37 protein-coding genes and 2 pseudogenes (2 of these 39 running past the window's edge) are annotated in these 57671 nt (G+C 44.3%); 13 read left to right on the top strand and 26 right to left on the bottom strand.

Annotation, left to right across the window (positions count from 1 at the left end; all coding sequences use genetic code 11):
• Window positions 1-1687: the 3' portion of a DNA sulfur modification protein DndD gene (gene dndD, locus NLZ44_RS24015; protein ID WP_493751405.1), read on the top strand. It extends 299 nt beyond the left edge of the window; only the last 1687 of its 1986 coding nucleotides appear in the window; its start codon lies beyond the left edge, outside the window; it ends in the stop codon at window positions 1685-1687.
• On the opposite strand, the gene NLZ44_RS24010 is transcribed toward dndD, so the two are convergent.
• The 4 genes from NLZ44_RS24010 to leuC all read right to left on the bottom strand — a co-directional run bounded on the left by NLZ44_RS24010 (window position 1684) and on the right by leuC (window position 6535).
• Window positions 1684-3387 carry an asparagine synthetase B family protein gene (locus NLZ44_RS24010; RefSeq protein ID WP_199456416.1) on the bottom strand — a complete coding sequence of 568 codons (1704 nt, stop codon included), beginning with the start codon at window positions 3385-3387 and terminating at the stop codon, window positions 1684-1686. The two genes, dndD and NLZ44_RS24010, sit on opposite strands and share 4 nt — an antisense overlap.
• A gap of 251 nt (window positions 3388-3638) precedes the next feature.
• Window positions 3639-4301, bottom strand: coding sequence for a phosphoribosylglycinamide formyltransferase (gene purN, locus NLZ44_RS24005; RefSeq protein ID WP_006622240.1), 663 nt, complete (start codon window positions 4299-4301; stop codon window positions 3639-3641).
• A gap of 123 nt (window positions 4302-4424) precedes the next feature.
• Window positions 4425-5030, bottom strand: coding sequence for a 3-isopropylmalate dehydratase small subunit (leuD, locus tag NLZ44_RS24000; protein ID WP_008051695.1), 606 nt, complete (start codon window positions 5028-5030; stop codon window positions 4425-4427).
• Window positions 5031-5125: 95 nt separating this feature from the next.
• Complete coding sequence (leuC, locus tag NLZ44_RS23995; protein WP_008051696.1) at window positions 5126-6535, bottom strand: 3-isopropylmalate dehydratase large subunit; 1410 nt, start codon at window positions 6533-6535, stop codon at window positions 5126-5128.
• Between the two features lie 254 nt (window positions 6536-6789).
• Here leuC and NLZ44_RS23990 point away from each other — a divergent pair, with 254 nt between their 5' ends.
• The gene (locus tag NLZ44_RS23990) at window positions 6790-7341 is read left to right on the top strand and encodes an SWIM zinc finger family protein (protein WP_111893694.1); all 552 of its coding nucleotides are present in this window, start codon (window positions 6790-6792) and stop codon (window positions 7339-7341) included.
• Between the two features lie 60 nt (window positions 7342-7401).
• Here the strand turns inward: NLZ44_RS23990 and NLZ44_RS23985 are convergent, their stop codons facing one another.
• Entirely contained in the window at window positions 7402-8271 is an 870-nt protein-coding gene (locus NLZ44_RS23985; RefSeq protein ID WP_081593271.1) for an NAD(P)-dependent oxidoreductase, read from the bottom strand.
• 209 nt (window positions 8272-8480) lie between these two features.
• Between NLZ44_RS23985 and NLZ44_RS23980 the strand changes: the two genes are divergently transcribed.
• Complete coding sequence (locus NLZ44_RS23980) at window positions 8481-9836, top strand: hypothetical protein (RefSeq protein WP_008051705.1); 1356 nt, start codon at window positions 8481-8483, stop codon at window positions 9834-9836.
• Window positions 9837-9839: 3 nt separating this feature from the next.
• Here NLZ44_RS23980 and NLZ44_RS23975 read toward each other — a convergent pair whose 3' ends face one another.
• From NLZ44_RS23975 to NLZ44_RS23960, 4 genes are read right to left on the bottom strand one after another with little or no spacing between them, the layout of a single operon-like run.
• The gene (locus tag NLZ44_RS23975; RefSeq protein WP_493751404.1) at window positions 9840-11120 is read right to left on the bottom strand and encodes a glycoside hydrolase family 10-like protein; all 1281 of its coding nucleotides are present in this window, start codon (window positions 11118-11120) and stop codon (window positions 9840-9842) included.
• A 15-nt stretch (window positions 11121-11135) separates the two neighbouring features.
• Window positions 11136-12413: a hypothetical protein gene (locus NLZ44_RS23970; protein ID WP_111890816.1), complete on the bottom strand. Its 1278-nt coding sequence runs from the start codon at window positions 12411-12413 to the stop codon at window positions 11136-11138.
• A gap of 46 nt (window positions 12414-12459) precedes the next feature.
• Window positions 12460-13701, bottom strand: coding sequence for a diaminopimelate decarboxylase family protein (locus tag NLZ44_RS23965; RefSeq protein WP_315736809.1), 1242 nt, complete (start codon window positions 13699-13701; stop codon window positions 12460-12462).
• Window positions 13702-13727: 26 nt separating this feature from the next.
• The gene (locus tag NLZ44_RS23960) at window positions 13728-14360 is read right to left on the bottom strand and encodes a hypothetical protein (RefSeq protein WP_006622230.1); all 633 of its coding nucleotides are present in this window, start codon (window positions 14358-14360) and stop codon (window positions 13728-13730) included.
• A gap of 121 nt (window positions 14361-14481) precedes the next feature.
• On the opposite strand from NLZ44_RS23960, the gene NLZ44_RS23955 reads away from it, so the two are divergent.
• The 3 genes from NLZ44_RS23955 (at window position 14482) to NLZ44_RS23945 (ending at window position 20925) form a co-directional block, all read left to right on the top strand.
• Complete coding sequence (locus NLZ44_RS23955) at window positions 14482-16260, top strand: ABC transporter ATP-binding protein (protein ID WP_369299262.1); 1779 nt, start codon at window positions 14482-14484, stop codon at window positions 16258-16260.
• A gap of 227 nt (window positions 16261-16487) precedes the next feature.
• Window positions 16488-19601, top strand: a complete 3114-nt coding sequence (locus tag NLZ44_RS23950) for a CHAT domain-containing protein (protein WP_493751403.1) — start codon at window positions 16488-16490, stop codon at window positions 19599-19601.
• 175 nt (window positions 19602-19776) lie between these two features.
• Window positions 19777-20925: a helix-turn-helix domain-containing protein gene (locus NLZ44_RS23945; RefSeq protein ID WP_493751402.1), complete on the top strand. Its 1149-nt coding sequence runs from the start codon at window positions 19777-19779 to the stop codon at window positions 20923-20925.
• Here the strand turns inward: NLZ44_RS23945 and NLZ44_RS23940 are convergent.
• The 4 genes from NLZ44_RS23940 to NLZ44_RS23925 all read right to left on the bottom strand — a co-directional run bounded on the left by NLZ44_RS23940 (window position 20922) and on the right by NLZ44_RS23925 (window position 26740).
• Complete coding sequence (locus tag NLZ44_RS23940; protein ID WP_493751401.1) at window positions 20922-21332, bottom strand: late competence development ComFB family protein; 411 nt, start codon at window positions 21330-21332, stop codon at window positions 20922-20924. The genes NLZ44_RS23945 and NLZ44_RS23940 overlap by 4 nt on opposite strands.
• A gap of 158 nt (window positions 21333-21490) precedes the next feature.
• Window positions 21491-21874, bottom strand: coding sequence for a DNA sulfur modification protein DndE (dndE, locus tag NLZ44_RS23935; RefSeq protein WP_006622224.1), 384 nt, complete (start codon window positions 21872-21874; stop codon window positions 21491-21493).
• Window positions 21875-21909: 35 nt separating this feature from the next.
• Complete coding sequence (locus NLZ44_RS23930; protein WP_493751400.1) at window positions 21910-24132, bottom strand: pentapeptide repeat-containing protein; 2223 nt, start codon at window positions 24130-24132, stop codon at window positions 21910-21912.
• Window positions 24133-24400: 268 nt separating this feature from the next.
• Window positions 24401-26740 (bottom strand): tetratricopeptide repeat protein, encoded by a 2340-nt coding sequence (locus NLZ44_RS23925; RefSeq protein WP_493751399.1) that lies wholly within the window; start codon window positions 26738-26740, stop codon window positions 24401-24403.
• A 183-nt stretch (window positions 26741-26923) separates the two neighbouring features.
• Between NLZ44_RS23925 and stpA the strand changes: the two genes are divergently transcribed.
• From stpA to mreD, 5 genes and pseudogenes are all read left to right on the top strand, one after another.
• Window positions 26924-28207 carry a glucosylglycerol 3-phosphatase gene (gene stpA / locus NLZ44_RS23920; RefSeq protein ID WP_493751398.1) on the top strand — a complete coding sequence of 428 codons (1284 nt, stop codon included), beginning with the start codon at window positions 26924-26926 and terminating at the stop codon, window positions 28205-28207.
• 790 nt (window positions 28208-28997) lie between these two features.
• A complete protein-coding gene (locus tag NLZ44_RS23915) occupies window positions 28998-30008 on the top strand; it encodes a rod shape-determining protein (RefSeq protein ID WP_493753066.1) in 1011 nt (336 codons plus the stop codon).
• 196 nt (window positions 30009-30204) lie between these two features.
• Window positions 30205-31333: pseudogene (locus NLZ44_RS23910) on the top strand (RNA-guided endonuclease InsQ/TnpB family protein).
• Window positions 31334-31393: 60 nt separating this feature from the next.
• Window positions 31394-32188 carry a rod shape-determining protein MreC gene (gene mreC, locus NLZ44_RS23905; protein WP_493751397.1) on the top strand — a complete coding sequence of 265 codons (795 nt, stop codon included), beginning with the start codon at window positions 31394-31396 and terminating at the stop codon, window positions 32186-32188.
• Between the two features lie 69 nt (window positions 32189-32257).
• Entirely contained in the window at window positions 32258-32821 is a 564-nt protein-coding gene (mreD, locus tag NLZ44_RS23900) for a rod shape-determining protein MreD (protein ID WP_006622216.1), read from the top strand.
• A gap of 198 nt (window positions 32822-33019) precedes the next feature.
• Here the strand turns inward: mreD and NLZ44_RS23895 are convergent, their stop codons facing one another.
• Complete coding sequence (locus tag NLZ44_RS23895) at window positions 33020-34111, bottom strand: Get3/ArsA fold putative tail anchor-mediating ATPase NosAFP (protein ID WP_315663231.1); 1092 nt, start codon at window positions 34109-34111, stop codon at window positions 33020-33022.
• A gap of 161 nt (window positions 34112-34272) precedes the next feature.
• A complete protein-coding gene (petP, locus tag NLZ44_RS23890) occupies window positions 34273-34476 on the bottom strand; it encodes a cytochrome b6f subunit PetP (RefSeq protein ID WP_493751396.1) in 204 nt (67 codons plus the stop codon).
• Between the two features lie 129 nt (window positions 34477-34605).
• Between petP and NLZ44_RS23885 the strand changes: the two genes are divergently transcribed.
• Window positions 34606-35124: a phycobiliprotein lyase gene (locus NLZ44_RS23885; RefSeq protein WP_493751395.1), complete on the top strand. Its 519-nt coding sequence runs from the start codon at window positions 34606-34608 to the stop codon at window positions 35122-35124.
• Between the two features lie 250 nt (window positions 35125-35374).
• On the opposite strand, the gene NLZ44_RS23880 is transcribed toward NLZ44_RS23885, so the two are convergent.
• The 7 genes and pseudogenes from NLZ44_RS23880 to lpxD all read right to left on the bottom strand — a co-directional run bounded on the left by NLZ44_RS23880 (window position 35375) and on the right by lpxD (window position 42876).
• Complete coding sequence (locus tag NLZ44_RS23880) at window positions 35375-35851, bottom strand: hypothetical protein (protein ID WP_493751394.1); 477 nt, start codon at window positions 35849-35851, stop codon at window positions 35375-35377.
• Between the two features lie 4 nt (window positions 35852-35855).
• Window positions 35856-38108 carry a DUF3769 domain-containing protein gene (locus NLZ44_RS23875; RefSeq protein WP_493751393.1) on the bottom strand — a complete coding sequence of 751 codons (2253 nt, stop codon included), beginning with the start codon at window positions 38106-38108 and terminating at the stop codon, window positions 35856-35858.
• A 236-nt stretch (window positions 38109-38344) separates the two neighbouring features.
• Window positions 38345-39016 carry a DUF3318 domain-containing protein gene (locus NLZ44_RS23870; RefSeq protein ID WP_035759958.1) on the bottom strand — a complete coding sequence of 224 codons (672 nt, stop codon included), beginning with the start codon at window positions 39014-39016 and terminating at the stop codon, window positions 38345-38347.
• Window positions 39017-39291: 275 nt separating this feature from the next.
• Window positions 39292-39683 (bottom strand): annotated as a pseudogene (locus NLZ44_RS23865) (zinc ribbon domain-containing protein); the annotation flags it as partial.
• Window positions 39684-39956: 273 nt separating this feature from the next.
• Window positions 39957-40778: a radical SAM protein gene (locus NLZ44_RS23860; protein ID WP_008055214.1), complete on the bottom strand. Its 822-nt coding sequence runs from the start codon at window positions 40776-40778 to the stop codon at window positions 39957-39959.
• A gap of 69 nt (window positions 40779-40847) precedes the next feature.
• Window positions 40848-41252, bottom strand: a complete 405-nt coding sequence (locus NLZ44_RS23855; RefSeq protein ID WP_493751392.1) for an AbrB family transcriptional regulator — start codon at window positions 41250-41252, stop codon at window positions 40848-40850.
• Between the two features lie 574 nt (window positions 41253-41826).
• A complete protein-coding gene (gene lpxD, locus NLZ44_RS23850) occupies window positions 41827-42876 on the bottom strand; it encodes a UDP-3-O-(3-hydroxymyristoyl)glucosamine N-acyltransferase (RefSeq protein WP_493751391.1) in 1050 nt (349 codons plus the stop codon).
• A gap of 269 nt (window positions 42877-43145) precedes the next feature.
• Here lpxD and NLZ44_RS23845 point away from each other — a divergent pair, with 269 nt between their 5' ends.
• The gene (locus tag NLZ44_RS23845; RefSeq protein WP_315645541.1) at window positions 43146-43436 is read left to right on the top strand and encodes a hypothetical protein; all 291 of its coding nucleotides are present in this window, start codon (window positions 43146-43148) and stop codon (window positions 43434-43436) included.
• A gap of 12 nt (window positions 43437-43448) precedes the next feature.
• On the opposite strand, the gene NLZ44_RS23840 is transcribed toward NLZ44_RS23845, so the two are convergent.
• From NLZ44_RS23840 to NLZ44_RS23825, 4 genes are all read right to left on the bottom strand, one after another.
• Complete coding sequence (locus NLZ44_RS23840) at window positions 43449-44228, bottom strand: TrmH family RNA methyltransferase (RefSeq protein WP_006622200.1); 780 nt, start codon at window positions 44226-44228, stop codon at window positions 43449-43451.
• A gap of 274 nt (window positions 44229-44502) precedes the next feature.
• Window positions 44503-46548: a VgrG-related protein gene (locus NLZ44_RS23835; protein WP_493751390.1), complete on the bottom strand. Its 2046-nt coding sequence runs from the start codon at window positions 46546-46548 to the stop codon at window positions 44503-44505.
• 18 nt (window positions 46549-46566) lie between these two features.
• On the bottom strand, window positions 46567-47409 hold the full coding sequence (locus NLZ44_RS23830) for a CIS tube protein (RefSeq protein WP_493751389.1): 843 nt from the start codon (window positions 47407-47409) through the stop codon (window positions 46567-46569).
• Window positions 47410-47581: 172 nt separating this feature from the next.
• On the bottom strand, window positions 47582-57671 hold the 3' portion of the coding sequence (locus NLZ44_RS23825; RefSeq protein ID WP_493751388.1) for a hypothetical protein. 2660 nt of this gene lie beyond the right edge of the window; only the last 10090 of its 12750 coding nucleotides appear in the window; its start codon lies beyond the right edge, outside the window; its stop codon occupies window positions 47582-47584.

The raw sequence follows: 57671 nt of genomic DNA, 5'->3' as shown, positions 1-57671 counted from the left end.
AAATAAACAGGTGGAATTTCGCATCCAAAGACGCTGGAATAGACATCTCAAAAATGGTAAGGATACGTTGGGTATTTTGATTGATGATTGGCCGGATAAGGGTTTGGTGGAAACTTGGGATGAACGAGTGGAAGATTTCTTTCCTTTGGGAATTTCTAATCTGTTTCTATTTGATGGGGAACAGGTCAAGGAATTGGCGGAATTAGACAGTCCTCCGAGTACGGTTATCCAGGCTATTCAGTCCCTTTTGGGGTTGGAGTTGGCGGAACGTTTATCGGTGGATTTGAATATTTTGGTGAGTCGGAAACGCAAGGAGTTGGCTGAGGTCTCTGAGTTGGCTACTTTGGAAGCAATTGAGTCAAAGTTAAATGAACAAATAGCAGATTGGGAAGAGGCAAAGTTGCAGGTTGTGCGACTTGATACGGAGTTGCAAAAAGCCCATAAACGAGAAAGACAAACTCGTGATAAGTTTCGGACTGAAGGGGGTAAGGTAGCCCAGGAAAGAGACCAAATTGAAGCACAATTACGGGAGCAACAAGAGAGGTTACATGAAAAGCGCGATCGCTTGCGAGACATGGCGGAGGCTTGGCTACCTTTGGGATTAATTAAGCCTCTGCTAGATCGGGCAAAAGTGCAGGGGGAAAAGGAAATTAGGGAGAAAAAGGTGAGAATTGCGCGGGAGGTGGTGGCGGAACGCGATCGCCGATTATTGGAGTATTTGAAAACTCTGGATTTGGGCGATATTAGTTTGGATAAGGTTCGGAGTTTTTTGGAGTCGGAGAGTTCCACCAGTTCCGATGATTCTTTACAGGATTTTTGGTTAGATATGGATGAAATTACTCTCGGACAGCTTACCAGTGTTCTCGAACATCAACTCCCTAATCAAATTAGCCAAACCAAGTCTTTTAAAAATGAACTGATAGGCATTCAGGAGACGATTGTAGCTAAGGAAAGACAGCTAAATGTGGCGGCACCCCCGGAGGTTTACGAAGAACTGTTACAGGCGGTTTCTGATGCGGGGGCGGATGTGGCGAAGGTCAAAAGGGATTATGATCAAGCTATAATTAAGCGCGATCGCTATGAGGCTATGGTGGAAAAAACTAAGAAAGAATTGTCCGAATATAGCCAGGTGACTATCGATCGCAAAAATGCCAACCACATTATCCAAACTTCCGAAAGGGTACAAAAAACTTTAGTACAATTTCGGGAAAAGTTGACCCTCCGAAAACTTAATAAGCTGGAAATAGAAGTGACTGAATGTTTCCGCTATCTTCTCCATAAATCAGACCTAGTTCATCGAGTCGTTATTGCTACCCAAGATTTTAGTTTGTCTCTGTATGACCCCCAAGGTCAACCCGTCCCCAAACATCGCTTATCTGCCGGGGAAAAACAACTATTGGCGATCGCTTTTTTGTGGGGTCTGGCGCGGGTTTCTGGTCGCCAGCTTCCTATTGCTATTGATACCCCCCTGGGAAGGCTAGACTCCTCTCACCGCTATAACCTAATTGAACGATATTTTCCCTCCGCCAGCCATCAGGTAATTTTGCTATCTACAGATACAGAAATTGGCGAACCCGAATTAAAAAGCCTCCGACAACAAGAGGCGATCGCCCGTGAATATTTACTTAAATATGACCCCAAACAAGGACACACAACTATTGTACCTGGTTATTTTATCAACAGTTAATTTTTCTGGGTTTGTAGCCAAATTTCTAAACTCACTAATAACCAGAGTTTAATCCCAAATTTTTGATAAGCCGGACTTTGGGGGTTGAAAAGTTCCTTAATAAACTTTTGGTTAATATAAGGGGCGATCGCCGCATTTTTATTGAACAATAATGCCTGGGTGCGTTGTTGCCAATGGTGGTAAAACCACGAACCTACAGGAACCCGCATCCCACTTTTTGGGCGATAAATAATCGAGGCTGGTAATACATCAGTAACCGCTGCTTTTAACACGGCTTTCTCATTAGCAGCAGAGAGTTTATACACCGGTGGAACTTGTAAACTTAGGTCAACAACTCGCTGATCAAATAATGGCGATCGCCCTTCTAAACCCGCCGCCGATGTCATATTACTCACTTTGGTTAAAATATGGTCTGCCCCCTTAAATTTAATATTAATTAGCATCAATCGATTTAAATATTCTTGGGCGGAATTTAAGTCGGGTTCAAATACTGACGGCGCATCTTTTACCTGCTGCCAAATTTCCGGTTTCAGAAGTTCCGGTAAATGGGGATAGCATTTTTTAAAAGACTCTAAATAGGTGGTCAGACGATTGGGAAAATGGTTGTAAATATTCCCATACAGTTCATAGAGTAACATCGGCTTATTTTTCGGACCGCCAAAACAAGGGTCGCCTCCTTCCCCGTTTAAAATAACTCCGACATCCTGTTTGGCTACCTGTCCCAATAAATAGTTAGGAACTGTCAGAGGATCACCAATAGGATCGTCTAAATTTGCCATAGTAATTGCTAGATTATCCCATACAGTTTCTGGCTGGATTTCCAGAATATGATGCTGAGTTTGGCAATGTTCCGCTACTAAATTGGCAAATTCTAATTCGTTGGGATATTCAGCCCCAAAATGGATTGAATAAGTATGGACTTCCTGCTGATGAAATTTACTGGCTAAAGCTGTAATCGCACTAGAGTCTAATCCCCCTGATAAATAAGCGCCTACAGGTTCCCCAATAGGTAGGGATTCTGCCACTACTTGATTAAGAAGCGATCGCAATTTTTGGCTGTAATATTCTAGGGGTTGATCGCGATCGCCTATTTGTTCTTCCGGTTGCCAATAAACTTGTATTTTCCCAGATTTCCCAGGGTCTGACCATTCGTGTATTGTCCCCGGACGTACTTCTTTTACCCCTTCCCAGATGGTTTGTTCTCCCGGAATAAACGCGCAAGAAAGATAGTCTCGTAAAGCTAGATAATCTAATTTTTGGGGATGAAATTTCCCTAGGCTTCTCAGACGAGGTGCTACCCGCAAAATACCTTGATTAATTGTATAGTATAGGTTTCTCCCACCTACAGCATCTCGTGCTAACCACAGTCGCCTTTGGCTTCTGTCCCAAATCACTAGGGCAAATATTCCTTGTAACTGCGACAGGACTTCGGGAATATTATCCCTGTGATCTAAATCGTCTAATAATTGGTCAATATCCCCATTAATTAAACTACTCTCCCCTACTATGACAAATCGCTGCTTTAAGCTGATAATTGGCTGGGTTTGGTAAATCGCAATTGTCTCCTCTTGCCAAGTTATTTCATTCGATGGAGTGATATCATTACCTAAACTTACCCACCAATTTGGCCGGATTTCTGGCTCTGGTAATCTTTGACGATGACGAGGTTTCAAAAGCTGCCAGGATGATAAAAAAGACATATTCAGGGATAGGTGCTGCTCCAAGTTGCATTTTAGCCGAAATTCCTTCGCAGGGGTTGACAAATTGGTGCAATTTGTGGGATTATTTAAGTGTAATGCTTCATAATGGAATTCTAACGGTTTACTAAAAAAATGCCACTATTCCCATTATCTAAAAAGTATAACACAAGTCCGCCCCAAAAGCTACCCCCCCAGAAAAAAAGGCGATTTTTTTAACATTTCTTGACTTTTCTTTACAAAACTTCACAAAATCAGGTTAATAGCAATTTTTGGTTCATCAAAGCGATCGCCCCAAGCATAATCTGATGTTCACATACTTGAATGCGCTGATGGAGAGTTTCGGGAGTATCCTGGGGTAAAACGGGGACAGCGGCTTGCATCAAAATCGGACCGCTATCAACAGCCAACTCGACAAGATGGACGGTACATCCTGTAATTTTAACTCCCGATTCCAAGGCTTGTTCAACGCCACGAATACCGGGAAAACTGGGCAATATAGCGGGGTGTAGGTTAATAATTTGGTGAGGAAAAGCGGCTACCAAAACCTGGGTAGCAATTCGCATCCATCCCGCAAATACAACCAAATCGAGATCATATTGATTGAGGGTATCAACAACCTGCTGATCAAAACTTTCTCTAGTGGGGTAGTCGCGGTGATTAACCAGAATAGTGGGGATATCAAACTTTTCGGCGCGTTGTTTAACCTTAGCCTTGGGGTTATTGTAAACTAAAACCTGTATTTGGGCGTTAAGTTGTCCATCGCGTATTTTTTGGGCAATTACTTCAAAATTACTGCCACTACCGGAAGCCAAAACCCCTAATTTGATGGGTTTTCCGGGAATAAATAGGGGGTCAGGTAAGGGGGGATAAATTAGATAGGGTGTAGAATCAATGGGGTTTTGATAGGGAATCATGGATTTAAGCAATGATATCGCTGCTGTGGCTAGAATAATTCCGGCACTTGAGTAAGTATACGCGAAAGGGGAATAGGTTAGGCGAAATGTTCAACCCAACCTACTACCCAAACTGGGGTAAGATTATGCGATCGCCGAATTATCCCATTGCCAATAGGGCAACTTAGCAGCAGTAGTGCGGATCTGGTCATGATTAGCAATCAACTGACCGCAATTATCCCAACTACCATTAATAAAGGACTGTCGGGAGCCTTCATTCATGTTCACATCAATAGTTAAGTCGCCGCCGTGAACTTTCAGCGTCCCCAGATCCATGATAATTTCAACTTGGGGATTTTGCTGTAATAACTGTTGTAATTGTGTGACCGCCTCTGGTGTAGCGGTGACACAGGGAACTCCGATAGCCACGCAATTACCAAAAAAGATTTCGGCGAAACTTTCCCCGACAATAGCTTGAATACCCCATTTGGCTATAGCTTGGGGAGCGTGTTCTCGGGAGGAACCACAGCCAAAATTTTCATTAACCACCAAGATATTAGCACCTTGATATTGTGGGAGGTCAAAGGGATGATTTCCGTTTAATTGTTGACGGTCATCAGCAAATACTTGTTGTCCCAAACCATCAAAGGTTACACAGCGTAAAAACCGGGCGGGAATGATGCGATCGGTGTCAATATCACCACCAACTAAGGGGATACCGCGTCCTGACACCTTGTGAATTTTACTCATGATTTTTGACTAGGAAGATTCGGATTAGTTAACAAGAGGAAATAAGGAGAGTTCCCCCCTACCCGGTTGCATCAGGTAATGGGGGTACTAATTAACTAGGCTTCGATTAACTTACGAACATCGGCAACTTTTCCGTTAACCGCCGCCGCGACGACCATGGCGGGACTCATTAATAATGTGCGTCCGGTAGAGGAACCTTGACGGCCTTTAAAATTGCGGTTAGAAGAAGATGCACTAATTTGGTTTCCCTGTAACTTGTCAGGGTTCATAGCCAAACACATAGAACACCCGGCTTCTCGCCACTCAAAACCTGCTTCTCGGAAGATTTGATCTAGTCCTTCAGCTTCAGCCGCTTGTTTAACTCTTTCGGAACCGGGAACTACAAAGGCTTTCACCCCTGGGGCGACTTTGCGACCTTGGGCAAATTTAGCCGCCTCCCGTAGGTCGGTTAAGCGTCCGTTGGTGCAACTTCCGATAAAGCAAACATCAACTTTGGTTCCCTCAATGGGAGTTCCGGGGGTAAACTCCATATAGCGGTATGCTTCTGATGCGATCGCCTGATCGCTTGGGGGGAGATTTTCCGGTTTAGGGATGACCTCATCAACGCCAATACCCTGTCCGGGAGTAATTCCCCAAGTGACCGTCGGGGGAATATCAGCAGCATCAAAAGTTACCACATCATCATAAACGGCATCGGCATCACTGCGAATTTGTTGCCACCAGGCGATCGCTTTCTCCCAATTTTCGCCTTTGGGGGCAAAATCGCGGTCTTTGAGATAGTCAAAAGTGACTTGATCGGGGTTAACGTAACCACAACGCGCGCCACCTTCAATAGACATATTACAAACAGTCATCCGTTCTTCCATTGACATGGCTTCAATGGTGGTTCCGGCGTATTCGTAAGCATAACCCACGCCGCCTTTAACTCCCAATTGTCGAATCACATGGAGGGTGACATCTTTGGCGTAGACACCTGGGGGGAGTTGGCCGTTAATTTCAATGCGGCGAACTTTGAGTTTTGATAAGGCTAGGGTTTGGGAAGCGAGAACATCCCGAACTTGGGAAGTACCGATACCAAAAGCGATCGCCCCAAAAGCGCCGTGGGTGGAGGTGTGGGAGTCTCCACAGGCGATCGTCATTCCCGGTTGAGTTAGGCCTTGTTCCGGTGCGATCACATGGACAATGCCTTGATTACCGGAACCGATGTTATAAAATCGGATCTTGTGTTCCGCACAGCTTTTTTCTAAGGCTTGCATCATCTCCTCAGCCAGGACATCCACGAAGGGACGAGCTTGATTTTCCGTGGGGACGATATGATCCACCGTAGCCACGGTGCGTTCTGGAAATAGGACTTTCAATTGGCGATCGCGTAACATCGCGAAAGCCTGGGGACTTGTCACCTCATGGATCAGGTGTAGACCAATGAAGAGTTGAGTCTCACCGGATGGTAGGGTTCCCACTGTATGGAGGTCCCAAACTTTATCAAATAGTGTTCCTTTGCTCATAAAACCATCGGTTAATCGGCGTATCGAACGCGCTGATATATCTGCCCCATTTTAACCTGTTTGGGAACTGTGGTAAAGCGGGGCGACGGATCGACCCCCTCAAATGCCCGAATTTCCCAACTATCTTAGGTTTTAGCCCCCGATCACTTTTCCGATTTGCTATAATAAGAGATAACAAAAGAGCGCCCTCCCCCCTTGATTCTGGATAGAGCGCTCAGTCCCCAATATTTTGATCACAAGGGTATAATACCACAATGAGTAAAAGCGCGATCGCCACCGCTGCTAACAGCGGGTTGGGGTTTTATTCTTCCCCTTTGGTAGAGCCAGAAACCCCAAAAATTTCCCCTCTCATTTCTCAATCCATCAAACTCGAAAATATTGATACTATCGGCTCCGGCAATACCCCGCGACTGGTTTATCACACTTCTGCGGGTCGTTGCAGTCGTCTCGTATCTAAAGCTGATTTTGCTAGGATTTGGTCTTGTTTTCTGTCAATTCGAGGCGTAAAACATTCCCGGATTTTGGAGATTAACATCACCGACCACAGCTTAATTATCCAGACCAATCAAGGCACGGTTGCCGTCGATAAAAACCAGGCTAAAATGTTCCTATCTCGCTATAATCGAGTAGCCCTAGAACCTCTACAAGTGCGCCTAATTCCCCAAGGTGCAGTAGTTTGGAACCCCGATCATCATACCCTATCCTTAGTAAAATCGGGAGGATGTACCTGTGAAGATTGGCGGTATCGGCAAACCATTTGTAAACATCAAATTGCTGCCCAATTGTGTCAGATGCCATCTGATTAATTAAATTAATATCCCCCAGAAGTTCCAAAAATGACTATTGGGGGATTTTTTATGATATAATTAACTGGGGTTTCGGATGCTTTCTACTAATGCCGAATAATCCAGGTCGCTCAAATCTAAATTGGTGATTGCCTGTGCAATTATCTCTTGCACCCCCGATAATCCGGCCACATTTAACTGAGAGGCGATCGCCTCATTTATAAACAAGTTAGTATCCTTTAACAAGTGCTTAGTCGGAAAATTGGGATCGGCATAATTCCCATCAATCATGCGTTGTAGCTTTTTATCAAACGTCGGCGCATATAACGCACTATCCCGGAGAATTTTCATAAAAATTTCAACATCTGCACCCTGACGCTGAATAAAGCTGAGACTCAAGCCAAAGGCCGCCGTGAGGGACGCAATTAGTTGATTTAGGGCTAATTTCACCGCAGCCGCCGCACCGACCTCCCCAATTAGCATCGCCTCCCCCAGGGGTGCAAGGACTTTTTCCCACCGTTGCAACTGTTCGCCAGTCCCCCCCACCATGATCTGAAGTGTACCGGATTTGACCTGGGGAATACTACCCAAAACCGGAGCCTCCATATACTCCCCCCCCACAGCAACGATTTTGTCTCTGATGGCTTGGCTTTCCCGTGGGCCAATAGTACCCATTTGGATGGCCGCGCGACCCTGCCAGTGTGGAAGAATATCAGCGGATAGTACCATGTTTTCAATGGCGGGCGCATCTGCTAACATCAAAATAGTGCAATCACAAGGGGCGATCGCATCTTTTACCGATGAGGCGATCGCTACTCCCCTATCCTCAAGAGGCTGTAATTTAGCCGCAGTGCGGTTATAGGCTACCACATCTAACCCCGCCTCCAATAGTCGCAGGGCGATCGCCTCTCCCATAAGTCCAGTTCCAATTAATCCAACTTTCATGAGCATCAATAACTTATTTGCAGTTATTGTATATCTTAATGATTGCCCAATTATTCCCATCAGACATTAACCAATAACCTTGGGAAAACTCTGGGATTATAGAGTACAATATTGGTAAGTGCTGAAAGCAGATTTTGCCAAGGATCACCCCTAACCCATAATTATCATATAAATAGGCAAATAGAACTCACGAGGAAGATGGTCAAGATTTAATCATGTCTAACCTATTTAATTCTGCTAGTTCCCCCGCTATTATTGAAGCTGTCGAAAAGCTGGGATATCGCGTCAGTAGTGCTGATGTCGCCATTCAAGCTGGACTTGAAGTTAATCTGGCTCAACAGCAACTTTTAGCCTTAGCATCAGAAGCCGGAGGACATCTACAAGTATCTGAGTCTGGGGATATTGCCTTCCTATTTCCCCAGAATTTTCGCGCTGTCATGCGAAATCGATATTGGCGGTTAAGAGTTTATGAATGGTGGCAAAAAGTTTGGCGAATACTATTTTATCTAATTCGCATTTCCTTTGGGATTATGTTATTGGTGTCCATAGTCCTAATTTTTATAACCATTGCAGCGATTGTATTTTTTGGCGATTCTAACCGTAGCGGTGGCGGCGGTGGCGGCGGTGGCGGCGGTTCCCGTGGTCGCGGCATTATTTTTATTCCCCACTTTTGGTTTCACCCTAACTCCCTCTCATTTCTGAGTTGGGATAATGGCAATTATTATCGTCGCCAACAGAAGATTGCCAATAAACTGAAAAAAGAGAAAATGAACTTCTTTGAAGTCGTCTTTTCTTTCCTGTTTGGAGATGGCAACCCTAACTATAATTTAGAAGCACAGCGTTGGCAGGCGATCGCCACAGTAATTCGGAACAATCAAGGTGCAGTAGTAGCTGAACAAATTGCCCCTTATTTGGATAATTTGGGTAACGCCTATTCCCAGGAATTTGAGGACTATATGCTGCCAGTTTTAACTAGGTTTAACGGACAGCCAGAAGTGAGTCCCGAAGGACAGTTAGTATATCATTTTCCCGAATTACAAACCACTGCAACTCAATATCGACCCCAACCCGTCCCCGCCTACCTCAAAGAAAATAATTGGAAGTTTAGCAATGCTACTTCTAATCAGTTAATGTTAGCAGCGGGTTTAGGTGCGGTTAATTTCGTCGGCGCATTGATTTTAGGTCATTTACTAGAAGATGGCGCAATGGCAGCGCAAATGGGTGGCTTAGTCGCATTTGTGGAGATGATTTATCCCCTACTTTTTGCCTATGGTGCGGGTTTTCTGATTGTACCTTTAATCAGATATTTTTGGGTACAGTGGCGCAATGGTAAAATGGCTGTGCGTAATGAATACCGCCAGTCTCATGCGATCGCCTTAAATCAAGCTGATGATACCGTTCAACAAAAGTTAAAATATGCGCGTAAATTCGCCGCCGAAACCGTCATTAGCAATCAAGATTTGGCTTATACCACAGAAACAGATCTGGTTGACCAAGAAGCTGCTAACGCTGATAAAATTGATGAGGAATGGCAGAAACGTCTGAATCAATCTGATGGTAAATTAAGCTAAACTCTAGTTTAAAATAGATTCCGAAAACATGATCTCAAATGCCTGACGACGTTTTCTGGGTGCATCAGGTGTTAGGTAACTCCAGAGTGTTTCCCAGTAAAAAAAGGAGACACCATCTAAATGGCGATCGCGTACTTCTTGCACCTGTGCTTCAATCTCCTTAATCTCCACAGGATTATGCAAAGTACCGCTTAAAATACCGATAACCAGGGGGACTTTTTGTTGAGTCGTAATCAGCGAATGGTGTTCAAGTTCTTGGATAAATCCTTCTAAGCTATTGCGATAAACTTGTAAGACCACTTCATCTATCCAGCCACGATTTACCCAAGTTAACCAATCTTGTAAATAGACATTATAGGTAAATTCGTAGGGATTAGGAGATAGGGAAACAATACAATCAGGTTTCGTGGCTTTAATAGTTTTAACTAAATGTTCAATAAAGTCAGTAATTTTGTTAGAACGCCACCGCCGCCATTCCGGGTCTTGGGGATTATCAGGGGGATATTTTCCCTGATGTTCCTGTCTGTAGAGGCTGACCGTATAGGGGTCATAACCAAACTCAACCGGAATACCGAAATGATCATCAAGTTGAATACCATCTATATTGTATTTCATCACCACTTCTATGATTAAATCTTCCAGAAATCTCTGCACTCCTGGATGTAAAGGATTTAGCCAAACATTGCGAATCGGACTTAATAGCAACAGCCTCCGAATTAGATTAAATAATCTGGCATTAACCGACTCTGGTTCCGTGGTATATCTAGGAAGTATTAGCCTACCATCTTTGGTGGTTGTTACCCATTCGGGATGTCTCTTAACTAACTGAGAATTGATGGGAGCCATAAAACCATATTCTAACCAGGGAATTACTCGTAAACCCCGATTATGTCCTTCGATGACAATTTCCGACAGAATATCTCGTCCTAGTCGGCTGATATGTAGTAGAGAATCTTGTGATTTTCCGGTGACTCTGCGACTGACAGCACTCTGAAAAAATGTCGTGCCTCGGTTCCAAATTACTGGGTAAACTGTGTTAAAATTCAGAGCAGATAGTTGGTCAAGTGCGCGGTTAATTCCCCAGGGAACAAACAGGACTCCGCTGCTAACATTGGTTATCCATACTCCCCGAATTTCCTGTTCCGCACTAACTGCAGTTTGGTGTATGGTGACAGGCGGAATTGCGGCTATGGTTAATCCACAGGTTATTAAAATTATCAGGATTACCCGGATTAAAGATTTAGACAAATTTAGGGGTTTCACAGATTTGATAATTTTAGGCATTCAAGGGGTGGTGATTTAACCGAAACTTGAAGAAGCAAAGATAGCGATATCTGTAGATGTTCTGCTATCAATTGTGCTATCACTACTGGTGGTGTCATCTGACCACTTGGTAGAGTTTAAGTTAAATTGTCGGCTGAGAATTTGTAAGAGTTTGGCTGGGGGTAATGATTCTAATTCGACAAAATTTCCGGCTTCTAACCATGCTATTTCTTCCGGTGACAGGGTGGTGCGAATTTCTGGGGATATGGCTGGTGATTGTGTCTCTGATGTGTCAGAATGACGGATAAAGAAACCTTTACTATTTAACACCTGTTGGGGTGTTAAACCTACGTCATAAATAGGTATAGTAGTGTTTTGAAACCATTGAGGGGTATTCCGCAAATGATGGGTTAAGGAGACACCCCGAGTAGTAGCATCATGGACGGCATAAACTACTAATTCGGGATTGCGTTTAGCCATTTCTAAGATGGTGGAAAAAATGCTTTGAGGATATCCGGTAATACTGACAATTGCACAACTATGGTTGAAGTGAAAGTTATTGGCAATTAAAAATTGAGCGATCGCCGAATTATCACAGACCATAAGGCGATCGAAACTATAGGAGGTAATGTCAGGAGTAAGTACAGCATTACTCTCTGATTGTTTGGGAGATGGTAAGAGTTTACCTATAGGACCATTAACTGCACTCCAGCTATTTAACCAACTATCTAATTGTGTTGATGCGAGCGGAAATTTGTCAATAGCATGACTAAGCATTTGACGACGACTCTCTCCTACATATATCATAAATAAACCCAGACCTACACTCAGTAGGAAAATTATAAATCTGATATTGTTGGGATTGATCATCAGCAATATTACTGATGCAAATATCTCAAATAAACCGATAAATTGCAAAAATCTCGCCTGTTGTTTACGCAATGATACGGGTTGATTTTCTGACTTTATTTGTGCCGACAATATCATCAAAGTCATGAACGAAACTAGAAGTGGCACAGAAAATAAAATAGTTACCCAAAAATATATAATCAGGAATAGTATGGCGTATGGATAGATAGCAAACTTATTTTTTTTGCCTAATTTTCGTTCAAAAAAGTAGATTAATTGTTTTTTGGTGAATAAAAGATTCTCCGGACCTGAAACTGATTCAATAGATTTCTGAAAGCCGGGATCACTAAAGGGAGAACCTGTTTTAGGTTCAAATACAAATTGATGTCCGCAACTTTTACATCTGCCACTATAAGCGGTGCGTTCTTTAAAGTTATTTTCGATACCGCAATTGATACACTTCATAATCTAATTTGTTGGTGATTAAAACTTGCAGCCAATTGATTTTAGCTTAAATATCTACCTGCTGGGTTAAGAGAATATTATAATCTTCCCGTTGGCGAATTAACTGATGTTTTCCCTGTTGTAGTAGGACCTCCGCTGGTCGAGGTCGGTGCAGAAAGTGAGATGACATGGCGTAACCATAAGCGCCACAGTCTAAAATAGCTAGGATATCTCCCCGTTTAAGTTGAGGAAGTTGGCGATTTTTTCCCAGGTAGTCGCGGGAGTAGGTTGTATTTCCACAAACATCAGTAATATAATGGTTGGGTGTATCAGAAAATGATACAATTTCTCGATAATTTCCATAGACTGAGGGGACGGATAAATTAGCCACTGTGGTATCAACTCCCACTATCTGTTTTGGGGGTTGCCATTTAGTTGAGACTACTTGAGTTAATAGGGTTCCACAGGAGGCGATCGCCGACCTTCCCGGTTCAATAATTAAATCAATTTCTCGGTTAATTTCTCGGTTAATTTGAGTAAGTTCCGCCGTGATTTGTTGTCCGAAAAAATGCCAATCAAAGGCTGATTTTTGGTGTTGATAGGGGTAGCCAAAACCACCGCCAAAGTCCAGATATTGCCAATCTGGTAACTGTTGACCGATAGCTAACAGGGGTTTAATCACCTGAGTAAAAGAGGAAGTTGCATTAGTGCCAGTGCCGCGATAAAAATGGAGTCCGGTAATTTTTAAGCCAGCGGATGCGGCTATTTTGATGGCTTCTGGAAATTCCTGGGGATTAACACCAATGCGACTATCGCCATTAATTTCCGGCAGATTTAGCCGAAATCCTAACTTAGGTAAAAAATCGAGTTTTAGTTGTTGGAAAACTTCCCCAAATAGCTGGAGTTGGTCGAGACTGTCTAAATTATAGGTAGTGATTCCCCAGTTTAATAATAATTGAAACTCCCGGTGATTTAAATTACTGCCACTATACACTATTTGCTGGGGATGAAAGCCAGCCTTGAGTCCTAAAAATGCGTCTCCTGGTGTATTGGCATGGAGTCCCCAGTTAGCCTGTTGAAAAATCTTGAGTAAGGCAATATTGCCATTAGTGACACTAGCGAATTTAAAGCGAGTTTTAGGATAGTTAACCGCCCCACCAATATGGTTAATTGTATCCTGGAGAATATCAGCATTATACACATACAGAGGGGAGCCATATATATCTAGTAATTTTTTCGCCAAGTCGGTAGAAAATGGCAACTTTTGAGACAGTTTAGGGTTGATTTTTTTGGCTTCAGTGATATTCATGAATTGTTAATGTTATTTAACTGCTGTTATTTAACGGTAAATTCTGATTGGCTTAAAATGCGATCGCCTAAAAACATTTCCACCTGCCAATTTCCTGGTGGTGAAGTGGGACCCAACTGATGCCGACAGCGGGTATTCCAGACATCACTATCAATTGTACGAGTTTGATAGCGATTTTGATGGGCAAGTTGACCATTAGGATTAATCCAATTACATCCTAATTCTAGTTGACGACCCTTGGGAGTTTGTTGTAACCTAACTTGGTAGTAAACTGTGGGGGAGTTCTGGCGGTCTATGATGTCAAAATGACTAACCCGGTCGAATCGTTCTAAAGTCAAACGACTTTGATTTGGGTTAGCATAAACTTGGGCGATCGCCTGTTGTTGTTGATCAAACCATAGGGAACCGCCGCCGACAATAGCCACAGCAGCTAATCCCAATCCTACCATTAAGATTCGGTTTCGCTTGGTTTCCGCCGCCAAGACTTCCCGACGGCGAACCTGCATCAGCGCCTGATCAAGATTTTCAGTAGGTAAATTTAATTCCTCCAGAATTTCTTGGACTTGTTGGCGATCGAGTTCAGTTTCCTGAATTTGGGATAGGCGTTCAACTTCAGCAATCACCTGATCTAACTGTTGTTGAGTAAGTTTATTATTCATGTTGTCGGGTAAAATTCAGCTCAAACAATCGAAAATTCATATCTGATTACAACTTCAATTGACAATTAGCAAATTCCAGAGACTTAACAACTGATATCCTAAACAAATAGTATTAATATCTGTGGCATCCTTGAAACAATCATCAAGTTACTGGCAACTATTGCCCTATGTTCGTCCCCAGTCGCGAACCATCGCCAAGGCCCTAACCTGTACCCTAGTTTTTACCGCATTTTGGCCGCTATTAGCTTGGCTAATGGGTCAAATAGCCGGATATATTGGTCGGGGGGATGTAGAAGCGATCGCCCAAATTGCTGGGGTTGCTGCCATTATATTTCTAATTCGGGGAACTGTCCAATACGGTCAGGATACCCTGATGGCTAAAGCAGCCCTAAGCATCGCCCTAGACCTGCGAAAACAAGTATATACTCATCTTCATCGGCTAAATGTTGGTTACTTTGAAACCGCCAAAACGGGAGATTTATCCTATCGTCTCACGGAAGATATAGATAAAATTGGCGAAGTCATTAACAAATTATTTCATCAATTTATCCCCTGCATTTTGCAGTTAATAGTCGTCCTAGGCTATATGCTTTACCTGAACTGGAAACTTACCCTAGCCACCCTAATTATTGCCCCTCTGATGGCGCTATTAATTGGCTGGTTTGGGGAAAAACTGCTAACCTTTACCCGCCAAAGTCAATCCCGTATTTCTAACCTTTCTGCCCTATTAACCGAGGTATTTAGCGGCATCCGTTTAGTGCAAGCCTTCGCCGCCGAAGATTACGAAATCTCTCGATTTTCCCTAGAAGCAGAACACAACCGACAGGCGAAATTTTTGGCGGAAAGAATTAAGGCATTACAGTTCGTAGTAGTCGGCTTTTTGGAAGCGATGAGTGTAGTGTTTTTATTTTTCCTAGGAGGCTGGCAAATCTCCCAAGGTCAGCTAACGGGAACAGGTTTTATCAGTTATGTTACAGCCGTAGCTTTATTGATTGACCCCATTTCTTTAACCACCAGTAATTATAGTGACTTCAAACAGGGAGAAGCCTCCTGCGATCGCATTTTTGAACTGTTCGCCATTCAGCCCAATGTCATAGAAAAACCTGATGCGATCGCCCTTCCCCACGTCAAAGGAAAAGTTGAATATCGTCATGTCAGCTTTACCTATCCCACCTTGAGCCAAAACAGCCATAATCACCGCCAAGATTCTGCCCCTAATCAGCCCGTTCTCGTCGATTTTAATCTCTTAGTAGAACCCGGGCAAATGGTAGCCTTAGTCGGCGCGTCAGGAGCCGGAAAAAGCACAATTGTCAGCCTCCTACCTAGATTTTACGATCGCCAACAGGGTCAAATTCTGATAGACGATATAGACATCCAAAATGTCACCCTTCCCAGTCTCCGTAGACAAATTGGCATAGTACCCCAGGAAGTCACATTATTTTCTGGTAATATTGCCCAAAACATTGCCTTTGGTCAAACTGATTATGATATTGAACAGGTAAAAACCGCCGCCCAAATCGCTAACGCCCATGATTTTATCAGCCAATTTCCCGAAGGTTATCAAACCATAGTAGGGGAACGGGGAGTTAACTTATCCGGTGGACAAAGACAAAGAATTGCCATAGCCAGAGCAGTCTTATTAAACCCCAGAATCCTAATTTTAGATGAAGCGACATCATCCCTAGATTCCGAATCAGAAACCCTAATTCAACAAGCCTTAGAAAGACTCATGCGGGGGCGAACGGTTTTTATTATCGCCCACCGATTAGCTACCGTCCGCCGATCCGATCGCATTTTAGTAGTGGAACATGGTACAATTACCGAATCCGGGACTCATACTGAATTATTAGCACTTGGTGGTCGTTATGCTTATTTCTATTCCCAGCAATTTAGCAGTTAGACAATTACCGAACACTACCCCTAGACTCATCTCCGCCATTCTCGCGCTATGCAACCATCCCCATGGAGAATAGCAACAATTAACGGAAATTAGATCAAGTCTGTGGTAAATAGCTATTAATCTTGATAAAATTTGAGCGGGAGGCATTGTCGGGACTTTTCCCATAATCTCTGGCTCTGTACCCCAGGCGCAAAGCCTACCGACCTAAACAATTAATCGCGATCGCAATGGATGAAAATCTTCAGCAAGCCTACTACGAAATTGTTTACAGTTTGCTTGTCTACTCTCCAGAGAAATCTCTGCAAGTCCTCCAAGCCAATATGGCTGTAATTGACGAGGATTTTGTGCCATTTGTACAGGAAGTTTGCCAAGTTCTGGCAGATCGCAATTGTGAAGAAGATGCCCAACGATTAACAGAAATAGCCACTAAAATTCAAGAGTTTGGCAATGTCTCCACCCTCATTCAGCAGAAAATGCCAGCGCCTCCACCCCAGGAAGTAGCTAAACCTGTACCAGCAGTCGCCAGCACAGCATCCCCCCAAGTTTCTGAACAACCAAAAGCCGAATTACCCGCCCTAACTCCTGAACAAATTACAGCTAAACAATCCCAAGCTGAGGAACTTTTCAAACAGGGAGTTCAACAGTTCCAAAATAATGACTTCCAAGCAGCGTTTAAATCTTGGCAAGAAGCCCTAATTCTTTATCAGCAAGTCAATAACCATCGTGGGGCGATTAATTGTTTAGGTAAATTAGGTAATATCTATCATTCTTTAGGGCAATATGAACAAGCTATATCCGCCCATCAACAGTGTTTAGCTGTAGCCAGAAAAACTCAATATCCCCAGGGAGAAGCCAACGCCTACAGCAGTCTCGCCCATGTTTGCTATGCTATTGGTCAACATGATCAAGCCTTGTTTGGCTATCAGCAGGCTTTAGAAATAACCCAAAAAATTAACTATCGTTTCGGCGAGGTAAATGTGCTGGGTTCTTTGGGTCAATTATACTCAACTTTAGGGCGCTACGAAGAAGCGATCGCCCATACCAAACAAGCCGCCGAAAAAGCCGAGGAACTAGGTTATAAATTCGGAGAAACCAGCTTTTTAGCTAGTTTGGGGAGTGCATATACTGCCATAAAACAGTATGATAACGCCACCGCAACCCACCATCAAGCCCTCAAAATTGCCCGCAGTATTAATTATAGTTTTGGGGTGGCGAATAGTCTGAGTAATATCGGGATGACCTATCAAATTAAAGGAGATTTAGAGCAGGCGATCGCCTACCATAAACAGCATCTAGAGTTAACCCAAAAAATTCAGTCAACCCAAGGACAAATAATCGCTTTACTCAATTTAGGCGACACCTATTATCGCCAAGGAGAAGGACAGAATGCCATTGACAACTATCAACAAGCCTTAGCGATCGCCAGAGAAACCGGAGATTTGCGCCAAGAAGTCAAAGCACTTAATAATTTAGGTCAGACATACCAAGCTATTAAAGACTTTGATAATGCGATTCAAGCCTTTGAACAAAGTTTAGAAAAAACCACCCCCTTGACCCTTCCTATGCACTGTTTACTAGCAGCCAGACATCTGGGGGATATCGGATTTTCGCAGCAAAACTGGTCCTTGGCTATAGCAGGTTATAGTCGCGCTATTGAAACTGTAGAAACCAGTTACACAAATATTATTCCCACCACTCATCGCCAGGAAGTTACTAGGGAAGTCGCCGGGTTATATAGTCGCATGGTGCAGACCTGTATTAATGCTGATCAGCAACAGTTAGCTTTTGAATATGGGGAACGTTTCCGCATTCAACATTTAGTCCGCTTGCTGTCCAATAATTATGCCGGAATAGATCAACAATTAACCGAACTTGTCGAAAAATATCAACGGCTTCATCAGCAAATTGACACTCTCCATTTTCGCCGTCAGTCTGATGAAATGAAACAGTTTGCAGCAGCAGGAATTAGGATGAATAGTATTGCTATATTCCGGGCGGAAACAGCTACACTCAATGGTTTGGATACTCAAACTGACCAATTGATTAATCAGATACGCTCCCTAGACCCCTTCCTGGCTGGTCTGCTGCGAGTTGAACCGTGGAGTCAAGAAATCCTACAGAATTTCATACATTCTCGAACGGCTTTATTGAGTTTCTATACATCCGACAAATGTGCCTATATTTTTATAGTAAAACAGGGAAGTAATGATGATGCTTGGTCATCGACAAACACCCTAGAGATTGCCCTGCATATATGTCCTGATCAATCAGGGGAAAACTTAGAAACTTGGTTGACTAATTACTGGCTAAAATTGGATATAGACAGCCCAACAAATAGCCGCGATCGCATGAAAGGGATGTTAGCAGAATTGGCTCAACGTCTGGATATTGACCGCCTAATTAGTGAACATCTTGTGGAAGTTGACGAACTGCTAATTATTCCGAATTTAGTCTTACATCGCTGTTCCTTTGTGGCTTTACCAATTGCTGGCGGCGAGGAATTTTTAGGCGATCGCTTCCGGGTCAGAATCGCCCCCAGTAGCCATATTCTCAATTTATCCAGTCAAGTTAGAGAAACCCGCCAGTCTCAGCCTCATTCTCAGATAACAGCATTAAACACCTCAACCCCATGGGGATTAATTGGCAATTCTCAACCTACCTCACTACTAGCAACTTATGAATGTGCAGCCTTAGCCCAACGCTATTCTATCCCCTCAGAACAGTTGCTAAATGACCAGATTAATCTCAATCAGTATCAAAAGTTACTGAAATCTGCCCAGGTTTTATATATCGGAAATCCCATTACCTTTAATATCGACAATCCCCTATCTTCTCAACTCAATTTAGGCACAGAATCCATATCTCTCCAAGACTTGTTCAATATGCGATCGCCCCAACTCCTAGAAGTATTCATTTCCCGCTGTCGGACCTGTACAACAGCTTCCGACCCAAACCGCAACCCTTCCCCAATAGATCAACAATTCATCAACTTTAGTAGTGCCTTTTTGGGTATGGGAGCCACAACAGTTATTTATCCCCTATGGTCAGCCGGAGAAATTCCCACCACCCTCTTTAGCCAATTCTACTATCAATATCGTCAAGAATTAAGCCCCCTAGAAGCCCTCAAACAGGCTCAAATTAGACTCAGAAGTTTAACCAAAACCGAGTTAATGGCAACTTACCAGCCCGAATTAGAGAGCTATTTTGAACAGATAACATCTCAGGAAAACCTCAAACAAATTAATGACCAAAAAACCATTTTAGCCAGCTTCAACTTACAAGATTTTCCTTTTGCTAACCCCTACTACTGGGCTGCATTTACCTTAGCTGGGTTGGGGTAATATAAATACCTAATTATAAGATATAGCCGACCTTCCCTGAAACCCTCCTCTAATTCAGCTATCTAGCCGACTTTACCGACACAGGACACAATCAAGATTCTTTTGATCCTCATCCGGACTGAGAATCAACCCATAGAAAAATGAATTATAGCACTTGGATTAGGGGAGACCGATAATGCACGATATTAATCCCACAGTTAACTTCAGCGCCACCGGGATGGCGGCCGAGATTTCCTCAGAGGATATGCGATCGCTTTTATATAAGATTGAAGCAGAACTTCACAAAAGCGAGGTTTATCAGATTGCTCTGCAAAGCCTCCAAAAAATGTTAGGGGAAGCCGCCACTAAAGCTGAAATAGTCATCAAAGCAGTTGGTAGAGAGGCGATCCAGCTTTCTGTTAAACAGTTAATCCGACAGCAGAGAATGATGTTGGTCAGTGCTGATCAAACCGTCATTGTTCCACCCCCACAGCCGAGCGTCCATTCTCCAACACCTGAGACCACATCTGAAACCCCCTCATCCCCATCAACCGTAGAAGTATCTACTAAAAAACCCAAACCGCCAACAGATAATTCTCCCTTATCCTCACCAGAGGATCACGACAACTCCCATAGCCAATTAAAAACCCCTCAAAAACATTCCACCCCCAAACCTAAGACCACCACAGCCAAGAAGAAAAAACCCAAAAAACTCACCCCCGCACAACAGGCCGAAAAATCCCAAAAAAGGCGGGAAGTTTGCCTGTGTCAAATCGGCAAAAAATTACAAAAAACTCGCGCCGAGCATGGCATCACCTTACAGGAAGTTCATCATCATACTCTCATCCCAGTTAAAGTTATACAAGCGATCGAAAAAGGTCAAATCGATCGCCTACCCGAAGATATCTATTTGAGGGGGTTTATATGTCGTTTAGGTAATGCTCTCGGACTGAACGGCAGTGCTTTAGCCGGATTCCTACCCACTCCCAGTCCTGACCCTACCCTAGTTCGTTCTTGGTCAAAAATTGAATTAGACTCTAGGTTTTATCTGAATTCGGTTCACCTATATTTAGGTTATACTGCCATTTTAGCAGCTTCCCTCGGTGGCATTGCTTGGATAGCTGATCAACCCCTCCCAGAAACTGAATTACCGCCGGATCTACCTGAGACTAAACCCGATAGTAAATCTGAATCCGAAGCCAAATCCGCCGTACCAGGTTTAAAAAACCATCAGCAAGGCATTATTTTAGGAGCAGATATTGCCCCACCAGAAAGAATCTCCCCAGAATTAATCCCACAGGAATTAATTAGCATGGAGTTAAGCAACTTTATGAATAACCCCTAACGGTTGTAATAAGAGTGACTTTTACGCAAATATTTATATTGATCAGGGTCTTTAGATCCCTTCGTCACGGGATGAGTAGCTGTCGTCGCAGTTTTGTGTTCCTCCTCATCCCTTACCAAGGGAGTCGAACTTCTCAACAAATCCCGTTGAACAGCAACCAAAGCCTGACGCACTGCTATTTTCACCTGCTCATAACAGTCCTCAGTCCCCCGCCGCTTTTGATGTAGCCATCCTTCTCTACTACAAGCATACAGAGGTGGTAAACGGTTTAAAGCATAGGTTTCTACCTCCACCCGTTTAATATATTGAGTTAGCCGAGGAGACATAGAAACTAACTGTCGTCGGACTTCCTCAGACACCAGATCTTCCATAACATTATGGTATTTTCTGGATTTAATGGTTTCCATAATCTCAATCCCCCAAAATCTACAAAAACCCGGATTAGCCATAACTCCACCGGGCTGAATATTTTTTAAATAAGCAAAGTCGCCTATTCAATACTTTCAGAGTCTATTATTAACTATTACAGCACTTTGATCGCGAAACGTCCAGATCCTGAATAGTCCTATTTTAACACTAAATCTGTTAAGTCCTCCAGGGTTTGCAGTTCACTATCCCCCGCCAAATAGCCAATACCTCGGTGTAAATGTAGGCGAAATTGTTGTTCGAGGGTTTCCGGCGAAGTTCCCAAGCCATCCTCATAACAGCGTTGCTTGAGAGCAATTGTTAAAATATTAGACATATCACCCGCAAACACCCGCCAGGTTAGTTCCACATTACTATAATTAGCGATCGGCACCGGAGAAGGAGGGCTCGACTCCCCCAGAGAACGACAGAAACCCCAGCGACATAAAATATTCCATTGGTCAATTTTAGTGATTCGTTTGAGTTTAATCAATTGGTCTTTAGCCGTTTCCGATAGGCGAAAACGCTCAACTGGTGGTTCCATAATCTCAGTAACTCTCTAACAGTTTCTGTTAAAATTTATACATCATTTCTGATGCAACCTACAGTATTGCTACCAAATAAATTCGCCTTTTCAAGTTTAGCATTGGTTAAATCAGCCCCACTTAAATTAGCATGACGAATTAAAGTAAAACTCAAATCAGCACCAGTAAATTTAGCATTACTTAAATCAGCGCGAGTCAAATCAGCACCCTTTAAATTACTCTGACTTAGATTAGCGCCCTGTAAGCAAGCACTGCGTAAACGACTTTGGCTGAGGTCAACTCTGATTAACTGAGTATCCCGTAAATCGCTACGGTTTAAATTCACTCGTCTCAGGTTCGCTCCATTAAAATTACCTTCTGTAATATTAGCTTGATAAAAGTTGGCTCTGTGTAAGTTAGCACCCTTGAAATTAGCACCCTGTAAGTCTGCACCCCTGAGATCAGCACCTTCTAAATGTGCGCCTTCTAAATTACCGCCTCGTAGGTTCGCATTGCGTAAATTAACTCCCCGTAGATTAGCATGAGCTAAATTAGCCTGGTTTAACTTAGCTGATTCTAAATTCCCATTACTTAGATCGGCACCCTGTAGGTCACAGCCTTCTAAACTGGCTGCCATAAAATTAGCCTTAATTAAACAAGCCGATCGCAAATTCGCTCGTTGTAACTGAGCAGTTGTTAGACTCGCATAACTCAGATTCACATCTTCAAGATCCGCACGTCTTAGGTCTGTTTTTACCAAACTCGCCTCTTGCATATTAGCTCCCTTCAGATTAGCAACAGCTAATTTAGAACCGTTGAGAATAGCATGGCTCAGGTTCGCTTTGGCTAAATTTACCAGTCGCAAATCTAGTTGAATTAAACTCATTCCTTTGAGGTTTTTTTCGCGCATATCTGCACCTTTAAAATCTATGGCTTTGAGGTTCACCCCTTTCAAGTTTTTCTGGCGCAGGTCTTGTCCTTGGAACTGAGAAAATAGCCGAGATGTTTCTAGATCGGTCGGGGCTGGTAATGTGCCATCATCAGATTTAATCGAGACTAAATTATACTGTATATTTTCGGTGAACAAAGTAGATACTAAGTTGAAAACCTCTAAAAAATGGATGACAATTTTACATTGCTGTTCATCGGAATTTTGATAATAATTAATAATCCGAGAAATACACAAATCCAGATGCTCTCGACTGTTGGCAGAAATTAAAACTACTTTCATTAAAATAATTGCTAATGTCAAATGAGTGGCGTGCTTCATTGACAAAGTGAAATTAGGGGAAGGATTACCATTACTCCCAATTGTCAAAAATTCCAGTGTCTGATTACAAACTATCTGGATCATATTGCCATTAATCTGACGATCGCTCCATTGGTTGCCTAAATCATTTAGCATTTTATCTAGGCGGGAACTAATCACATTAAAGGGATGTTTGGAGTCAAAATTTAAAATCAAATAATCATAAAACTTATGTTTAAATTCTCGGTATTTTAAGGCTTCTACCTCTTGTAAAAATTGGTCGGCTTTGATTTTGCTTTTCGAGACACTTTGAGTAGAAATTGCCTTTTTAATTAAAGTAATAACTTCCGAACCAAGATGGGTAGGATTTTTTAAATCATTCTGGGGATAATTGGAAGACTCAGAACGGGATAAATACATAGCTAATTCAAACTTGTATATGTCCCGGAGTTTTTGTGATAAATTTCTCGCTACTTCTCGATGTTCCCAAGAGTTTTCAGGGTTAGCATATTGAGAAACTAATAAATAGGTTTTATAGCGATCGCTCCAATTCTGACTAACCGTTACCTGGGTGACAGCCTTAATATCTTGATAATCAGAACTATTTAAAAATTGAATTAACCAATTATGTAAACAAATATGTTCTTCATCACCCCCAAACTCCTGCTCTCTAACTTCATTCAGCTTGGTAATTAGTTTTTGTACACACTCAGAATATCTCCCTACATACCAGTTATTGATTAAAATATAACAAGTGCGCTTGATTAATTCTTGAAATTTTTGCTGTTGATTTTTAGCAATCAGATACTGAAAACTTTGTTTAATTTCCCTGTCAATCGGGCCAGCAAATTTCAGAAATAGTGCTTCAAATTTAGCCAAAACTTCATCGGGTTTTTCCTGTTTTACCCTCTCGATAAAATACTGATAAATTTTCTCCTGCACTATCTCAGTGTCGGACTGAGTATAATGGAATGCCGAGGATTGTTCCCTCTGGTCATAAGTTCCACTAGGTTTCTCCAAACTTGCCATTGATAGACCCCTTTAATTGCCCTATATTTCGGATAACTGACCTAAATCAACACTCCCACAAATATCTAGCCTTTGTGATTAAGGTTGTTTAGTCTAATTGCAGGTGTGAAGTCACTGTAAAAATCTGATCAAATTCGGGGATTTCCTCAGCCACAGCCAGCAGTTACCTAGCAGTTATACCATTGGCAAAATACCTAGGCAGGGGTTAGGCTGGCTGTGTCTATGGTATGGAAAACATGAACTAACTTGATATTCCTCAACATGAAGCCTAAGAACGCAGCCGACGAGCGATCGGTTCCAAATTAGGATCAGTGCGAGCCTCTTTCCCATATCGGGGATTTAAGTTAATAGCCTGTTCCAGATGTTCAGTCGCCAAATCAACCTGACTATTTATGGCATAAGCCATAGCCAAATTATAGCAAGCATCAGCATAATCTGGTTGCATCTCTAAGGCACGTTTAAAGCTATCTATCGCGATCGCATCTTGCTCCAATTTTAGCAAAGTATAACCCCGATAATTCCAGGCTTTGGCCAAACTCGGATCACAGTGGGTCGCCACATCAAAAGACTTAACCGCCTCCTCATAACGTTCTAACACATCCAAAGCCATACCCCGATTTAACCAAGCCACCCCATCATCTTGATGCACCTTCACCGCTCGGTCGAAAGACTCAAACGCTTCCTCATGGCGCTGTAACTTTCCAAGAGCCACGCCACGATCGACCCAAGCCTGATGGTAATCCGGCTTCAATTCTAAAGCTCGTTCATAGCAAGCGATCGCCTCCTCTAACCGTCTCAAACGGCTTAAAGTCATACCCTGATTTAACCAAGCTCGATAATCATCAGGTTTCCGCGTCACCACCTGATTAAACATTTCTAAAGCCGCCTCAAACTGACCCTTAGCAAAATAGGAATTACCCTGATGCACATAATCTTCCGCAGTCATAAACATTTCAGGATTTGCCGCCTTAATCTTAGCTAGATCCTCATTAACCGTTGCTAACTTATGCAAAATTTCTGACAAAGCAGACTCAGCGATAAAAGTCGGCGAAATCTCAGCCAAATCCTGCAAAATGCGCTGTTTCTCAGTAGTCGCAGACTCTTGCAGCATCACCAATTTCGCCAAGATTTCATCCTTTTGATTCTGTGCTTCCGAATAAACCGTTCCCAACTGTTTAATAATCCGCTGTTTCTCTCCTTCCGCATCAGACTGCATCACCTCTAACTGTTCAGATAATGTACTTTCAAACTTATCTAATTTCTGGAAAGTACCATCTTTGCGATCGCGAATTTCCGTTTTTAAACCATTCAACTGATTTCCCACATCAGTTTGCAACATTTCCAACTCTTGTAAAACCCGCTGTTTCTGACCTTGGATTCCCGTTTGCGCCTCCGTCACCTGAGCGACAAACTCACTTTCCAATTGTTTAAGAGACTGAAACTTATCCCGAATCCGATCTTGAATTTTCAACTGAGCATCAGCAATTTGAGTCGCCAGAGTCTCCCCTAACCTCTCCAAATCTGATAAAGCAACTTCCACCTTCTTCTGAGCTTCCAATTCCGCTTGCTCACGAATATTTGACAATTGAGGCGAAAACTCCGCCGCCATTTGGCTGATATTTTCCAACACTAAATCTCGTTGTTTTCTCACTTCCTGTTGCCACTGTGCCAGTTGAGTAGAAAACTCCCTTTCTGCACCCTTTAACAGAGACAATACCGCTTGTTTTTGTTCATTAACATCATCTGGCACCGTCGAAATATCCCGCGTTGATACTTCCCCAAGCTGTTTCAAATTATCAACAATTAACTTTTGTTCCTGTTTGGTCTGATCTTGCAATTGTGCTAATTCTGTAGAAAATTGACCAGCCGACTCTTGCAACTGCTCCCACAATACCTCTCGCCGATTTCCCAAATCATTATGAACCTGAGAAAATTCATTTTCCAGAGTATCCACCAACCTCTGTAAATCCTGTTGAGCCAACTCTCCCCGTTCATCCACCTGTTGTTTCAGTTCTCCCATACGAGCTGTTAATTCCCGTTGTAAATGTTCTCGGGTTTCCCGTAGTTCCTGAATCTGCTCTTCAAACTTTAATAGCGCCTGTTCCCGGGACTGAACGAACTCCGATTGCATAGCGTTCATTTCTTCTCGCCGAGTTCCCAGATCTTGCTCAAAACCCTCAGCTTGCTGATTCAATTTACCAGCCAACACCTGGGTACTTTTCATCAAAGTTTGTACCTGTTCATTCCCGCTGGTGATTTTATTTTCCAAGTCCCCCAGTTCGTTTAGATGGGTTTCCACAATTCCAGTAACTTCATGAATTACCGATCGCCGTAAAATCCACAAAGCAGCGATCGCCGCCGCCAACAGCAAAGCCAACAACAACAGCAGCAAATTAAACAAAGCCATTGTCCGGCTAAAAATTTGGTTCGCTTCCGCCTGTACCGCCTCCTGTAGTCGCAGTTCATTCTGTAATCGTTCCACCTCCGCCGGACTGACCTCGACGGGGTTAGACTGACTACGGGCTACATCAACCGACAGCACAAAGGCTGAGATCATAATACTACTTACGGACATTAATGCTAAAACGGCTGGATTCTGGCGCTGCATTACAATTCCTTCCTTAAAATCAGAGTCAGTCGAGAACAGCCGGAACTGCCCTGCTTGTATCTTAAATTATCATTCTACTCTATCGCGATTTTGCCACAGCCTGCCTCATTCTGCCAGAGATGGCTTGGGAAAATACCAGCCACATGGTATAGTGGCGATCGCGCGGTCAATTTTTGCACCACCATGACACCATTATCCCCAATCCCATTGCACCAGCAGTCTCTGTCCCTTGACCATCAGACCCTCACTCAGGTTTTGGTTCAGACTCCAAACCTCTTGATTATTCAGGATTTGGATGGGGTTTGTATGGGATTGGTCAAAGATCCCCTTCAGCGCCAGATTAGTTTAGATTATGTGCGCGCCGCTTCCCTTTTAGATGGTCATTTTTACGTTTTGACCAATGGAGAACACATCGGCACTCGTGGCGTAAATGGTATCATTGAACGAGCCATCGGTGATCCCAACTTAGTAGCCACACAAGGGCTTTATCTTCCCGGTTTAGCTGGGGGCGGCGTGCAATGGCAAAATCGCCAAGGACAAGTATATCATCCTGGGGTTACTGATGCTGAGTTGGAATTTTTGGCGATCGTTCCCCGTGAAATTCGCGCCCGACTACAAAGATTTTGTCAGACACATCAGGATATTTTGTCCCCTGAAGATATAGAAAAATGTATTGATGCTTCCGTTTTGGATAATCAAGCATCACCAACCGCTAACTTAAACTCATTTTACGATCGCCTCCATAATCACCATCAAGTCTATGCCGACTTACAACAGGACATTCATCAGTTAATGATGGATTTACTAGAAAAAGCCAGGGCGCAAGGCTTAGAAGACTCATTTTTTGTTCACTATGCCCCCAATTTAGGCCGAGATGCACAGGGTACAGAAATTCTACGTCCCGCGCGGTTAGGAGACTCTGGTACTACCGATTTTCAGTTTATGATTAGGGGTGCAATTAAGGAAGCCGGGGTCTTAGCGTTGTTGAATCGTTACTATTTTCAACGCACCGGAAGTTATCCCCTCGGCGCAGATTTTCATGTCCGCCAGTGTCCACAGGCGATCGCGGATTTATTAGAGTTAGTCAAAGCTAATTTTGACCCCCAACAAATGCCTTTAATCGTCGGCGTAGGTGATACCGTAAATAGCCAATTTCAACAAGTAGATTGTCAATTAGAAATCCGGCGTGGTGGTAGCGATCGCAACTTTTTATTATTAATTCAGGAAATCGGCAAAGCATTCCATACCGGAAATATTATTATCTATGTAGATAGTTCCCAGGGAGAAGTAAAAAATCGCCAGCCTCTTAAATTAGGAACCAATGAGGATGGAATACTAGAAGTAGTTGCTGGACCCGGCGACCCCCTAGACACAGAAGATCCCCTCACCCTCAATGTCGCATTTCCTCAAGGACATCTCCAATATATTGACTTTTTCCAAAAAGTCGCCCAAGGTAGATCCAATTAATAGATCAGCCGCATCAACCGTTAACCTGTCCCGTTTCCACATCAAAACAGCTTAGAATTCTCCCAAATAATCATCGCCAACCCCGGAGAACGCTCATTGGCTTTCACCTATCCTAACTTGGGAAGTTGACTCCTTAATTCATTGACTGGGAAGCCTTGAGGATAAGTCGCTGATTGCTTTCCGTTTTTAGACTTTAACCTGGGATGGCGTGCTATTCCAGAAAAAAGTTACTGAAGGTCTTATCTAAATGCTTCAAACACTGTTGTTGGCGTAGCCTTCCCAAGGAAACGACTTGACTGGCTACCTCAGTCAACCAGGGGAGTTCTTTCTGTGAACTAGGAAGTTGGTTAGCGGATTTGGTGTAAGATAGTCCTGAAACCTTGCCTTGTCCACCGAACCCTTACATATAGATATACTAACCAAGTTAACCGATATGTATAGCAGCACCTAGTCCAGTCTTCACAAAAGACTAGACTCGGAGGCAAAAACATACTACAATCCACATCGGTTCACGAGGATTGACTCAAACCAGAAAACTGGTTATAACTTCCAGTAAAATTTGGTGCTTGAGAAAAAAATATGGCCAACTGCTAGGGGGTCATCTTAGCAACCGCTTTCTCGTATTCCAATCAACCGAGTTAGGCAGTGCTGTTGGTGCATAGTCTAAACTATAGCCTCTGGCAGGTTGTATCCTATCAACATAGCCAAGATAGCCTTGAACAAAGAATTAATTAAATTGGGGACGTAAACACCAGTGGGCTTTTTTAATCGCTTTTCCTTATCACGGGACATGGGCATAGACCTAGGAACCGCCAACACCCTCATTTATGTATCAGGAAAGGGAATAGTTCTGCAAAAACCATCCGTAGTTGCCATTAACCAAGACGACAAAACACCATTAGCAGTAGGAGAATCGGCCAAAAAAATGTTAGGTCGCACCCCTAAAAACGTCCGTGTTGTGCGTCCTCTGCGTAATGGGGTGGTTGCAGATGTAGAAGCAGCAGAACAGATGCTGAGACTATTTATCCGGGAAGTTAATGACGGAAAAAAACCTCTTTTTGCTCCTCGGATTATAATTGGTGTTCCTAGTGGTGTGACTGGGTTAGAACGACGGGCCGTAATTGAAGCCGCAACCCAAGCCGGAGCCGGAGATGTCAAACTGCTGGATCAATCGATCGCTGCAGCTATTGGCGCTGGTCTTCCCGTGGTAGACCCCACAGGAAATATGATTGTTGATATTGGTGGCGGAACCACAGAAGTAGCTGTACTCAGCTTAGAAGGAAACGTCCTGAGTGAGTCCCTCAGAGTCGCCGGGGATGACCTAAACGAGGCGATCATCCAATATATGAAAAAAGTCCATAATTTAGTAATCGGGGATCAAACCGCCGAAGAGATTAAAATAAATCTAGGTTCAGCTTATCCTATTGATGGCGAAGAACAATCTATTATGGAAGTTAGGGGGATTCATTTGCTCTCAGGATTACCTAGGACTGTCACCATTAAAGCCGCAGAAATCCGCGAGAGTATGCTAGAACCACTATCAGACATTATTACAGCCATTAAACGCACCCTAGAGCGAACCCCCCCAGAACTAGCGGCCGATATTATAGATCGAGGAATTATGTTAACCGGGGGAGGAGCTTTGATGAGAGGCTTAGATGCTCTGATTAGTCACGAAACTGGTATTGTCACCCATGTGGCTACAGATCCCCTTTCCTGTGTAGTATTGGGAACTGGACGGGTTTTAGAGAATATGGAACAGTTTGAACGGGTATTTACACGAGAATCACAAAATCCGTAGCTGTTTTGTTGAATGATTTTTGTAGGCTGCTGCGGAGCAAGAATTTAATCCAAGATTTGCTTGAAATCTTAGGACAATAAGGTACAATACCCAAAAAGATTCGCAACTCAATAATGAATATACGGTCAAACCCCAGACCATGCCAAATTTCCCTGACGACATACTCATAAAGTCGGATTCATGGTACAATCAAATCATGCCTTACAAAGCTTTCCGGACAAAACTAAAACTCAATGACCGTCATCGCACCTTGATGGCCAAACACGCGGGGTATGCTCGATTTGTGTTCAATTGGGGATTACACTTATGGATGTCAGCTTATGAAGAGGGACTCAAGCCTAACGTCAACTCCATCAAAAAGGTTTTTACTCATTATGTAAAACCTCAATATCCTTGGATGTCCGAATTGTCTTCTAAAGTTTATCAATATGCCTTCATTAATCTAGGGGATGCCTTTAAGCGATTCTTCAAAGGAATAAGCAGTTATCCTAAATTTAAGAAGAAAGGCCACCATGATAGTTTTACGCTTGACAATTCTGGAAAGCCATTCAATCTGTCAGGAACTCGCCATAAGCTGCCTTTTGTGGGCTGGGTTTCTACATTTGAGGCTCTACCACCCAGTCTAGTTAAGAAAGTCACTATAGCGCGCCAAGCAGGTGACTGGTATATGAGCTTTTTTGTAGAAACCACACCAGAAATCACACCGAAATATCGAGAGAGAATCGGGGTAGACCTAGGAATTAACAATTTGGCGACTTGCTCCGATGGGACCCAATTCTCTAATCCCAAGGCTTATAAAGCAGCCACCAAAAAACTAGCTCGATTACAACGTCATTTAAGTCGCAAAGTCAAAGGCTCGAAAAATCGAGCCAAATGTCTCTTAAAAGTTCAAAAGCTACATCAAAGAGTAGCAAACATTCGGCGGGACACCATTCATAAAATCACTACTTTTTTGGCTAAAAACCACAGCCAAGTAGTCATTGAAGATTTGAATGTGTCAGGTATGCTGAAAAATCATGGTTTGGCGGGTTCTATCGCTGATGCTTCATTTTATGAGTTCCGTCGTCAACTAGGTTACAAGGCAGAACGTTATGGTTCAAAGTTGATTATTGCCGATAGATTTTATCCATCCAGTCAACTGTGTTCTAATTGCGGTTATCGTCAAAAAATGCCCCTAGTCCGTCGGACTTTTGAATGTCCAAACTGTGGCCTGAAGATTGATAGAGATTTGAACGCCAGTATAAATTTAGAAAAATCGCTTTCTTTCCGACGATTACACTTGTGGACGGGGTGCTGCCGACAGTCCCGGACGAAGCAAGAAATAAACATCAATATCCGGCTATATCCGGTTTTGTTTAAGTTTTATAGAGCAGCAGCAGGAATAGATGGGTACACGCACCTGGTGGAATCGATACGGTTCACAATTAGCACTGCTGAGTTTAGCAGTTTTCACAGCATTATGGGTAAGACAAACCCAAGGTGCCGCACTGTTTGAGGTTTATTATTGGATAACTCGCCCGTTTCAACTTCAATCTGAACAAAGATTGGAACAACAACAACAAGCTGAGTCCCTTAATCCTATTATCCAAGGACTTGAAGCTAGAGTTGAAGAATTGGAACAGCAAAACAAAAGGTTAGGAGAACTGGTGGACTATGTTTCTACTAGACCTAATTTTAAAGGTGTGGTGGCTCCGGTGATTGCTCGTAGTCCTGACCATTGGTGGCAACATATAACTTTGGGGCGGGGAAGTCAAGCGGGTATTAAAGAAAATGCCTTAGTTATGGGACCAGGTGGTTTAGTGGGACGCATTATTAGTGTCACCCCCAACACCAGTAAAGTTCTGCTGGTGACTGACCCTACCAGTCGTATTGGTGTGGCGGTGGCCCGCAGTCGCCAGATGGGTTATTTGCAGGGTCTCAATAACAATCAGGGAGTTCTGGCGTTTTTTAATACTGTTCCTGATGTTCAACCGGGAGATGTGGTGACAACTTCGGTATTTAGCCAAATCTTACCACCGGGTTGGCCAGTGGGTAAGGTGGTATCTGTCGATATTAATAAAGCCACAGGACCAGAGGCGGCGATCGCATTTTTTGCTCCCCTTGATTCCTTAGAGTGGGTGGTGGTTTACCAAAATGAGCAACAGTCTTCAGCCTTGAATAACCCATCACCCCCAGAGTAGGGGCGAGTTCAGATGATTGGTGAACCCCCCCATACAAATGATTTGGATAATCCAATTTTTAAGATTTAAATGTATATCACAACTGGCCAATTACTCAATGCTCTGATTAATGTGGGTTCTGCGATCGCCTGTATTTTATTGATGCTGGTTGAAGTCCCTGGTGTTGATATGTTTGGTATTGGTCCTAATTGGCCGGTCATCTGGTTAGTAGCTTGGAGTCTCAGGCGATCGCTTCCACAAGCTATTATTGCTGGTTTAGTTATGGGTTTCCTAAGTGATAGCATCAGCGCCCCACAGCCAAGCCATGCGGTTCCATTAGTCATTGCTGCTGTCATCACCTTCGTACTTTCTAAATTGGTGCTCAAGAATATCCAAGAAGATTTTATCTCCGTGGCTATGATTGTATTTGGCATGGCGATCATCGTCGAGATGATCAGAGCCTTACAATTTAGCCAATGGGGCTTAGGAACCATTACAAATGATTTGGCAGACATTTGGAGCGATCGCCAAAAAATTGCCATCAGTTCAGCCATACTCAGTAGTCTATTGGCTCCTGTAGTCTACTTTCCCCTCAGTCGTTGGTGGAAATTCCACCAAAAATATCATCAAATCCCATCTCTGAGAAACCGTTAAAGCTAATCCCCAATGCAGCAAGTCCTAATTGCCCAACTCAAACCAAACCCCTCTCGATCGCAATAAAAGCTATTTCGAGACAAGTTAGTTGGGCTGATTGCCGTAGGGGTCGATTCAGCAGTCGCATTTGTGGTGCGTCAGGTCAGATTTTTCTGGTATTAATTATTAGAAATTTTTCTGACGCACCCTACCATGAGGTCAAAGAGAAACAATCAGATAGCCATTTTGAAATTTAGCCCCAGTTACAGGTTGACCAGTCAGGGAAGGAGGTAGCAAAATATTACGGCGTTGATCTCCAGCCTCAATAGTCAGTTCAGGACCATATTGGGTGAGTTTGATCTGTTTTTTATCAAATCCTGGTAAAAATAGGGTGACATGACGGCGCGCGACATCAATAGAGATGGAACGCGGGGCGCTGGTTGCTTGGCTAAAGTCCGGTAGGGCTTTGATTAAAGTTTCCCAGTTGGAAGCAGCTTCTGGAATGGCTGTAACCGTCAGGGGGGCGAAGCTGTCAGCCAAATAGCTGGTTTGTTGGCTCCGGTTGAGGAGAATACCACCCACAGTTAAGCCTACCTGTTGAGCGCTTCCCCATAGGTAACTAGCCGTAGCCTGCGCCACTTCATCTTCCGTAGTCACCAGATAAGCACTAACTCGGTTAGGGTCTGATACTGCGGATTTTCCCTGTTCCAGAACATTGCTCATTTCTTTAGTAGGTCCGGCGAAGGTATCCCCAGAGATATCCACACTTAACACCGTACTAGCAATGGGTTGCACAAATGGAGATAGTGCTTTTCCTAAGTCCGAGTCCAGAAATACCTGCCGAAATCTTCGGATGTACCAACTGAGAATTTCTGGCATTCCCAGCATCCTTAATGTTTCCTGGCTGTTATTGCCATCATAGACGATCGCATCATAATCGCCACTATGATCATATTCTCTCAGGGCATTGAGGGCTAGGGCGCTATCCATTCCTGGTAATACCCCCAATTCCTGACCGTAGACGTTTTTAAAAAAGGGAGTGCGTAGGTATTGCGCCTCTAGTGTCTTGAGTTGTTCCCAACTGCTTTCGAGTAAAGCAGCGCACTGGAATTGTACTGCTTTTAGGTTAGTTTCTACAGGGGTGGGTGTCGTAGTCAAAGGAGTTCCCAGTAGCAGGGATGGTCCTGGCCCGCTGTCGGAGGTGGCCAGTAAAACCCTTTTACCTTGGGCGGCGAGTCCTTTAGCGGTGGCGATCGCCATTGTAGTTCTACCTGTACCACCCTTACCCAAAAATGTCAGAATCACAGCCATCAATGATTTCCTATATGGTTGGCGATCGCGCAGTCTAGGTAAAACCCCCCCATGAGAGGCGATATATGCTACCTAAGCCTTACGCGATCGCTCATGGATTAGTTATTTATCCTATCCCAGGAACCGCACCTGAGCCGCTGATCGCGGATAATGGATTGTCATTAAGCATTTTCTAGCTCATCTTCAAAAAACCAAGTCGATAGACTATTTTCAAATTGGACGACAAAACCAATACCACTGCCATCGACCATTTTAAAGCCTTTGACAGTTCCAAATGGATTTTGCTTGAGTTGATTAACGATATTTCCCGGTATGCGATCTCTAATGCGCCGGACTTTGACTCGTTGACCGATTTCGATTGCCACTTCCAGTGTTCTCCTTGGGTATTGAACCAATCCACAGTTTATCAGTTATCCGGTCCGCCTTTTTAGCAGTTGTGTTGAATAACCAAAGTGTTTAAGCTATTTGTTGGTTAATTGCAATGGACGAAAATCATGGATATTGTCGAATTTTTTGAGTTGAGTGCGGGAAAGTGGTTTTCTCAGCGGACTGTACACAATTTGACTTCCGGTAGCCTGGAGGCGGGTAAATCTAATTTGGTCATGGAAGCCCTTTCCCCTGATGATGCTATTGTTATAGACATCTGCTCCCATCATGGCGTTGACACGGCATTGGTAGCTAAGGGTTTAAAGTTGACTTGGGAAGGGACTATAGAATCAAATCCTGATCAGCAACGAGGTTCGGCGGTTTTGGTTCCCCTACTCGCCAGCGACAGTCCCCTACAAGGAAAACTTTTGCAGCAGGGGGGCGATCGCCAGACTCAATTAATGGGTCGTTATCTCATGGGTAAGGATGATGTTTTGACTTTATGGCTTGAGTCTGATCAGTTTAAAGCTGAGGAGAGGATCTGGTATTTGATTCCTAATCTACGCCTGCGAACCAGTATTGTTCATTATAGTAATGGATTGGCTTTGGCTTCTTTTTGCTCGGAAATTCGCATGGGTTTAAAGTAAAAAACATAACCCCTTTAATATTCCCTGGGTAATCAGCCCCTACATCATAATTGACAATTGACAATTGATAATTGATAATTACCCCAGCTAAATGGCTCCCCGTCGTAGAGACAAGCTACCACTTGTCTCTGCTTTGAAATACAGCCCTTTCAGTCATCATGGCTTACTTGTCTAAGTGCCTCTCCCCCCTGGGGAGAGGGCTTTAGGGTCAGGGTAATTTTTGAAGCGACTTCCGAACAAACTGTATCTATTATTCATCAGTTTGACTATTTTCGACAATGGCTTGCAATTTGGCACAAAAGTCTGAATAGTGGAGCGTCAGAGTCGGGGTTATCTCACTCACTGGGAGAGATTCAATAACTGGTTTTTCCGGGTCTGGTATTTCGTTTACAGGTGGATTTTCCTTACCTTTGATTTCTTGTATGGAATTTTCAACAATTTTATAATCCTTAAAAGCATGGGGTAATTTATTGCAAATTAAGCGCTCAAAGTCTGAATTAAAGTGATATATTGGCTGATTGCGGCGTTTCCACATTTCTAGTATTTGCTGAACTGAAATAGATTTATAACGCCCCAAATAGAGAGCTTCGATGACAGCAAGATGCAGCCAATTCACATCATATATTTCCGACCAATTTCTAATAATTTGACTTGAGGTTTTTCCCTCTAGATCAAAACTGTAATGATTAAGCAGGACTTCGGCTTGTTCTGCGGGTGATAGGCTCATACGGCTAATCATCAAAAGGGGGTGAATCCCCAGTCCAGTTAAAATCACTAATCCTAAGACTGAAACTTCCCAGTCTTTGTACAGGATTAATTCTGAGGATGACACCATGGGTGCGCCGACTGTATTCTAAGGTAAATTCATGATTTAAGGCTAAACCGCTATCTAAATTAATGGCTGATTCTACACCACCCCTTAACCCTCCATAAATTTGCTGAACTAATCCCAAAGTGAGGATTCTTTGATCTACCATGCGATCGAATAAAAAGGGAGATGCACCATCGATCGCCACTTGAGTATAGAATACACTGAAACCCGTATAGTCCAGATAGCTGCGGGAAAAATGCCCTAGCTGTCCTTGAATACCCACACTACTACTAAGATAGAATTGGGATTCATCCTCAGAATACAGACTAGCCACTCCTCTAGCAATTCCCACCAGACGCACAAACGGGATAACAGGTCTGGGAGTGTATCTGAGTCCCTCCGAAGCCGTAGCAGGGAGAGCCGAACCATTCCACAGGGGAATTGGATAGATCAGAGTACCAACAGTTTGAAAGCGTTGGCGACTGATGCGATCGTTTTCGCGTTCCGGGTCGAGAAGGTCAAAGCGATCGGTATTCGCTTCTATGGCTTGGTAGCCGGTTTGAAAATTAACATATCCTCCTGATGGTCCGATCAAGATATTAGGTACTGTCAGAACCGCGCCAAAACTACGGTGTACCGTTTGTGACCCCAGAGTTCCGTTAAATATCCGTTCCCGATAGCTATATTCCCCGGTGAGCGTGTAATCTTCTAATGATTGGCGAACCCTTAATCTCCCCCTGTAGGCGTTTTCCCCTAGTAGGGGGAAGTCTTCAAAGTTACTAATTTTCAACTGTCCCTCTATTGAAGTAGTGGGGGTAATGCGACCAGATAAGCGGGTGTTCAAGCCATAAAATCGAGGGTCAAGTGGCGATAAACCTTCGGAAATAGCCCGCTGTAGTAACACCTGGGGAGCCACTTTTAATTCTAACGGTCCTACTTCAATGGGGGTTAGGTTCCACTGGACGAAATAACCATCGAGGTCTCTCAGGTCATAGCCAAATTCTAGGGGACTCGGTTCCCTTTGGCGACGGTCAATAATAGTGCGATCGCGAAATAGCGGTATCGAGAAGCGTTGGTCGAACACTAGACGCGATCGACTTGTCAGCAGTTCATCTTGTAGGGGAGAGATCCGCCTTAATTGAGCATTATCCGCCCTCAGTTCCAATTCCGGAGGCGAAAAAGGGTCATTAGTAATGCGGATATTAGTAGCCTCCCATTCTCCGTTAGGTTGAATATCGATCCGTTCGGCTTCAAACCTTAAACGATTTACAGTCCCCCCAACTTGTGGGAAACCAACACCAGTTACCTGGATTTGAGTCTCTCCGGTGGTGGTAACTTCCGTCACCGGTTGCGCTTCCGTCAGGGTATCTGACAGAGACCCGGAAAAAATGGGCGCAGGGGTCAGGTTGGTTGGTTGTTCTATGTCAAAGTCAGAGGCGGTCGATTGGGTGACAACTACTCCTCTCGCTTCGTAGATGACTCCGGTACTACGCACAAAGTTATATTCCATCTGGCTCCCCTGAACCAGTTGTTCCCCCCTTTGTAGGGCGACATTTCCCCTGGCGGCGGTTTGACGGGTGCTAAGGTTGACTTGGGCTTGGTCTGCTTCGATCAGGGTTTCTCTAAATCTGATTCTGACATTCCCTCTAGCCGTGATGATTTGTCGCTGTTGGTCAAATTCCTGTTCGGCGGCTGTGACTTCTACTAAGTCTGTGGGGGGAATTACTGGTATCTCAATCTCCTCTGACGGGGTAGGTTCTGTTTGGGCTAGGTATAGGGGACGATGGGGATCGAAATGTGTAAATTTTTGGCTGCTATTAATCCCGTAACTCGATGAGGAGGCGATCGCATTTTGGGGAAATTCTAATTCCCTTTGTCCAGTGTTCGGAATTAGATACAATCCCGTGTTCCCGTAAATATCTGACCAGTTACGGGTAATCGGCTCACCCAAAAGGGCTGCTGATGATTCGCGCTTTATTTCCGAGCTTGGGCTTGATGGTAGAACGTAGGATGATGGTAGAACGTAGGAGATCGTTTGATTATGCTGTATATATCCTTTTGAACCAGACTCCGGTTGATTCCAGCTCTGATACGAGGGCGGTTGATTGGGGCTTGGGTTAACAAGGGTTTCGATAATCGCTGGTGGTTCAGGAGGCGGGACCGGATAGGGCATAGTTTACTGAAAAACTCGGTTCTAACATATTCGCATCATATCAAGTCCGCTTCACGCAGCTATCTACTTTCCCAGACGGATCTCTTCCGTCACCCCAAACGGCGGGTTTATCAATCTTCTCGCCCCCAGATAGTCGCCGCCGTCGAACCCACATAGCCGAGACAGAGGGCGGGTTTATCAATCTTCTCGCCCCCAGATAGGCTGAACATTGGAACCCGCCCCTACATGATCATCCATTATCCGTAAATGCTCTCGGAACTGGAGGATGAAGAATCTGGACTACTACCTTTCACCCTGGCTTTAGCTTTAGCCGCACTGCGCTTGAGAGCCTGTAAACGTGCTTCATAACGGGCTCTTTGTCGCTTTTTAGGTGTTTGTTCAATTAACGTCTTTAAGGCACTACCAAGGCTCTTGTAGGCGTTGGGGAGTGTATAACCAAAACGAGATGCGATCGCGATCGCCTTTTCATCAGCTTCGATCGCTTCGATAAGGGTTCGCTCCCCATTATTTTTCTGATACAAGCGATAGCCAGAAACTCCACACAGAGCCAGAGCCAGCAATAACAGCAGTCCATCCTGTACCCACAGTTCTCCCACCGCACCCCCTAAACCAATAGCCAGGGCTGCCATTTCCCAGCCATCTCTGGGGATAGTATCATTTTGAATGCGGGCGACTTCGTGCCAAAATAACAGGTTACGCTGGTCTAGGGCTAGTTGTTCCCAGCGAACTAAATCAATTTGAATCTCTACTTGATCTTTGCCAATTTCTTCTGAGCGAATCAATAGCGGGTTAACCTCAATGGTTTTCTCCACAGTTACCCAACTCTGTAATTCAGGGGGTAGCAAACTTTTCAGTCGCCGGAGTTCGCTCATTTCAGATTTGGCGGTCGAGGTTGCGTATGATGTCATGGTTCCCGCTCTATGCAGTTTATATCTATTCTGACACAGATACATTCAACCCAGAAAAATCCTGCCAAGGGCGGGAAGTTTCTGAGTATGGCACCATCTGAAGTGAAGTAATCACGCCAGATGATGTGTCACTCATTGAGCCTTTAACACTTAGGTTAAAAGCGCTATTGTTGAGTCCATTCTGGTGGCCTATTCAACTGCTGACTGCAATATAGCTATAGTCAGCTACTTGATAGTTCGGCAAACCACCTTTGGTTATGGCTTAACTGATACATTTACGCGACATTTTTCCGGTTGTTCCCGGACAATGCGACGATAGCACTATTACCCGTTAAGGTAACAGAGGCGGTATCCCGCAAAGCTTTTAGAAAGATTCCAAAAGCACCGTTCCAGTCCCGTGGTAGATTGAACCCGCACTCCGGACATCGGAACACTTTTGAGCCACCTAGCTGGGAATGGACATGACCACAGTGAGTACAGGTTTTGCTGGTGTATTCTTCGGTCACATCTACAACTGTTCAGTTATTTCCCCTTGATGTCTCAGGGTTAGTTTGAATCGATAATGCGCCCATTTCAGCATGGCGCGGGCAGTCTTAGACCTGATTAGACGCTTCACCTTGGCAACCATATTGGAAGTCTCGAAGGGGGGCAAAAAAATCAGGCTGTGTTATGGGATAGCCAGGGATGCGACCCAATTAACCAAGGGGTTGAAGTCCTCACCGGGTAGTCCCCACGCCCATTTCAGCTCGATTTCATACCCGAAGGTCTCGCACCATACTTGGTATTATACCGTATTGCCGTCAAATGTTAACCTAATTTGAGATTAAATCATGCTCCATAGACTACCATACTTAGAAAAATATTTCCCGAAATATCTAGTTCGGAACCAGTGAATCCCCCTCTAATCAACAACACCCGCCAATTAGCGACAATTCTCAACTTAAACTGTGGCAGGAATTGGCGCTGTTCTGACCATAATACCTGTTTTTTGCTCAATTTCTTGGGCGAAGTGGTGCAGAATTTCGGGAACTACGCAACGCAGCGCGCGCACTTGATAAGGACGATTGGCGCTTGATGTATGGTTTTCACGACCATCGAGTTGTCGTTGTACTGGTTTAGGACGGGTAGGGGTGTTTAATTGGATTTCCCTAGGTGCAACAGCAGTTATTAAGCTAATATACTCTCTTCTGGTAGACTCGTCCCAAGGAGAAAGCAGCATGGTTTGAATCCCTATTTCTCCCTGATAGTGCTGGCGAAATTCCAGTAGTCCGGCGATAATGTGGTCGAAGTCTATACCGGGGACAGGTCGGTTCACCCGTCTGAGTTGGTCTGATGATACCCCATCTAGTTTGATAGATACTTTATCTGCGATCGCCAAATCCGATCGCACCTGGGGGTCATTTAAGGTAGTACCATTAGTCAGAACTAGAGTAGGGCGCGCGGTCAAGGTCTTAATTCCTGTTAAAATTTCTCCCAAATTCGCGGCCAATGTCGGTTCACCACTACCGCTGAGGGTAATCACATCTACCGACCAGGGGGCAAAATTTTCTAGGCTGGTCAAAATCTCGGCGCATGGTACATAAATCATGCGATCGCTCGTTTTCTGTTCAATTTCCCCAAGCTGACAGTAAACGCAGTTAAATGAACAGGTAGAAACCACCCCAATTGGGTCAATTCCTAGCGATCGTCCATAACGCCAGGAGGACACCGGACCATAGACCGGGGTGAATGATGGGTGTAATGCAATTGTCGAATCAATCATCAGAAATTTCCCCCAAAACGGGTATCAGCAAGAGTCCCACTAACCATCAGGTGGGAACTCTCTTGATTACTATTCTTCCTCTGATTCAGCCCAACTGGTTACTTTACCGTTTTCTTGGACTTGAATCAGATGGATGTGTTTATATCCTAGTTTAATCTCAAACTCATCACCTGCTCCCAATCCCATTTCCTTAGTATAAGTCGAGCCGATCACAATTTGACCATTTTTGTGAACACTGACCGTATAGGTAGCATCCCGACCCCTACCGTCTTTGGGAGTCTCTGAATTAAAGGGAATTCCCCGCGCTTCCAGTAAAGCATCATAAAAATCCGTGAGATTCACCCTAACTTGACCATCTTTTATGGTGTAATACCCGCACAGTCTGGCGGTTTCTCGCCGGGGAATATCTGAAAGTTCTTTGACTTTTTGAAGCAAATCCTTTCCGACTAACGGAGTTGTTGCTGCTTGTGACATTGGCAAAATACCTTTTCTAACTGGGCAGTATTAATAAACTTACTCTGTAGCATTCCTTAATTATCTATGAACCAGTAAACCTTCTCAAGTTGAGTCAACCATTTCCTTGGTCCGGTAATGGTAACATGAGCGGGATTTTTTAGTGATTCAGAGTTAAGTAAGGATAGCTGATGCAGTTTTTACCCGCATCAAACACCATAATATCTTTAAAACAATCATTTTGACAAATACAGTTATAGTATCGGTATCTGTGAGCCTTGCCTGGGGTAATATATCTCATTTTATATGGTTTTTAATAAATAAAACCTCAATTTAAGGCTGCTTTATATCAATTATAGTCTTCATGACAATTGAACAATCCTCTATAATTATCGCGACATTCAAGTTCTAAAAAAGCCTGTTACAGTGTCCAAGTTCTAAAAAAGCCTGTTACAGTGTCCAAGTTCTAAAAAAGCCTGTTACAAATTAGCAGATACGCCCTAGGGAGATGAGGGAGGGGAAACAGTATAGCAGCCCGATCTAACTATACTGAACTTCCCACCATGAGGGTAATTATGGTATGAAACCCCCTATTTTATTGATGCAAGCCGAGGTGACGCTGAATGTGTTTGAGGGTTTGATAAATTTCGGGGAGTCGTTTACGAATGGCGGAATTTTTCAGATAAAGTTTATTGTCAATGGCTGGGGAGTCTGAGACAATAGCGCCTGGTTTAACATCGCTGTGAATACCAGCTTGGGCGGTAGCGATCGCACCATTACCAATTTTAGCTTGATTAGCAATTCCCACCTGACCGGCGAGAATAACGCGATCGCCAACAGTGACACCACCAGCTAACCCGACTTGGGCGGCGAAAGCACAACCAGAACCAATCTTACAGCCATGACCAATATGGACTAAATTATCTAATTTGGTCTGGCTCCCGATACGAGTTTCTCCGACGGCTGGACGGTCTATGGTGCTGTTACAACCCACACTCACGCCATTTTCAAGTACCGTAATTCCTGATTGTTCCATTTTTAGCCAACCGTCTGGGGTGGGGACAAAGCCAAAACCTTCAGCGCCAATGACTGCGCCACTATGAATAGTGCAATCTGCGCCAATCTCAGTACGTTCGTGGATAGTACAGTTAGCATGGAGTATTGTGCGATCGCCAATTTGAACTTGGGGATAAATGACGACATTGGGATGAATACAGACATCATCGCCGATTTTCGCCCCAGACCGAATCACTACATGGGGACCAATATGCACACGGGAACCGAGTTTAACATCAGGTGCAATGGTTGCTGTGGGGTGAATTTCCGACCTAGGATGATAGGGTTGATAAAATAAGGCGATCGCCCTCGCAAATAGTAAACGTGGGGATTCTGTGGACATCCAAGCTAGTCCTTTTGCGATCGCTTGAGCTTGTAAAGCCTCATCAACAGGCAAAATCACCGCATCAGCTTTCGTGGTAGCCAAATAATGGGCAAACTTTTGTCCTTCGATATAACTGAGAGTACCAGCCTGAGCCTCATCAATGGCTGCTACACCATGAATAACGGGATCTGTGCGATCGCTCAATTCGAGACTGTGGCTAACTACTCCATCTTTTAATTGCTGTAGGAGATCACTAAATTTCATCGCTCATCAAAGTTATAGTAACCTTTAGAGAATAGCCAATCTGTGTGCGTCACGGGACATTCCGGGGCTGGTTTTCCCCAAAGCTAACCGACTTCAAGCCCGACGACAGGAGAAACCGATAGCTTTTGGGTTGTTGTTGATGTCATGACGCTAGGTTATCGCCATGAGTCAGTTTTGCGGTATAGTATGGGGATGCTGTGCTATGGCACAGTTTGGAATGGCAGGGGTAGGCTGCTAAAACCTATCTCCACCCCTAATAGGAGTTGATCATGACGGATAAACACCAGCGCGATATGCGTCGTCATGCTGCCGAAGAGTTCGTTAAATCCTTTCAACAGGAGTTACTTGAGGCATTCCAACAAGAAAATGAGTCATCGGAGGAAGCCCCCTCTCTCGATCATTCCCCCGTGGAACCCCGGAGAGATAATTACCCTTCGAGTCCTATTAGTCTGTCGGAACTTGAGGAGGCTATTTCGGACATTGAGCAGTTTTTGGAAAGCCGACAGGAACACCCTTCTAGTTCAGAGACTCTCCGGGAAACAAAATCAGAGGAAGATTAACTGGAAGGCGGGTTAAGTGTCCAGTCGTTGACGCTGCGCTTCATATAATATCAAGGCTGCACAAATAGCCACATTCAGAGATTCAACATTCCCCAACAGAGGGACCCTAATATGATAGTCAGCGAGGCTGTTTAAATCTGGGGATAAGCCAGAACCCTCATTTCCCAAGACGATCGCTGTAGGTTGGCGCAAGTCAATTTCCCAGTAGCTTAGGGAAGCGTCGGCGCGGGTGGCTACAACTTGTATACCCTGTTTCTGACTATTGCTTAGTTGGGTGATCAGGTCGGAATGGACGGCTATGGGAACCTCAAACCAAGCACCAGCAGAGGCGCGGAGGACTTTGGGATGGGTTGGGTCAACGCTATCACTACTTAACCATAATCCCTCAACTCCGGCCGCTGTGGCTGTACGGATCATGGTTCCTAGGTTGCCAGGATCTTGCACGGTTTCTAGGACTAGGCCTAAACTGGTGATGGGAACTGGGGTTTGGTCTTGGCGGCGGGCGATCGCTACTACTCCGTCAGGGTTGACTGTGGTGGTCATGGCGACTATCAGGCGATCGCTCACCTGTTCAGTGCGATCTGCCGTTTTTGCTGCCAATTCCCACAGTTCCGGGTGACGTTCCTGCCATTGGGGGGTACAGCAAAGGGTGATGATCTCCCAATTCACAGCACAAGCGGCCTCTATTAGGTGGGTTCCTTCTAGGATGAATAGTCCCTCCTCTCGTCTGGCTTTGGCTGTATGTAACTGGCGAATTTGCTTAACTAAGGGGTTTTGGGGGCTGGTTAGCATTTAACTTGACGTGGGGGCGCAAATTGGATTTGGGCATCGTCTCATTTACTCAGACAAACTTTGGGCTGGTTTGATGTTTTCTTCTGCCTTGATGGTCTCCCCTTTTCGGAAACTGAAAAACCACTTTGATCTGATCGGATATTGGCAAAAAAATATGTTTTTGAATACTCAATTATTGGGTTTATGCCGACAAAATACCAGGAAATCGCCTACTCTGTCAAGCTCTTTCCAGCGATGCGGTTCCCTGGTTAATAGGCGATCGCTCATTGCTATATCAAAACCTCATATTCCTAGCCTGTGCTTGCGCCTCCTGTACTTGTCGTCTGAGTTCGTCTGTAGCTAGGTTTTGCTGTTGGTCTAGCTGGTTTTGTTGGTTGAGGAAGTTCTGGAAGTTCTGCTGCTGTTGCTGAAGTTGGTTGTTGAGGGCGGCGGTGGTTTGGTTTTGGCTGCGGTCACGCGCCTCTTGGGTTCTAACATAATCCTGAAACTGCTGTTGTTGCTGTTGTTGCTGCGCCGCCAAATTAGCGATCGCATCCGCCACATTCATCCCCCCCGTCCCGCCGACCATTAAAGCCGCGGCCGTTACAGCTCCGGTCACGTTGACGTTAGCAGTTTGAATGTCAATTTTGCGGGTACGATCATCAATGCGGATGCGCTGATGGCCAGATGTCACTATCTCTATACTGCGATCGCTATCATTAAACCTAATTTGATGACCGCCACTGGTTTGAATATACACCCCATCCTGGCTAGTCAGACTTAGATCCTCCTCCACAAACTGGATTTTATGGCCGCTGGGAGTAGTGAAACTTCGCAGCCGCACTTTCCCCCGACTAGAAATAGTCTCCTCAACCGGGTCTGGGGGACTATCCTTGCCGTTCCATACCCCACCAATGCAGTATGGACGGTGGATATCTCCATGTTCAAAAGCCACTAGCACCTCATCATTAATTTCTGGGAGACAGTAAAAGCCTCGGTTTGGTCCAGCACCAATACCCACAACCCTAGCCCAGGCGCTGGCGTGGGCGCTCCCGTCCCCTTCTGGGGTCAGCGTCGGAAATTTCACTCGCACACGCCCAAGACCCTCTGGGTCATAGTTATGAGTAACAATACCCACTAGATGGGTTTGCCCCGGTTTCAAACCTATTTTGGGGGAAAGAGTTGTCAAAATTGAACCGCCCCGTAACCCCCTCACACTAAATTCCGTGCTGTATCTCCCTTCTTGATACAGGTGGCGGGTTTCGGTAATGTAATATCTACCGCTATAACGCCCCATTCCAGTTAATTCCACCACTTTCCCTACCCGAATATTCGGGTTTCCCGGAGCATGGGAGTCGGCTTGCACAAATTCTCCCTCGAGTTCGTTATAGAGGGCTTGAGCCATCAAGTCCGCCGCTTTGGGACTGGAAACAGGCTGATCTACAACAATCATTTTCGGCGGCGGGAAGTTGCTGCCAAAAAGTCCCGTGGTTAAGGGAGTGCCACCTGATGACCTCCCTTGAAACTGACTCGACCACCCCTCCTGGGAATTACCCTCGATTTGAGTGATTTTTTCCGAGCGATCGGCTACCGAGACAATCGGCTGTTTTCTAGTATAATCCCAGCTTCGCACTTCCACTGAGTCAACCTGTTCCGCACTGGTGACTCGGACTCGAAAACTTTCAAAGTCTGTTAGCCATTTCAGTCTCAAAATATCCCCTCCCTGGGGGCGACGGAAAAATAGTTTCCCATCTTGAACAAATAATTCAAATCCAATTCTAGCCGCTCTGTCCCGCAGGAATTCCATATTGGTCTGGTTTTCCTGAAAAACGTAGGCTTGTTTTTCTCCGCTCGGATCGATTCTCCCTTGCTCAATTCCGACTTCTCTCGCGATTTTGACAACTATATCACTATCGGTATAGTCCTGGAAAGAACGGTTATAACGCCCTCGGTGCAGACGATGGGAAATGTCATAACCCCGAACTATAATCGGTGCTTGGGTGTCGCTGGTAAAGTGGGTTTCAATCGCGGTAATTTCGCCTTCGATAATGTAGTCTTTTTGTTCTTGGTTGAATTCTGGCGACTCCGTTGTGCTACCTTGAAAACCAATCTTGACTTTTTTGCCAATTTGTAGCAGGGGATCGTGTTGCCATGTTTGGCTTTCGTCATCTACCGGAACGTAGGGATTATTGATAGCCAGTGTGAACATCCCCGGTAGGTGCAAACTCTCTTCTACCGAAATTTGCAGCAAATCATTCATTAAAGCCGACAGGGATGATTGGTCGGCTCCTTCAATTTGCAACAGAGGACTGGAAACATACAGACTGCGATCGCTTGCCATGGCTACAATGATATGTTATTATTTACTGATAATTTTACGACGCTCACTAAAACTGCGATCGGCAACCCCCAGATCCACTTCTTTCAGCTTAATCGTCACTCGGGCGCGTACTGGTGTACCATCTGGTTTAAACATCGTCAATTTATAATCTAAACTTTCCACCATACAACGCATATAATTTTTATCCCCCCAAATTAAGTAGTAAACCGGGGGTCGTCGCAGCTCTAGGGCTTGTGTTTCAATATCTCCCCCACCATATTCAGCCACCTCCATGGCATTCGCATTCACCCCTAACAAGTTACTAGACAGGCTAGATACAGCCGATTGAATTACAGTATTAGTAACACTAGCTTTGACCAATCTTTCACTGTAGCCGCCTTCTTTACTAAATGGATCTTTAAAAGAACTGAAGTCTACAGTATCCAGAATAGGCTGGATTTTATTCAATACATTTTCACCGGTTTCATAGGTATCAAACACCAGATCAGTTAACGTCAATTGGTAGGGTTCTACAAAACCAAAGTTCACCTTCGGTAAACCTCTACTTGTCCGCGCTCCCTTGATATCTTCAATCGAAACAGACCTACTTAACTGCAAGTCTGTAGGGTTAAACTGGAACCTGATAATTTTAGCGCCTTCTCCACTTCTAGGAATCAGAGCAGCTTTGACCAATTGACCACTTTTGAACCCAGATCTTTGATAAAGAGAACTGGCGTCAGACTCTTTCCTTGTCTCTAAGGCTAAATACTGCTGATCTCGAATTTTGTCATATATAGCTGCTCCTTTAAGCAAGACAATATCGGCTGTACTTGTAGCGACATCCTTAGCCAAATTATCTTTCCATGAATTCTCTTTTGTCATAATTCACCCCTTTTCTAATTCCACAATACCCAAGATGGCTTATCATCAGTCCTTATGCCTGTAATTATTCATATTTTCTTAAATTACATATTTTATTATACCACTATTCTTGATTGATTAAATAAAGATTTAACTTTTCTTTATATTTCAATAAATCCTTAAATATGTTGAATTACCACGGAAAACGTCCAGAAGACCTATGGGAACCATAACGTTCTCGTTCCACTTGAAATCGCTCACAAATAAAGCCATATATTTCTCTAGCTAGTGCTTCGAGATGTTCAGATGTGACGACTTCTTGTTGTTGGGCTTCGGGTTTTTCCTGTTCATTGTAAGTCCTGTTGTCTTGGGCTTTAATGTTTTCATCTAATTCATAAATATCTTGCTTGTTTAATGATTCAATTTTATGAGACCTTTGTGATGATATATTTTCCTTTAATTTTGCTCTATTATGAATAGTTTTCTGCATCATTTCTTTGACAGGAGATGGCTTATTGTAAAAATCAGAAGACAAAAGATTACCATTAGGGCTCACCTGAACATGATCTGGAATATATTGATTTTTAGGGACTCCCAAATTTTTGGGATGTGATTGGTTTAATCCTAAATTATCTGTATTTTTCATCAATTCTTGAGTATTATACGAAGATTCTGGAACCAAGCTGCGCGGTTGAAAATCAAAATTATGTTCATTATTATTCATTAATTTTTGCTGAAGCAAAAGTTTATTTTTATTATATTTTTTCTGGTAATTTTTTGTTATAAATCCTGGCTTATTTATATTTTTAATCGACCTTTGGATCTCAGGAAATGTTCCATTGGAAAGCATATCTTTAACCGTTGTATTGCTACCATACAAACCTGAGTATATATCTGCTTCACGTTGAAAATATGATGAATCAGTATCAGATATACCATCCGTTATATCTCCCGAATTTGAAGTTTCTTGGAGTCTCTGAATTGGAGATGAATCAGTCGCAGATATCCCTTCATTAATATCTTCTGCTGAATCCGAGGTTTCCGAGAGTCGTTGAATGGAAGGGGAATCATTAGAGGCGATCGCATTATTAACATCTCCCGAATCCGAGGTTTCCGAGACTCGTTGAATGGAAGGGGAGTCATCAGAAGCGTTAGCATTATTAACATCTCCCGAATCCGAGGTTTCCGAGACTCGTTGAATGGAAGGGGAGTCATCAGAAGCGATCGCATTACTTATATCTTCTGCTGAATCCGAGGTTTCCGAGACTCGTTGAATTGAGGAGTCATGAAAAGCGATCGCATTATTGACATCTCCCGAATCCGAGGTTTCCGAGAGTCGTTGAATTGAGGAGTCATGAGAAGCGATCGCATTTACATCCACCGAATCGGAAGTTTCCGAGAGTCTCTGAATTGGAGATGAATCGGAAGTTTCCGAAAGTCGTTGAATGGAAGGGGAATCATTAGAGGCGATCGCATTACTTATATCTTCTGCTGAATCCGAGGTTTCCGAGACTCGTTGAATTGAGGAGTCATGAAAAGCGATCGCATTATTGACATCTCCCGAATCGGAAGTTTCTGGGAGTCTTTGAATGGAAGGGGAGTCATGAGAAGCGATCGCATTATTGACATCTCCCGAATCGGAAGTTTCTGGGAGTCTCTGAATTGGAGATGAATCGGAGGTTTCCGAGAGTCGTTGAATGGAAGGGGAATCATTAGAGGCGATCGCATTTACATCCACCGAATCCGAGGTGTCCGAGAGTCTCTGAATTGGAGATGAATCAGTCGCAGATATCCCTTCATTAATATCTTCTGCTGAATCCGAGGTTTCCGAGACTCGTTGAATGGAAGGGGAATCATCAGAAGCGTTAGCATTATTGACATCTCCCGAATCCGAGGTTTCCGAGACTCGTTGAATTGAGGAGTCATGAGAAGCGTTAGCATTATTGACATCTCCCGAATCCGAGGTTTCCGAGAGTCGTTGAATTGAGGAGTCATGAGAAGCGTTAGCATTATTGACATCTCCCGAATCCGAGGTTTCCGAGAGTCGTTGAATGGAAGGGGAGTCATGAAAAGCGATCGCATTTACATCCACCGAATCGGAGGCTTCCGAGAGTCTCTGAATTGGAGATGAATCGGAGGTTTCTGGGAGTCTCTGAATTGGGGAATCATGAAAAGCGATCGCATTTACATCCACCGAATCCGAGGTTTCCGAGAGTCGTTGAATGGAAGGGGAATCATTAGAAGCGTTAGCATTTACATCCACCGAATCCGAGGTTTCCGAGAGTCGTTGAATTGAGGAGTCATGAGAAGCGATCGCATTACTTATATCTTCCACCGAATCGGAAGTTTCTGGGAGTCTCTGAATTGAGGAGTCATGAAAAGCGATCGCATTTACATCCACCGAATCGGAAGTTTCCGAGAGTCTCTGAATTGGAGATGAATCGGAAGTTTCCGAAAGTCGTTGAATGGAAGGGGAATCATTAGAGGCGATCGCATTATTGACATCTCCCGAATCCGAGGTTTCCGAGACTCGTTGAATTGAGGAGTCATGAGAAGCGATCACATTATTGACATCTCCCGAATCCGAGGTTTCCGAGAGTCGTTGAATTGAGGAGTCATGAGAAGCGATCACATTATTGACATCTCCCGAATCCGAGGTTTCCGAGACTCGTTGAATTGAGGAGTCATGAAAAGCGATCGCATTATTAACATCTCCCGAATCCGAGGTTTCCGAGACTCGTTGAATGGAAGGGGAGTCATCAGAAGCGATCGCATTACTTATATCTTCCACCGAATCCGAAGTTTCCGGGAGTCTCTGAATTGAGGAGTCATGAAAAGCGATCGCATTATTAACATCTCCCGAATCCGAGGTTTCCGAGACTCGTTGAATGGAAGGGGAGTCATCAGAAGCGATCGCATTATTAACATCTCCCGAATCCGAGGTTTCCGAGAGTCTCTGAATTGGAGATGAATCGGAAGTTTCTGGGAGTCGTTGAATGGAAGGGGAGTCATGAGAAGCGATCGCATTATTTACATCCACCGAATCGGAAGTTTCCGAGAGTCTCTGAATTGGAGATGAATCGGAAGTTTCCGAAAGTCGTTGAATGGAAGGGGAATCATTAGAGGCGATCGCATTATTGACATCTCCCGAATCGGAAGTTTCTGGGAGTCTCTGAATTGAGGAGTCATGAAAAGCGATCGCATTATTTACATCCACCGAATCGGAAGTTTCCGAGAGTCTCTGAATTGGAGATGAATCGGAAGTTTCCGAAAGTCGTTGAATGGAAGGGGAATCATTAGAGGCGATCGCATTATTGACATCTCCCGAATCGGAAGTTTCTGGGAGTCTCTGAATTGAGGAGTCATGAAAAGCGATCGCATTTACATCCACCGAATCGGAAGTTTCCGAGAGTCTCTGAATTGGAGATGAATCGGAAGTTTCCGAAAGTCGTTGAATGGAAGGGGAATCATTAGAGGCGATCGCATTTACATCCACCGAATCGGAGGCTTCCGAGAGTCTCTGAATTGGAGATGAATCGGAGGTTTCTGGGAGTCTCTGAATTGGGGAATCATGAAAAGCGATCGCATTTACATCCACCGAATCGGAGGCTTCCGAGAGTCTCTGAATTGGAGATGAATCGGAGGTTTCTGGGAGTCTCTGAATTGGGGAATCATGAAAAGCGATCGCATTATTGACATCTCCCGAATCCGAGGTTTCCGAGACTCGTTGAATTGAGGAGTCATGAGAAGCGATCACATTATTGACATCTCCCGAATCCGAGGTTTCCGAGACTCGTTGAATTGAGGAGTCATGAAAAGCGATCGCATTACTTATATCTTCCACCGAATCCGAGGTTTCCGAGACTCGTTGAATGGAAGGGGAAACATCAGAGGCGATCGCATTACTTATATCTTCTGCTGAATCCGAGGTTTCCGAGACTCGTTGAATGGAAGGGGAAACATCAGAGGCGATCGCATTACTTATATCTTCTGCTGAATCCGAGGTTTCCGAGACTCGTTGAATTGAGGAGTCATGAAAAGCGATCGCATTATTTACATCCACCGAATCGGAAGTTTCTGGGAGTCTCTGAATTGGAGATGAATCGGAAGTTTCCGAAAGTCGTTGAATGGAAGGGGAATCATTAGAGGCGATCGCATTTACATCCACCGAATCGGAGGCTTCCGAGAGTCTCTGAATTGGAGATGAATCGGAGGTTTCTGGGAGTCTCTGAATTGAGGAGTCATGAAAAGCGATCGTATTATTAACATCCACCGAATCGGAAGTTTCTGGGAGTCTCTGAATTGTGGAATCATCAGAAGCGTTAGCATCATTTACATCCACCGAATCCGAGGTGTCCGAGAGTCTCTGAATTGGAGATGAATCAGTCGCAGATATCCCTTCATTAATATCTTCTGCTGAATCCGAGGTTTCCGAGACTCGTTGAATTGAGGAGTCATGAAAAGCGATCGTATTATTAACATCCACCGAATCGGAAGTTTCTGGGAGTCTCTGAATTGTGGAATCATCAGAAGCGTTAGCATCATTTACATCCACCGAATCCGAGGTGTCCGAGAGTCTCTGAATTGGAGATGAATCAGTCGCAGATATCCCTTCATTAATATCTTCTGCTGAATCCGAGGTTTCCGAGACTCGTTGAATTGAGGAGTCATGAAAAGCGATCGCATTATTGACATCCACCGAATCGGAAGTTTCCGAGACTCGTTGAATTGAGGAGTCATGAAAAGCGATCGCATTTACATCCACCGAATCCGAGGTTTCCGAGAGTCGTTGAATTGAGGAGTCATGAAAAGCGATCGCATTATTAACATCTCCCGAATCCGAGGTTTCCGAGACTCGTTGAATGGAAGGGGAGTCATCAGAAGCGATCGCATTACTTATATCTTCCACCGAATCCGAAGTTTCCGGGAGTCTCTGAATTGAGGAGTCATGAAAAGCGATCGCATTACTTATATCTTCCACCGAATCCGAGGTTTCCGAGACTCGTTGAATGGAAGGGGAAACATCAGAGGCGATCGCATTACTTATATCTTCTGCTGAATCCGAGGTTTCCGAGACTCGTTGAATTGAGGAGTCATGAAAAGCGATCGCATTATTAACATCTCCCGAATCCGAGGTTTCCGAGACTCGTTGAATGGAAGGGGAGTCATCAGAAGCGATCGCATTACTTATATCTTCCACCGAATCCGAAGTTTCCGGGAGTCTCTGAATTGAGGAGTCATGAAAAGCGATCGCATTATTAACATCTCCCGAATCCGAGGTTTCCGAGACTCGTTGAATGGAAGGGGAGTCATCAGAAGCGATCGCATTACTTATATCTTCCACCGAATCCGAAGTTTCCGGGAGTCTCTGAATTGAGGAGTCATGAAAAGCGATCGCATTATTAACATCTCCCGAATCCGAGGTTTCCGAGACTCGTTGAATGGAAGGGGAGTCATCAGAAGCGATCGCATTACTTATATCTTCCACCGAATCCGAAGTTTCCGGGAGTCTCTGAATTGAGGAGTCATGAAAAGCGATCGCATTTACATCCACCGAATCGGAAGTTTCCGAGAGTCTCTGAATTGGAGATGAATCGGAAGTTTCCGAAAGTCGTTGAATTGAGGAGTCATGAAAAGCGATCGCATTATTTACATCCACCGAATCCGAGGTTTCCGAGAGTCGTTGAATTGTGGAATCATCAGAGGCGATCGCATTATTGACATCCACCGAATCGGAAGTTTCTGGGAGTCTTTGAATGGAAGGGGAGTCATGAGAAGCGATCGCATTACTTATATCTTCCACCGAATCGGAAGTTTCTGGGAGTCTCTGAATTGAGGAGTCATGAAAAGCGATCGCATTATTGACATCTCCCGAATCCGAGGTTTCCGAGAGTCGTTGAATGGAAGGGGAGTCATGAAAAGCGATCGCATTTACATCCACCGAATCGGAAGTTTCTGGGAGTCTCTGAATTGAGGAGTCATGAAAAGCGATCGCATTATTTACATCCACCGAATCGGAAGTTTCCGAGAGTCTCTGAATTGGAGATGAATCGGAAGTTTCCGAAAGTCGTTGAATGGAAGGGGAATCATTAGAGGCGATCGCATTTACATCCACCGAATCGGAGGCTTCCGAGAGTCTCTGAATTGGAGATGAATCGGAGGTTTCTGGGAGTCTCTGAATTGGGGAATCATGAAAAGCGATCGCATTTACATCCACCGAATCGGAGGCTTCCGAGAGTCTCTGAATTGGAGATGAATCGGAAGTTTCTGGGAGTCTCTGAATTGAGGAGTCATGAAAAGCGATCGCATTTACATCCACCGAATCGGAAGTTTCCGAGAGTCTCTGAATTGGAGATGAATCGGAAGTTTCCGAAAGTCGTTGAATGGAAGGGGAATCATTAGAGGCGATCGCATTTACATCCACCGAATCGGAGGCTTCCGAGAGTCTCTGAATTGGAGATGAATCGGAGGTTTCTGGGAGTCTCTGAATTGGGGAATCATGAAAAGCGATCGCATTTACATCCACCGAATCGGAGGCTTCCGAGAGTCTCTGAATTGGAGATGAATCGGAGGTTTCTGGGAGTCTCTGAATTGGGGAATCATGAAAAGCGATCGCATTTACATCCACCGAATCGGAAGTTTCCGAGAGTCTCTGAATTGGAGATGAATCCGAGGTTTCCGAGAGTCGTTGAATTGAGGAGTCATGAGAAGCGATCGCATTTACATCCACCGAATCCGAGGTTTCCGAGAGTCGTTGAATTGAGGAGTCATGAAAAGCGTTAGCATTTACATCTCCCGAATCGGAAGTTTCCGGGAGTCTCTGAATTGGAGATGAATCGGAAGTTTCCGAAAGTCGTTGAATGGAAGGGGAATCATTAGAGGCGATCGCATTTACATCCACCGAATCGGAGGCTTCCGAGAGTCTCTGAATTGGAGATGAATCGGAGGTTTCTGGGAGTCTCTGAATTGGGGAATCATGAAAAGCGATCGCATTTACATCCACCGAATCGGAGGCTTCCGAGAGTCTCTGAATTGGAGATGAATCGGAGGTTTCTGGGAGTCTCTGAATTGGGGAATCATGAGAAGCGATCGCATTTACATCCACCGAATCGGAGGCTTCCGAGAGTCTCTGAATTGGAGATGAATCGGAGGTTTCTGGGAGTCTCTGAATTGGGGAATCATGAGAAGCGATCGCATTTACATCCACCGAATCCGAGGTTTCCGAGAGTCGTTGAATTGAGGAGTCATGAAAAGCGTTAGCATTTACATCTCCCGAATCGGAAGTTTCCGGGAGTCTCTGAATTGGAGATGAATCGGAAGTTTCCGAAAGTCGTTGAATGGAAGGGGAATCATTAGAGGCGATCGCATTTACATCCACCGAATCGGAGGCTTCCGAGAGTCTCTGAATTGGAGATGAATCGGAGGTTTCTGGGAGTCTCTGAATTGGGGAATCATGAAAAGCGATCGCATTTACATCCACCGAATCGGAAGTTTCTGGGAGTCTCTGAATTGAGGAGTCATGAAAAGCGTTAGCATTATTGACATCTCCCGAATCCGAGGTTTCCGAGACTCGTTGAATTGAGGAGTCATGAAAAGCGATCGCATTACTTATATCTTCCACCGAATCCGAGGTTTCCGAGACTCGTTGAATGGAAGGGGAAACATCAGAGGCGATCGCATTACTTATATCTTCTGCTGAATCCGAGGTTTCCGAGACTCGTTGAATGGAAGGGGAAACATCAGAGGCGATCGCATTTACATCCACCGAATCGGAAGTTTCCGAGAGTCTCTGAATTGGAGATGAATCAGTCGCAGATATCCCTTCATTAATATCTTCTGCTGAATCCGAGGTTTCCGAGACTCGTTGAATTGAGGAGTCATGAAAAGCGATCGTATTTACATCCACCGAATACGAGGTTTCCGAGACTCGTTGAATTGTGGAATCATCAGAGGCGATCGCATTATTGACATCTCCCGAATCCGAGGTTTCCGAGACTCGTTGAATTGAGGAGTCATGAAAAGCGATCGCATTATTGACATCTCCCGAATCCGAGGTTTCCGAGAGTCGTTGAATTGAGGAGTCATGAGAAGCGATCGCATTATTGACATCTCCCGAATCCGAGGTTTCCGAGAGTCGTTGAATGGAAGGGGAGTCATGAAAAGCGATCGCATTATTGACATCTCCCGAATCCGAGGTTTCCGAGAGTCGTTGAATTGAGGAGTCATGAAAAGCGATCGCATTTACATCCACCGAATCGGAAGTTTCCGAGAGTCTCTGAATTGGAGATGAATCAGTCGCAGATATCCCTTCATTAATATCTTCTGCTGAATCCGAGGTTTCCGAGACTCGTTGAATTGAGGAGTCATGAAAAGCGATCGCATTTACATCCACCGAATCGGAGGCTTCCGAGAGTCTCTGAATTGGAGATGAATCGGAGGTTTCCGAGAGTCGTTGAATGGAAGGGGAATCATTAGAGGCGATCGCATTATTGACATCTCCCGAATCCGAGGTTTCCGAGAGTCGTTGAATTGAGGAGTCATGAAAAGCGATCGCATTATTGACATCTCCCGAATCCGAGGTTTCCGAGACTCGTTGAATGGAAGGGGAGTCATCAGAAGCGATCGCATTATTAACATCTCCCGAATCCGAGGTTTCCGAGACTCGTTGAATGGAAGGGGAGTCATCAGAAGCGATCGCATTATTGACATCTCCCGAATCCGAGGTTTCCGAGAGTCGTTGAATTGAGGAGTCATGAAAAGCGATCGCATTTACATCCACCGAATCGGAAGTTTCCGAGAGTCTCTGAATTGGAGATGAATCAGTCGCAGATATCCCTTCATTAATATCTTCTGCTGAATCCGAGGTTTCCGAGACTCGTTGAATTGAGGAGTCATGAAAAGCGATCGCATTATTGACATCTCCCGAATCCGAGGTTTCCGAGACTCGTTGAATGGAAGGGGAGTCATCAGAAGCGATCGCATTATTAACATCTCCCGAATCCGAGGTTTCCGAGACTCGTTGAATGGAAGGGGAGTCATCAGAAGCGATCGCATTATTAACATCTCCCGAATCCGAGGTTTCCGAGACTCGTTGAATGGAAGGGGAGTCATCAGAAGCGATCGCATTACTTATATCTTCTGCTGAATCCGAGGTTTCCGAGACTCGTTGAATTGAGGAGTCATGAAAAGCGATCGCATTATTGACATCTCCCGAATCCGAGGTGTCCGAGAGTCTCTGAATTGGAGATGAATCAGTCGCAGATATCCCTTCATTAATATCTTCTGCTGAATCCGAGGTTTCCGAGACTCGTTGAATTGAGGAGTCATGAAAAGCGATCGCATTATTGACATCCACCGAATCCGAGGTTTCCAAGACTCGTTGAATGGAAGGGGAGTCATGAGAAGCGATCGCATTATTAACATCTCCCGAATCCGAGGTTTCCAAGACTCGTTGAATGGAAGGGGAGTCATGAGAAGCGATCGCATTATTAACATCTCCCGAATCCGAGGTTTCCGAGAGTCGTTGAATTGAGGAGTCATGAGAAGCGTTAGCATTATTAACATCTCCCGAATCCGAGGTTTCCGAGACTCGTTGAATGGAAGGGGAGTCATCAGAAGCGATCGCATTATTAACATCTCCCGAATCCGAGGTTTCCGAGAGTCGTTGAATTGAGGAGTCATGAAAAGCGTTAGCATTTACATCCACCGAATCGGAAGTTTCCGAGAGTCTCTGAATTGGAGATGAATCGGAAGTTTCCGAAAGTCGTTGAATGGAAGGGGAAACATCAGAGGCGATCGCATTACTTATATCTTCTGCTGAATCCGAGGTTTCCGAGACTCGTTGAATTGAGGAGTCATGAAAAGCGATCGCATTATTAACATCTCCCGAATCCGAGGTTTCCGAGACTCGTTGAATTGAGGAGTCATGAAAAGCGATCGCATTATTAACATCTCCCGAATCCGAGGTTTCCGAGACTCGTTGAATTGAGGAGTCATGAGAAGCGTTAGCATTATTAACATCTCCCGAATCCGAGGTTTCCGAGAGTCGTTGAATTGAGGAGTCATGAGAAGCGTTAGCATTATTGACATCTCCCGAATCCGAGGTTTCCGAGAGTCGTTGAATTGAGGAGTCATGAGAAGCGATCGCATTTACATCCACCGAATCCGAGGTGTCCGAGAGTCTCTGAATTGGAGATGAATCAGTCGCAGATATCCCTTCATTAATATCTTCTGCTGAATCCGAGGTTTCCGAGACTCGTTGAATGGAAGGGGAATCATCAGAA

It is taken from the genome of Arthrospira sp. PCC 9901 (assembly GCF_059013425.1).
This window is presented reverse-complemented; position numbering and strand designations above follow the sequence as displayed.

What these genes read in the sequence shown, in the direction of transcription:
- NLZ44_RS23950 (WP_493751403.1), top strand. Translation starts at nt 16,488, where the DNA reads ATGGATGAAAATCTTCAGCAAGCCTACTACGAAATTGTTTACAGTTTG.
- NLZ44_RS23960 (WP_006622230.1), bottom strand. Translation starts at nt 14,360, where the DNA reads ATGAATAATAAACTTACTCAACAACAGTTAGATCAGGTGATTGCTGAA.
- NLZ44_RS23945 (WP_493751402.1), top strand. Translation starts at nt 19,777, where the DNA reads ATGCACGATATTAATCCCACAGTTAACTTCAGCGCCACCGGGATGGCG.
- NLZ44_RS23925 (WP_493751399.1), bottom strand. Translation starts at nt 26,740, where the DNA reads ATGCAGCGCCAGAATCCAGCCGTTTTAGCATTAATGTCCGTAAGTAGT.
- NLZ44_RS23835 (WP_493751390.1), bottom strand. Translation starts at nt 46,548, where the DNA reads ATGGCAAGCGATCGCAGTCTGTATGTTTCCAGTCCTCTGTTGCAAATT.
- NLZ44_RS23965 (WP_315736809.1), bottom strand. Translation starts at nt 13,701, where the DNA reads ATGAATATCACTGAAGCCAAAAAAATCAACCCTAAACTGTCTCAAAAG.
- NLZ44_RS23970 (WP_111890816.1), bottom strand. Translation starts at nt 12,413, where the DNA reads ATGAAGTGTATCAATTGCGGTATCGAAAATAACTTTAAAGAACGCACC.
- mreD (WP_006622216.1), top strand. Translation starts at nt 32,258, where the DNA reads ATGTATATCACAACTGGCCAATTACTCAATGCTCTGATTAATGTGGGT.
- NLZ44_RS23870 (WP_035759958.1), bottom strand. Translation starts at nt 39,016, where the DNA reads ATGACATCATACGCAACCTCGACCGCCAAATCTGAAATGAGCGAACTC.
- NLZ44_RS23930 (WP_493751400.1), bottom strand. Translation starts at nt 24,132, where the DNA reads ATGGCAAGTTTGGAGAAACCTAGTGGAACTTATGACCAGAGGGAACAA.
- NLZ44_RS23845 (WP_315645541.1), top strand. Translation starts at nt 43,146, where the DNA reads ATGACGGATAAACACCAGCGCGATATGCGTCGTCATGCTGCCGAAGAG.
- NLZ44_RS23840 (WP_006622200.1), bottom strand. Translation starts at nt 44,228, where the DNA reads ATGCTAACCAGCCCCCAAAACCCCTTAGTTAAGCAAATTCGCCAGTTA.
- NLZ44_RS23855 (WP_493751392.1), bottom strand. Translation starts at nt 41,252, where the DNA reads ATGTCACAAGCAGCAACAACTCCGTTAGTCGGAAAGGATTTGCTTCAA.
- NLZ44_RS23895 (WP_315663231.1), bottom strand. Translation starts at nt 34,111, where the DNA reads ATGGCTGTGATTCTGACATTTTTGGGTAAGGGTGGTACAGGTAGAACT.
- lpxD (WP_493751391.1), bottom strand. Translation starts at nt 42,876, where the DNA reads ATGAAATTTAGTGATCTCCTACAGCAATTAAAAGATGGAGTAGTTAGC.
- leuD (WP_008051695.1), bottom strand. Translation starts at nt 5,030, where the DNA reads ATGAGTAAAATTCACAAGGTGTCAGGACGCGGTATCCCCTTAGTTGGT.
- purN (WP_006622240.1), bottom strand. Translation starts at nt 4,301, where the DNA reads ATGATTCCCTATCAAAACCCCATTGATTCTACACCCTATCTAATTTAT.
- mreC (WP_493751397.1), top strand. Translation starts at nt 31,394, where the DNA reads ATGGGTACACGCACCTGGTGGAATCGATACGGTTCACAATTAGCACTG.
- NLZ44_RS23885 (WP_493751395.1), top strand. Translation starts at nt 34,606, where the DNA reads ATGGATATTGTCGAATTTTTTGAGTTGAGTGCGGGAAAGTGGTTTTCT.
- NLZ44_RS23860 (WP_008055214.1), bottom strand. Translation starts at nt 40,778, where the DNA reads ATGATTGATTCGACAATTGCATTACACCCATCATTCACCCCGGTCTAT.
- NLZ44_RS23990 (WP_111893694.1), top strand. Translation starts at nt 6,790, where the DNA reads ATGAGTAAAAGCGCGATCGCCACCGCTGCTAACAGCGGGTTGGGGTTT.
- leuC (WP_008051696.1), bottom strand. Translation starts at nt 6,535, where the DNA reads ATGAGCAAAGGAACACTATTTGATAAAGTTTGGGACCTCCATACAGTG.
- NLZ44_RS23915 (WP_493753066.1), top strand. Translation starts at nt 28,998, where the DNA reads ATGGGCATAGACCTAGGAACCGCCAACACCCTCATTTATGTATCAGGA.
- NLZ44_RS23980 (WP_008051705.1), top strand. Translation starts at nt 8,481, where the DNA reads ATGTCTAACCTATTTAATTCTGCTAGTTCCCCCGCTATTATTGAAGCT.
- NLZ44_RS23875 (WP_493751393.1), bottom strand. Translation starts at nt 38,108, where the DNA reads ATGCCCTATCCGGTCCCGCCTCCTGAACCACCAGCGATTATCGAAACC.
- NLZ44_RS24010 (WP_199456416.1), bottom strand. Translation starts at nt 3,387, where the DNA reads ATGTCTTTTTTATCATCCTGGCAGCTTTTGAAACCTCGTCATCGTCAA.
- dndE (WP_006622224.1), bottom strand. Translation starts at nt 21,874, where the DNA reads ATGGAACCACCAGTTGAGCGTTTTCGCCTATCGGAAACGGCTAAAGAC.
- NLZ44_RS23940 (WP_493751401.1), bottom strand. Translation starts at nt 21,332, where the DNA reads ATGGAAACCATTAAATCCAGAAAATACCATAATGTTATGGAAGATCTG.
- NLZ44_RS23880 (WP_493751394.1), bottom strand. Translation starts at nt 35,851, where the DNA reads ATGAGCCTATCACCCGCAGAACAAGCCGAAGTCCTGCTTAATCATTAC.
- NLZ44_RS23830 (WP_493751389.1), bottom strand. Translation starts at nt 47,409, where the DNA reads ATGACAAAAGAGAATTCATGGAAAGATAATTTGGCTAAGGATGTCGCT.
- stpA (WP_493751398.1), top strand. Translation starts at nt 26,924, where the DNA reads ATGACACCATTATCCCCAATCCCATTGCACCAGCAGTCTCTGTCCCTT.
- NLZ44_RS23985 (WP_081593271.1), bottom strand. Translation starts at nt 8,271, where the DNA reads ATGCTCATGAAAGTTGGATTAATTGGAACTGGACTTATGGGAGAGGCG.
- NLZ44_RS23975 (WP_493751404.1), bottom strand. Translation starts at nt 11,120, where the DNA reads ATGCCTAAAATTATCAAATCTGTGAAACCCCTAAATTTGTCTAAATCT.